Here is a 57,671-nt window from a genome sequence, read left to right as displayed (position 1 = left end):
CGCCGGTCACCCGTTCGCGGCTACCGGCGGGCGGATTCTGGCGCAGCTGGCCAAGCAACTGGCGGCGGCTAAGGCCGAGCAGGGGGGCTCGGCCAAGCCGGTGCGCGGGCTGATCTCGATCTGCGCGGCAGGTGGCCAGGGCGTTGTCGCCATCATGGAAGCCTGATACGCGAGTCCGGCGCGGGCGGTCGGCGCCGTTTAGTAACAACACCCTGCGGGTATCCGACGAGTTGGATAGCTCCGTGCTGTTGTCCGACCCCCGACCCGATGACAGCGCGGGGCTTCCTTGATCGGCCGCCAGCCTGGTCTGGGCCCGCCGGCGGAACCTGGGATCCCGCGGCGGCTGCTGCCTGGCTGAGGCTCTTCCATGATCGGGCCCAGTAGCGGATCGGGCCCAGTAGCGCAAAGTCCTGTCGGGCCAGAGCTTTCCGGGCGCCAGCAGACGCAAGGCCCCCCATTTCACAATGGAACGGGGGGCCTTTGCCGGGGGCGCCTCCCGCTTGCGCGGGACTGCCTCGTCGGGCTAGAAGGCGGCTTCGTCGAGCTCCATGATCTCGTTGTCGATCGTGTCCAACACCTGGCGGGTGCTGGTCAACAGCGGAAGGAAGTTCTTCGCGAAGAACGAGGCGAGCGCGATCTTGCCCTCGTAGAAGGCCCGGTCGGCGTCGCTGACACCGGCGTCGAGCGTCTCCAGGGCCACCGCGGCCTGGCGCTGTAGCAGCCAGCCGATGACCAGGTCGCCGACACTCATCAGGAAGCGCACCGAGCCCAGGCCTACCTTGTAGATGCTGGCGATGTCGTCTTGGGCGGCCATCAGGTAGCCGGTCAGCGTCGCTGCCATCGCCTGCACGTCGGCCAGGGCGGTGGCCAGCAGCGCACGCTCGGCCTTCAGCCGCCCGTTGCCGGACTCGTTCTTGAGGAACTCCTCGATCTGCCCTGACACGTGGGCCAGCGCAACACCCTTGTCGCGGACAATCTTCCGGAAGAAGAAGTCCTGCGCCTGGATGGCCGTGGTGCCCTCGTAGAGCGAGTCGATCTTGGCGTCGCGGATGTACTGCTCGATCGGGTAGTCCTGCAAGAAGCCGGACCCACCGAAGGTCTGCAGGCTTTCGGTGAGCTTGGCGTAGGCCTGCTCGGAGCCGACACCCTTGACCACCGGAAGCATCAAGTCGTTGACCCGGACCGCCAAGTCGGCGTCCACACCGTGTACGGCCTTGGCCACCGCCTCGTCCTGGTAGGTCGAGGTGTAGGTGTACAGCGCACGCAAACCCTCCGCGTAGGCCTTCTGGGTCATCAGGCTGCGACGCACGTCGGGGTGATGCGTGATGGTGACCCGCGGCGCGGTCTTGTCGGTCATCTGGGTCAGGTCGGCGCCCTGCACGCGCTCCTTGGCGTAAGCCAGAGCGTTGAGGTAGCCGGTGGACAGCGTCGCGATGGCCTTGGTGCCGACCATCATTCGGGCCTGCTCGATGACCTCGAACATCTGCGCGATGCCGTTGTGCACCTCGCCGACCAGCCAGCCCTTGGCCGGAACGCCGTGCAGACCGAAGGCCAGTTCACAGGTGGCCGAGGCCTTCAGGCCCATCTTGTGCTCGACGTTGGTGACGAAGACGCCGTTGCGCTCACCAGGCTCGCCGGTCTCGAAGTCGAACAGGAACTTGGGCACGAAGAACAGCGACAGGCCTTTAGTGCCCGGCCCGGCGCCCTCGGGACGGGCCAGCACCAGGTGGAAGATGTTCTCGAAGAGGTCGCCGGAGTCCGCCGAGGTGATGAACCGCTTCACGCCGTCGATGTGCCAGGAGCCGTCGTCTTGCCGGACTGCCTTGGTGCGGGCAGCGCCGACGTCCGAGCCGGCGTCCGGCTCGGTGAGCACCATGGTGGCGCCCCAGCCGCGCTCGGCGGCCAGCACGGCCCACTTCTGCTGCTCTTCAGTGCCCAGGTGGTAGAAGATCTGGGCGAACCCGGCGCCGCCGGCGTACATCCACACCGCCGGGTTGGCGCCGAGCAGATGCTCGTGCAGCGCCCACAGGACGGACTTGGGCATTGGCATGCCACCCAGCGCCTCGTCGAGGCCGACTTTGTCCCACCCGGCTTCGATGACCGCACGTACCGACTCTTTGAGGCTCTCGGGCAGCGCCACCGAATGCGTCTCGGGGTCGAAGACCGGGGGATTGCGGTCTGCGTCGACGAAAGACGCGGCGACCGGGCCTTCGGCCAGTCGGCTCATCTCGGTCAGCATTTCGCGGACGGTGTCGGCGTCTAGATCGCTGAACGCGCCTTCGCCGAACGACTTGTCAACGTCGAAGACCTCAAACAAGTTGAATACTTGGTCGCGGACGTTGCTCTTATAGTGGCTCACTGGTTCCTCCTCGATGAGAACGCCACTTTGGTTGGGTACTAAAGGCTAAGTTACCCACCAGTAACACCGCTAAACTATACCCATCAGTAACCGGACGCAACCGAGTGTGGGCTAAATTTCATTGTCTAATTAACCAACTAGTTGGGTCCGCGCCGATTGGGACGGTGGCATAGCTGTTTACCTGCGCCGACGATGGATAGATCGCAACTGTGCCGGCGGTCACTGGGCTACCGGGAGTGGACTTGCGCCGCCCTTCCGGGCCAACTGCCGGAACGTCAGCGCGCGGCGGCGCGCTCGAGCCCGGCGCCGACCCGTCCGATCCCGTCTTCGCGGTCTACGGCCGCAACGCCTGGAAGAGCAGGTTGCGGGCCCACCCCGACGTCGCCGCCGCGCATGGCGACTCATCGGGCGGGTAGGGTCAGTACTGCATAACTCCCATCGATGCGAATGAAGCCCGGTGAGCACACCCGATAAGCTGACGCCGTCATCACTGCGAGAAGCCTTTGGCCATTTTCCGTCCGGCGTGATCGCCATCGCCGCCGAGGTCGACGGAGTCCGAGAGGGGTTGGCGGCCAGCACTTTTGTCCCGGTGTCGCTGGATCCACCATTGGTGTCGTTTTGCGTGCAGAACACCTCGGCAACATGGCCGAAGTTGCGAAGCCTGCCTGCCCTGGGGATCAGTGTTCTAGGCGAGGCTCACGACGAAGCCGCGCGGACTCTCGCCGCCAAAACGGGAGATCGGTTCGCCGGCTTGGAGACAGTCTCCAACAGCAGTGGCGCGGTTTTCATCAAGGGCACCAGCGTCTGGCTGGAAAGCGCAATCGAGCGACTCGTTCCCGCCGGGGACCACACGATCGTGGTACTTCGGGTCAGCGATGTTCAAATCGACGCGGATGTGGCGCCAATCGTATTTCACCGCAGCGTTTTCCGCCGCCTGGATGCCTAGTCAGGGGCGCTTGCTGAGTTCCTCTCGGTAAGCCTGGGCGCGACGCTCGAGTTCCGCAGCGTCTTGCTCCCGGCCCTCCTTGCGTGCAATGTCCGCGCGCAGCGACAGTTCGCGGATCGCCGATCGAATGTCGCTGATGCTGGCGGATTGTTCTAAAGCCATGGCCATCGCCTTTCGGGATCGTAGGGCGGGGCCGCCAACCCCGCTCACTTCGGGCACCCGGTCGGATACCCGGATCACCCGGAGGCTAACACCTGCGGCTGGTTACCGACGGAACAATTTGTTGCCCAACCACACCACGGGATCGTATTTGCGGTCGGCGACGCGTTCCTTCATCGGGATCAGAGCGTTGTCGGTGATCTTGATGTGCTCGGGGCAGACTTCGGTACAGCACTTGGTGATGTTGCAATACCCGAGGCCGTGCTCTTCCTGCGCCTGGTTGCGCCGGTCCAGCGTGTCCAGCGGATGCATCTCCAACTCTGCGATGCGCATCAGGTAGCGCGGGCCGGCGAATGCCTCTTTGTTCTCCTCGTGGTCACGGATCACGTGGCAGACGTTTTGGCACAGGAAGCATTCGATGCACTTGCGGAACTCCTGGGAACGGTTGACGTCTTTCTGTGCCATCCGGTACTCGCCGGGCTGCAGGCCCTTGGGTGGCGCGAACGACGGGATCTCACGCGCCTTCACGTAGTTGAACGACACGTCGGTGACCAGATCGCGGATCAACGGGAAGGTCCGTATCGGTGTCACGGTGACAACTTCGCCCTCGGCGAAAGTCGACATCCGCGTCATACACATCAGTCGCGGCCTGCCGTTGATCTCCGCCGAGCACGATCCGCACTTGCCGGCCTTGCAGTTCCACCGCACCGCGAGGTCAGGGGTCTGGGTCTGCTGCAGCCGGTGGATGACGTCGAGCACCACCTCGCCCTCGTTGACGTCGACGGTGAAGTCCTGCAGCGCGCCGCCGCTCCCGTCGCCGCGCCACACCCGCATGGTCGCGTTGTACGTCATTTAGCTTCTCCGTCCTGGATGCTCGGCCAGCTCTTGGTCGGTGTAGTAGTTCTCCAGCTCGGAGATCTCGAAGAGCTCCAGCAAGTCCGGCCGCATGGCAACCTGCTCCTGACGGTGGACGCTGACGTGCGGAACAGCGGTGTCGCCCTCTGCCCGGCACACCAGCAGAATGTTGCGCCATGTCGCTTCCATCGCCGGATGGTCGTCACGGGTGTGGCCGCCGCGGCTTTCGGTTCGCTCCAACGCTGCCCGGGCCACGCATTCGCTGACCATCAGCATATTGCGAAGGTCGATGGCCAGATTCCATCCCGGGTTGTACTGGCGATGCCCTTCGACCTGCAGTTTGGTGAACCGGGTGCGCAACTCCTCCAGCCGCGACAGCGCCTCGGAGATCTCGTCGGCCTTACGGATGATCCCGACCAACTCGTTCATCGTGTCCTGCAGGTCGATCTGCAGTTTGTACGGATTCTCCGCGGAGGAACCGTCTTTGGGTCCTTCGAACGGCTCGAGCGCCAGCTTGGCGGCGGCGTCGACGGCCTCGGTGGAGATGGTCGGGCGGCTGCGCAGGCCCCGCACGTAGTCGGCGGCGCCGAGGCCAGCGCGCCGGCCGAACACCAGCAGGTCCGACAGCGAGTTGCCGCCCAGCCGATTGGAGCCGTGCATGCCGCCGGAGCACTCCCCGGCGGCGAACAGGCCGGCGACCTTCGCGGCACCGGTGTCGGGGTCGACCTCGACACCGCCCATCACGTAGTGGCAGGTCGGTCCGACTTCCATCGGCTCTTTGGTGATATCCACCCCGGCGAGCTCCATGAACTGGTGGTACATCGACGGCAGCAACCTCAGGATGTCTTCGGGTGATCGACGCGAGGCGATATCGAGGTAGACCCCGCCGTGCGGCGTGCCGCGACCGGCCTTGACCTCGGAGGTGATCGCCCGGGCGACCTCGTCGCGGGGGAGCAGGTCGGGGGTGCGCCGGTTGTTGTCGTTGTCGTGCAGCCACGCGTCGGCCTCTTCTTGAGTCTCGGCGTACTGGCCCTTGAACACCGGCGGGATGTAGTCAAACATGAACCGGCTGCCGTCGGAGTTCTTCAGCGCTCCACCGTCGCCGCGCACACTCTCGGTGACCAGAAGCCCCTTCACGCTGGGTGGCCACACCATCCCGGTCGGGTGGAACTGGACGAACTCCATGTTGATCAGCGTCGCGCCGGCCCGCAGCGCCAGCGCGTGCCCGTCGCCGGTGTACTCCCAGGAGTTCGACGTCACCTTGAACGACTTGCCGATCCCGCCGGTGGCCAACACCACCGCCGGGGCCTCGAACACAACGAACCGGCCGCTTTCCCGCCAATACCCGAACGCTCCGGCGATCGCATCCCCGTCTTTGAGCAACTCTGTGATCGTGCATTCGGCGAACACCTTGATCCGCGCGTCGTAGTCGCCGAGTTCGGCGTAATCCTCTTGTTGCAGCGAGACGATCTTCTGCTGCAGCGAGCGGATCAACTCCAGGCCGGTGCGGTCACCGACGTGGGCCAGCCGCGGATAGGTGTGTCCGCCGAAGTTGCGCTGGCTGATCTTGCCGTCCTTGGTGCGGTCCAACAGCGCGCCGTAAGTCTCCAGTTCCCAGACCCGGTCCGGCGACTCCTTGGCATGCAGTTCGGCCATCCGCCAGTTGTTCAAGAATTTCCCACCGCGCATGGTGTCGCCGAAGTGGGTCTGCCAATTGTCTTTCGAGTTGACATTACCCATCGCCGCCGCTGCGCCGCCCTCGGCCATCACCGTGTGCGCCTTGCCGAACAGCGACTTGCACACCACCGCGACCTTCAGGCCGCGCTCGCGTGCCTCGATGACCGCTCGCAAACCCGCGCCACCGGCACCGAGCACGACCACATCGTAGGAGTGCCGTTCGACCTCAGTCATGAAACCTCACTCAACCCTTTGCTGTAATGAATTGGCCTGTCAGCCAATGAATCTCAAGTCTGGCATGGTGCCACTGGCCACCAGCATGACGTAAAAATCGGTGAGTACGAGGGTGCCCAACGTGATCCACGCCCATTGCATGTGCTTGGTATTGATGGCGCTGACCTGGGTCCACAACCAGTAGCGGATCGGGTGCTTCGAGAAGTGCTTGAGCCGACCGCCGATGACATGCCGGCAGGAGTGACAGGACAACGTGTAGATCCACAGCAGGACCACGTTTGTGACGAGAATGACGTTGCCCAAACCGAAACCGAAACCCGACGGCGAATGGAAGGCCTTGATGGCATCGTAGGTGTTGATCAGCGAGACGACCACCGCGACGTAAAAGAAGTAGCGGTGACTGTTCTGGATAATCAGCGGCAGTCGAGTTTCACCGGTGTAGATCGAATGCGGTTCTGCCACAGCGCATCCCGGTGGGGACTGCCAGACCGAACGGTAGTAGGCCCGGCGGTAGTAGTAGCAGGTGATTCGAAAGCCGAGCAGAAACGGCAGCACCAGGCTGCCCAACGGAATCCACCACGGGAAGTGGCCGAACCAGACGCCCAGGTGACTGGCGCCGGGTGCGCAGGAGGCGCTGACGCAGGGCGAGTAGAACGGCGTCAGGTAGTGGTACTTGTCGACCCAGTACGCGCTGCCCCACATCGCCCGGACGAAGCCGTAGAGCAAGAAAGCGGCAAGCCCCAGGTCAGTCAGCAGCGGTGCCTGCCACCACCGGTCAGTACGTAGTGTGCGTTGGCCCAGCTGTGCACGGGTGGGTGAAAAAACTCCGGTGGCAGGACGGTCCGCCGTGGGTGCGCTCATCTATTGGGATCCTCTTCGCGTGGCCTCGTCGCAGAGTACCCACAGCGAACATCGCGCAGCATCGCGGGGGGAAATCAAGAACGGCCATAGCCGCCCACACCCTCGTCGTCGGCATCACGCCAGAACTCGGCGTCGTACTGGGTGTCGGGGATGGCGATTTTCTCCGCCGGTTCCTCCAGGATGTGCCGGGCCAGATCCAACTCACCGGCGTCGATGTCTAGCAGCTCAACGTCGTTGAGGATCCGCTGGACATCGTTGACCACGCGACGCACCGCCGGAGCATCGCGATAGCGGGAACTCAACGACGTCACGCACCGCCGCAGGCCACCGATGAGCGCGTGCAGTTCGGCGAGTTCAGTAGCGCTGGACAACGGATCTCCCTGGAAGTGAACGTGTCATAAATCACAGTACGGCAAACCGATAATATCCAGCCCGCGGGCTGCTCGGGGCGGGCGCGGGTGGCGCTGCCGCAGATCCCGGCCCGCTGGGTCGAGCGGATCGTCGCAGCGGGCCGCGACTGGGACGATGTCCGCGCCCGAAGGCGCTGTTTGTACGCACCGCTGGGCTGCCGACGCTTGCCGGCCTACCGGGACAAACACGAGTCGGCCACGCTTGAGCGTCAGCTGGCGATTCGGTCTAAGCGAACGGCCTCAGAGAAGTTGCCGCGTCGACGCTGTCGTCAACGGCCAACCGGTAACCACGTTTCACGACAGTCGCGACAATATTCCTGTCACCCAACGCTTTTCGTAGGCGCAGCACCGCGGTGTCCACGGCGTGAGGGTCGTGGGCGCTGCCCGGCAGAGTGCGCAGCAGTTCCCGGCGGCCGACCACGACGCCGGGACGGTGCGCCAATGCGCGCAGAATCGCCACCGCGGCCGGGGAGACCGACTGGGGCGCGCCGTCAACCACCACGTAGGAGCCTCGGATCTCGACACGGTGACCGGCCGCCTGCAGCGTGCGTGACTGCAGCACGGGCAGCTCCTCGGCGATATGCCTGGCCAGCGCTGCCAATCGCATTCGTTGCGGTGACGAGCTGGGAACCCCTAGGCGTGCCAACGGCTGTGCGGTGACCGGTCCGATGCACATTGCCCGCACATCGGCGCGCAGCGCGTCGAGTAGCCGGTGGGAGATGCCTAGGTCGGCGGCCCGCATCAGCGTCGCTGCCACCGCTGGCGCCGAGGTGAAGCTCACGGCGTCGAAATGTCGTTGGGTGATCTGCGTAACCAGCTGGTCGAAGTCGCCGCCTGCTGGTACCGGATTCCACCGGTACACCCGGATCGGCACAACGTCGGCGCCCTCGGAGCGCAGCTCGTCGAGAAATTCCGGAAACGGATCCCAGTCGTCGGTCGCGGCGTGCAGTTGCACGGCAATACGAGCGCCCGCGATGCCGGACTGCCGCAGGTATTGGACGAGCGCGCGCGACGACTCGGTTTTCAGCGACCACTCCTCTGACAGGCCGGCGGCGCGCAGTGCGCCAGTGGCCTTCGCTCCGCGGGCTATTGCCCGCGCGCCGGACAACGCCGCGGTCAACGGGCGGGCCAGTTGCCATCCGTCGGCGGCGGCGAGCCAGCCGCGAAATCCGACACCGGTGGTCGCGAGCACTATGTCGGGCGGACTGGCGATCAAAGCTTCTGTGTTGCGGCGCAATTCGTCATCGTCGGACAACGTGACCATCGTGATGGCCGCCGCGTGATCGACTGCGGCGCCGTCGCGACGCAGCAGGGTGCAAAGCTCGTAGGAGCGCCGTGCCGAGGTGACCGCCACCCGATAGCCGGCAAGTGGCGGCACGGCTGGGTGGCCCATATGAAGTGTGTATGCCCGACAGATTTCGGGTGCATTACCGAGTGATTACCGTTACCAGACGGCGCCGCCGCGCCAATCGCAGGATAACTCCGCGGTGGCGTCCAGGCTGATCCCGACCGGCAGGACGTACATCGAGCCGTCGTCGGGAGTCCGTTTCGTCCCGGCAGGCGCCATCACCGACGTCGGCCCGTCCCACGGCAGCCAACCGCGCAATGTGTAAAGCCGCCTTCCCCGGTCTGAGGAGCTCAGCGCGCCGAGTCGGTAGGCGCCGCGGATCACTTGCTCGCAGGCATCGGGTATCGCGATCGCCAGCCCTTGGCCGCGCCAGTCTTCGTGCACGGCAACGGCTTCGAGGTAGCCGCAGCGCAACGCGGCACCGCGGTAGAGCAGGCGTCGCGCTACGACCGCTCCGTGCGCGATGATCGCACCGCGATGCCAGATCAGGGCATGCATCCCGCCCAGCGCGTGGTCCCAGTCGGAGTCGGTGAACTCACCGGCGAACGCGTCGTTGACCATCTCATAGGCACGCTGCCGGGCCTCGCCTTGGAGGTCGGCGGTGTGAACCAGTCGGGCGGTGTGTACCTGGGTGTGCACAATGCTGGTTTACCAGCTGGACTAGCCCTCCACCATCGAAGCCATCGGAGCTGAAGCGCCGTAACCACAGGGTCCCGCAGCCCGTGGGCGCGACCAGTGCAGGCGCAGATATTGGCCGGGACGGACCTGCGCGACCCTGTCGATGTCTTCCTCGGCGATCACACCGACCACCGGATAGCCACCGGTAACCGGGTGATCGGGACCAAGGATCACCGGTAAGCCGTTGGGCGGTACCTGGATCGCACCGCGGGTGGCTCCCTCGCTGGGCAACACCCGATCGGGCGACCGGTACTGCAGTGGGCGTCCCTCCAGCCGCATACCCACTCGGTCGCTGCGGTCGGAAGCCATCCAGATGGTGTGTACGACGGCGTCGGGATCGACGAGCCAGTCGTCCCGCGGCCCGGGCGCCACCAGCAGCTCCACCAGATGCTCGGAGATCGGGGCCACCGGAGCCTGGTCGAGTTCGGGATACTCGTCGGTGTGTTCGCCGATCGGCAGGACGTCACCCGGTTGTAGCGGCAACGGGCCGATCGCCGACATGACGTCATAGCTGCGGGAATCCAGCACGGGTGTCACGTCGATACCGCCGCGCACCGCCAGATAGCTGCGCAGTCCAGCGTGTGGGGTGCCCAGCGAGATCACCCCGCCATCGCGGACATGCTGAATGCTGTTGCAGCCGAATAAGTTTCCGTCCACACGCGGATCGGCGTCAGCGCCAGTGACTGCGATGTCGACGGCACCGCCGCGGACTCGGGCCCAGAGGCCGCCGAAGGTCACCTCGATGGTGGCGCGGTCGTCGGGGTTGGCCACCAGCCGGTTGGCCAGGGTGTGCGAGCGGCGGTCGGCGGCCCCCGATCGGGTGACACCGAGATGGGCCAGGCCAACTCGTCCGAGGTCCTGGATAAGCGCCAGCGGGCCCGTGCGCAAGATCTCCAGGGTCGCCATGATGGTCTCCTATGCCGCTCGGAACTGCACCCACATGCTCGGCGTCAGCAGCGCCGGACTTGGACGGTCGATATTCCACAGGACCGCCTCGGTGTGGCCGATCAGCTGCCACCAGCCGGGCGCTTGACGCGGGTAGATTCCGGTGAATTCGCCTGCCAGGCCCACAGCACCGGCCGGGACCATCGGCCGCGACTCCGACCGCCGGGGTACGGCTAGCCGCGGGTCGCCACCAACCAGATAGGCGAAACCCGGAGGAAAGCCGCAGAACCCGACCTGCCACGGGGTAGCGGTGTGGGCGTTGATGACTTGCGCGGCGGTCAGCCCGGTACGGTCGGCCACTTCGGCGAGATCGGCACCGTCGTAGACGACGTCGATGATCGTGCGCTGGTCCGGCGGCGCGGTGGTCATCGCCAACGGGCCCACGCGCAACGTGCGCAATCGATGACGAGTGACGCCCTGATAACGATGGCCGTCGAGTTTTATCAGCACGGTGCGCGACGCCGGGACGATGTCGAGCACACCCGGCAGCGCCGCCTCGCGGAGCGCCGTCGTCCACGCCAATACATCAGCAGTGCTGTCGAACTGCAGCAGGAGTGCCTGATCGCCGTAGTCGAGAACGGTATCGGCGACGCAGAGGTCCATTGCCACGCTCATTACTCGACGGTAACCCCCGATGTTGGGTGGCGGCGAGGGATTTTCGAGCACTGCCAGAGGTGCCTTAGCAAACGCTCAGAGGGCCGGGTCGCGGCAAGGGCAAGGATGAGTGGGGCGACCGGCGGGTTCTACCGCCGGCATGCTTCCCGCCTGATGGCCTGGCGGTGCAGTAAGCGATTCTGTCGCACGCGCTGTCAGGCGTGAGCGCGACGGACATGACGGCGTACGCAGTGGACTCAGCGACGCCCGAATCCGCCGCCGCCGGGGGTGTGGATCTCCAGGACGTCGCCGGGGTTCAGTTCGGCCGAGTCGCAGCCCGCCAGTTCGATGACGCTGCCGTCCACGCGGCGGACCAGGTTGCGGCCCAGCGCACCGGGCGCTCCCCCGGCCATCCCGTAGGGGGGGACGCGCCGGTGCTGCGACAGCACGCTGACCGCCATAGGTTCCCGGAACCCCAGCCGCCGCACCGCGCCGTCCCCGCCGCGCCACCGCCCGTCCCCGCCGCTGCCGCGGCGGATCGCAAAGCTCTCGACTAGCACCGGGAACCGCCACTCCAGAACCTCGGGGTCGGTCAACCGGGAGTTGGTCATGTGGGTTTGGACCGCCGCCGCCCCGTCGTAACCCGGACCCGCGCCGGATCCGGAGGCGACGGTCTCGTAGTACTGGTTGCGCTCGTTACCGAACGTCACGTTGTTCATCGTCCCCGAGCCCTCGGCCTGGGCCCCGAGCGCTGCGTAAAGGGCACCGGTGATGGACTGCGACGTCTCCACGTTGCCGGCGACGACTGCCGCCGGGTAAACCGGCGCGAGCATGCAGCCCGGCGGGATGACCACCCGCAAAGGTTTGAGACAGCCGTCGTTGAGTGGGATGTCGTCGTCGACCAGGGTCCGAAACACGTACAGCACCGCGGCCATCACTACCGACGTCGGTGCGTTGAAGTTGGTGTCCAGCTGCGGGGTGGTCCCGGTGAAGTCGATTGTGGCCGCACGCTTCTCCCGGTCTACCGAGACACGGACCCTGATGATCGCGCCGCTGTCCATCTCGTACGCGTGCTCGCCGTCCCCCAGGACTGCGATGACACGCCGTACCGCCTCCTCGGCATTGTCCTGGACGTGGCGCATGTAGGCCGACACCACCTCCAGTCCGAAGTGGTCGATCATCTTGCGGACCTCCTCGGCGCCCTTCTCGGTGGCGGCGATCTGGGCGCGCAGGTCCGCCAGGTTGGTTTCCGGGTTGCGGGAGGGGTAGGGCGTCCCAGCCAGGAGCTGCCGTGTCTCTGCCTCCCGGAAGCGGCCATGCTCCACCAGCAGCCAGTTGTCGAACAGCACGCCCTCCTCGTGCACGTCCCGGCTGTGCGCCGGCATCGAGCCGGGACTCACCCCGCCGATCTCGGCGTGATGGCCACGGGCGGCGACGAAAAACAGCAGCCGCTCGCCGTCACCGAAGACCGGCGTAATGACGGTGATGTCGGGCAGGTGGGTGCCACCGTGGTACGGGTCATTGATCGCGTAGACAATGCCGGGCTTTATCCGGCCGGCGTTTCGGCCGATGATCTCCTTGACGGCCGCTCCCATCGAACCCAGGTGCACCGGGATGTGCGGCGCGTTCGCGATGAGGTTGCCCTCCGGGTCGAACAGCGCGCAGGAGAAGTCGAGCCGCTCCTTGATGTTGACCGACTGGGCCGTGGCCTGTAGCCGCACCCCCATCTGCTCGGCGACCGAGGCGAACAGGTTATTGAAGATCTCCAGCATCACCGGGTCGGCTTCGGCGCCGACCTCGGCCGTGCCGGCGCGGGCACGCACGCGCTCCAGAAGCAGATGCCCGAGCGCCGTCACCTGAGCACGCCAGCCGTCGTCGACCACCGTCGTCGCGTTGGCCTCGGCGATGATCGCCGGCCCGGTGACCGTGTCGCCGAGGCCGAGCCGCTCGCGCCGGAACAACGGAACCTGCCGCCAGGCCCGCTGGGTATACATCCGGACCGTGTCGATGTGTCCCGACGCCGAGCCGTCCGGACCGGACGGCTCCCGTAGGGCGCTTAGGTCAGGCTGTTCGGTGAGGCCGACGGCTTCCACCGAGACGGCCTCCACGATGATCCGACGGTGCATAAGGAAGGAGTAGGTGCGCCGGTAGCTGGCCTCGAACTCGGCGACCATGGCCGCCAGGTCGGCCAGGCCCACCTGGACCGCGGTGTCGGTCCCGTCGTAGCGCAGGTATACCCGGCGGGTCACGCGGATCCGCTCGGCGGGCACATCCTCTTCCAGCAGACGGGCACGGGTGTCTTTTTCCAGCGCCTCGGCCACCCCGCGCACGCGCTCCATCGCCTCCGGCGCGAGGAGACACTCCACCGACCGCTCACGCATTGCGGTCGTGTCGGCCAGCCCGATGCCCAACGCGGACAGCACACCCGCCATCGGCGGGATCAGGACCGTGTCCATGCCCAGGGAATCAGCGACCGCGCAGGCGTGCTGGGCGCCGGCGCCGCCGAACGTGGTCAACACGTACTCGGCGACGTCGCGGCCCTTCTGCACCGTGATGCGCTTGACCGCACTGGCCATGTTGGCGACCGCGACCTGCAAGTAGCCCTGGGCGACCTGCTCAAGGGTACGGTCGTCGCCGGTCCGCGCGGTGATCTCGCGGGCCAGCTCGGCGAAACGCTGCCGCACGATTTCGACGTCCAGCGGCTCGTCGCCATCAGGACCGAAGGCGGCAGGGAAATGATCGGGCTGGATGCGACCAAGCATCACGTTGGCGTCGGTAACGGTCAGCGGCCCACCACCGCGGTAGCAGGCAGGGCCGGGATCGGCGCCAGCCGAGTCCGGACCCACCCGGTAACGCGCGCCGTCGAAGTGCAGGACCGACCCGCCGCCAGCGGCAATGGTGTGGATGTCGAGCATCGGGGCGCGCAGCCGCACCCCCGAGACCTCGGTGTTGAACACCCGTTCGTACTCCCCGGCGTAGTGCGACACGTCCGTCGAGGTGCCACCCATATCAAAGCCGATCACGTGAGCGAACCCGGCCAAGGCCGACATACGGACCATGCCGACGATGCCGCCTGCCGGACCGGACAGTATTGCGTCCTTGCCGCGGAAGTGACCGGCCTCGGCCAGGCCGCCGTTGGACTGCATGAACATCAGGCGCACCCCCGGCAGCTCGGCGGCCACCCGCTCGATGTAGCGGCGCAGGACCGGCGAGAGGTAGGCGTCGACGACGGTGGTATCCCCCCGCGAGACCAGCTTCATCAGCGGAGAGACCTCGGCCGACAGCGAGATGTGCGGAAACCCGATCGCCTTGACCGCCTCGCCGATGGCCTGCTCGTGGGCCGGGTGCAGGTGGCTGTGCAGACACACGACGGCCACGGCGCGGATCCCGTCGTCGTAGGCCGTCTGCAACTGGCCGGCCAGCCGGTCCAGGTCGGGAGCCCGCAGCACCGTGCCGTCGGCCGTGATCCGTTCATCGACTTCGATGACCCGTTGGTAGAGCTGTTCCGGCAGGATGATGTTCCGGCTGAAGATCTGCGGCCGGTTCTGGTAGCCAATCCGCAGCGCGTCCCCGAAACCTCGGGTGATGACCAGGACCGTGCGAGCGCCCTTGCGCTCCAGCAGCGCGTTGGTCGCCACCGTGGTGCCCATCCGCACCGCCCCGATCCGCTCGGCCGGCATCGGATCATCCGGCGCCAGACCAAGCAGTGCGCGGATCCCCGCCACGGCGGCGTCGGAGTAGCGCGAGGGTTTGTCCGAAAGCAGCTTGTGCGTCAGCAGATGCCCGTCCGGCCGACGGGCGACGATGTCGGTGAACGTGCCACCACGGTCGATCCAAAACTGCCACCTCCCGGCCACCTGATGCTCCTCACCTTCTAGTCGGGATGGGTTGCCGGTCACGGTGACTCCTGTCTCGCCGCAGCTCCGCGCCGCGAGCCGCCAAAACCGTTGCAGCGCGGTCCCTAGCGCGTGGTCCGGCGCGCGACCGCACGCCGCCACGCTTCCCTGCGGCGGCGAAAGCTCTAATGCAGGATATTGCCGATCAGCGGGGGCAGCTGATCGGCCACCAGCGGGTAGCTGAGCGGTGATGCGAACGCGATCGCGCCGGCCTGGTCGGTGGTGGTGAACATGCTGCGCGCGCGCAGCGCCGCCACGTCGGGATTGGCCAGCAGCTCCCGTTGATCGGCGTCGTTTTCAGTGGTCCAGATCAGGAGGTCGGCGGCATCCAGAACCGCCCTGATCTTGCCGCGCGGAACGAACGCGCGCTGCTGATCGACTGCGAACGGGGTGATGGCGTCAGCAACGGCCAGACCCATTTGGGTCAAAAACTCAGTGCGCCAGCCGGTTACTGCCACCGCGCTGCCTTGGTGCAGGTTGCCCTCCAGCAGCAGCACCCTCTTGTTTTTGAACTGCGGATACTTCTGCGCGACACCGGCGAAGCTCTGGTCGACGCCATTGATCAGTGACTTCATCTGGTCACGCTGAAAAACCGCCTGCCCGATCGCGGTCGCCTGGTCCTTCCACGGTTCGAAGAATGCGTAGCCGTCAGACTGCGGAAGCGTGGGGGCGATCGCGGACAGCTTCTGGTAGGTGTCCGCATCGACTCCGGCGTCGGTCGCAACGATCAAGTCGGGTTTGAGCCCGGCGATCTGCTGGACCTGAATTCCGTTGTCCAGGCTCAACACAACGGGTTTGGCGTTGCCGAGTTTGGGTCGGGCCCATGGCCACACCGCGAACGGCTGGTCGCCGAACCAGTTGGTTACCGCGATCGGCACGACGCCAACTGCCAGCAGGTCGTCTTGCCCGGTGTAACCGGCGCTGACCACCCGCTTGGGTGGCTCGGGGACGGTCGTCTCGCCGAAGACGTGGGTGATGGTCACCGGTCCGCCGCCGGCGCGGTGGCCAGGTGCCGGCTTGTCCGACGAGCAGGCGGCAGGAGCCGCGACCGCGAGCAGTCCCGCCGTCGCGCCGGCACGCAAAAACCCGCGCCGACTCCATAGCGTCCATAGCGCCGATCGAGCCGGAGTTCGGTCACCCGGCGCTACGAAGAACATCCCTTCACCCCGAGCTGCACCACCCTGTCGTTGCCGCGATCGGCGACGAGCACGTTCCCGTCGGACTTGACTGCCACGGCTAAAGGAGTGTTGAGCCCGGTGAGCGGTAGCTCGCTCTGGGTGTTTGACCCGGCCGCCAACTTCACCACCTTGCTGCTGTCGTGTTCGGTGACGAACACGTCGCCGGCGCTGTCCACGGCGATACCCCATGGCACGCTGATGCCGGTGAACGGCAGCACCGTCTGGGCGTTCGACCCGGCCGCCAACTTCAGCACCCTGTTGTGGTCGGTGTCGGTGACATAGACGCTGCCGGCGCTGTCCAGAGCCACACCATCTGGGTCTTTGAGGCCGTCGAATGGCAGCACGGTCTGGTTGTTCGACCCGGCCGCCAACTCCACCACCCTGTCGTTGCCCCGGTCGGCCACATACACGTCGCCGGCGCCATCCACCGCTACACCCTCGGGGTAATTGAGGCCGGTGAACGGCAATACGGTCTGGTTGTTCGACCCGGCCGCCAACTTCACCACCCTGTTGTTGAAGTCGGTGACGTACACGTTGCCGGCGGTGTCGACCGCCACCCCCTGGGGCTGATAAAGGCCGGCGAATGGCCATACGGTGGTGGTGTTCGACCCGGCCGCCAACTCCACCACCCGGCCATACATGCCCTCGCTGGTGACATACACGTTGCCGGCGCCGTCCACCGCCACGCCGCTCGGAGAAAGGCGGAAGTCGATTCCGGTAAACGGCAACACGCTTTGTCCGCACGCCGATGTCGATGCGGCGTGGTGGGGCCTCGCCAGGTAGCCGAACACGGCGACGAGCAGGATCACGACGGCGCCGATGAAGATCCATAGCTTGCGGTTGCGGCGGGGCTCAGACGTGGCGGGCTTGAAATCGGGCTGTTGCCCACGGGGCGGTTGGCTGATCGCCGGTGGACCCGCAGGTCTGCCAGAGGACGGCATTGCGGGTTGGTCGGGCCAGTTGCCGCCGGGGGGCGGGCCCCAACTCTGCGCGTCGGTAGCCGATGCGGCGGGACGAGCCGTTGTCTCGGCGGTGGCGGCGTCCTCGGTGATCCTGACGGCCTGGTGCTGTTCGGGTGCGGTCAGCGCGTCGTGGGCGGCGTTGGCCAGTTCACCGGCGCTGTGAAATCGATCCTCGGGTTTTTTCGCCATGCCTTTGGCGATCACCCCATCCATGGCCGGCGGAACCGCGCCAGGTCGCAGTTGGCTGGGCCGCGGGGGAGGCGCGGTCAGATGCGCGCCGACCGCCCGTTCGATGCTTTCGGCCCGGTACGGAGGAAACCCGGTCAAGCACTCGGCCAACACGCAGGTCAGCGAATAGATGTCGGCGCGATAGGTGGCCTCATCGGCGGTGAACCGCTCCGGGGCCATGTACTTGTAGCTTCCCATCGTCATCCCGGTCTGAGTGAGCCCTGGGTCGGTGGCGGCGCGCGCGATGCCGAAATCCGCTAGGTAGGCGAAATCGTCGCCGGTGATCAGGATGTTCTCCGGTTTGACATCGCGGTGGGTCACCCCGGTGGCGTGCGCGGAATCCAGCGCGGCGGCGACTTGGCGCACGATGGCCACCGCCTGTGGCGGGCTCAACGGCCCAGAGCGTTTCAGCAGCGTGGCCAGGTCGGTGCCGTCGATCAGTCGCATGTCCAAATACAGCTGCCCATTGATCTCGCCGTAGTCATGGATGGGCACCACATGCGGCTCGGTCAGCCTCCCGGCGGCGTCGGCCTCGCGTTGCATGCGCGCGCGAAACATCGGGTCGCCGGAGTATTGCCCCGAGATCAGCTTCAACGCCACCACGCGGCGCTTGCGGGTGTCCTCGGCCGCGTAGACCTCGCCCATCCCGCCACGGCCAATCAGCCGTAGCAGCCGATAGGGACCAAACTGCGACCCCACCCGCGAACCACGCTCGGTACCGCTCACCGTCTACGCTCCCTTCCCCCGGCCATCGGATTCCGCTAGTTGCACCCGGCCCCGGTCCCCGACGCCCATAATGCGCCGGCCCCGCGATCGACGGTTAAATAGCCAACACATTAATACTTCAACCAGCTGGGCCCAGCGAATTCCGGCTATCGCAGCGAATTCCATTATCCTGCCATAGGGCCCAGATTTCTGTTGCAAGGAAATGATCGCGTTGAATCACGAGATGGCATTCACCGCCTTCGCGAGTTTCGATTTGAACGAGGCCGGCAGCGGAATGGACCCATATTGTTGCAACCCGTCTTGGCCTGGGCCAATTGCGGCCTGCATAAACGCCTTGACGGCCGCGCCGGCGGCGGAATCCGGATATTTCGAGCAGACGATCTCATAGGTCGCGAGCACGATCGGGTAGGCACCGGCTTGGGTCGGCTTGTAGAACGACGACGTGTCCAACACCAGGTCATTGCCCTGCCCGGCGATCCTGGCCCCGGCAATCGTCTTGCCGACCGATTCGGTAGTGATCGACACCGGGTCCGGCCCGGCTGAGGTGATGATCTGGGCCATGTGCAACTGTTTGCCCACCGCAAACGACCACTCGTTGTAGGTGATCGACCCGTCGGTGCTCTGCAGGGCCGCCGACGTGCCGTTATTCCCATTGGCGCCCACGCCGACACCCCCGCGGAAAGTCTCGCTAACGCCTTTACCCCACGCACCGTTGGATGCGCCATCGAGGTATTTCTGGAAGTTGTCTGAGGTTCCGGACTTGTCGCTACGGAAGATGACCTGAATGGGCGTTGAAGGCATTGTGGTGCCGGGGTTGAGCGCGGCGATCGCGGGATCGTTCCAGACGGCGATGGCGCCGTTGAAGATCTTCGCCGTGGTGGGCCCGTCCAGGTTCAGCGAACTCACCCCGTTGACGTGGTAGGTAACCGCAATCGGGCCCCACACCGTCGGCAGGTCCCACGCCGGCGAACCGCACCGATCCGCCGCCCGGTCGGGCTGACCCGTTGATGGATCCAGCGGTACGTCGGAGCCCGCCAGATCGGTTTCGTTAGCGAAAAATTGCTTCACCCCGGCTCCGGAGCCAATTGCGGCGTAGTCCAGCGTGTAGCCCGGGCATGAGCGGATATAGGCGTAGACGAATTGTTCGATCGCGTTCTCTTGCGCGGTCGAGCCGCTAGCGCGGAGCTCCTTCTTGCCGCCGCAGTTCACTTGCACCGACGAGCTTTTGGTGTGGCTGCCGCATCCCGATAGCACCAGTGCGCCGGCGACCAGCAGGCGCAGGGCGACGCCAGCTCGGTTGAACCTCACAGAACTCCTCTCCGCAGAAGCAGGTCGACCAACGCATTCACTCTGCCACCGAGGCGAGCCGCAGAGCCATGTTCGGTCGGGCAGATGGGTCGCCGGTCGGCAAAAATCTGTGAACCCACCGTGAATATACAAATGTTTGAAGGTAGATGAAGGATGAACGGGCCGGCCTGAGCGTGGCGTTCTGGATGTAGCATCGGGTGCTGATGAATCCTGAACAGCTCGACGCCGAGTCCGGCGCCGTCGATTCTGGTGTCGCTGATCCGGCCATCCGGGTTGTCAACCTGGCCCTGGGGTTCGGCGCTAAAACCGTGCTCGATCAGGTGAGCCTGGATTTTCCCGCGCGCGCGGTCACGTCGTTGCTGGGGCCGACCGGTTCGGGTAAGGCGACCCAGGCTGCCCGGATTGGGGACCGGGCGGCCTTATTTTTTGACGGCAAGCTGGTCGAGGAAGGGCCCACCGAACAGTTGTTTTATCGCCGAAGCACGCCGAAACTGTGCGTTACGTTTCCGGACTGTTCGGTGACCGCAGGCTCCTCGGTGTCGTCGTCGGTGCCACGGATACAAATAACGAAAAGGATAGGGTGAGGCGGATGAAAATTCGTTTGCGGAGCCTGTTGGCCCTGTCGGCCACCGTGCCGTTGGTCCTGGCAGCGCCAGCCTGCGGTTCGAACACGGGTGGCTCGTCGAAACCGGGGGCCGCTCCCGGCAGTGTCGCCACCACGCCCGCGACGTCACCGGTGACCTTGTCCGAGACCGGTAGCACGCTGCTTTACCCGCTGTTCAACGTGTGGGGTCCGGCTTATCAAGCGAAGTACCCGAATGTCAGCATCAATAGCCAGGGCACCGGTTCGGGCGCTGGGATCTCTCAGGCCGCCGCCGGAGCGGTCAATATCGGCGCCTCCGACGCGTACCTGTCCGAGGGTGACATGGCCGCGCACAAGGGGCTGATGAACATCGCGTTGGCCATTTCCGCTCAGCAGGTCAACTACAACCTGCCCGGTGTCACCGAGCACCTCAAGCTGAACGGCAAAGTGCTGGCCGCCATGTACCGGGGCACGATCAAAACTTGGAACGACCCGCAGATCGCCGCCCTCAACCCCGGGGTGAACCTGCCCGCCACCCCGGTGGTTACCCTGCACCGCTCCGACGGGTCCGGTGACACTTTTCTGTTCACCCAGTATCTGTCCAGGCAAGACCCCGACGGCTGGGGCAAGTCGCCCGGCTTTGGCACCACCGTCGATTTCCCCGTGGTGCCGGGCGCGCTGGGCGAAAACGGCAACGGCGGCATGGTGACCGGCTGCGCCCAGACTCCCGGCTGCGTCGCCTACATCGGCATCAGCTACCTCGACCAGGCCGGGCAGAAGGGACTCGGCGAGGCCCAGCTGGGCAATGCCGCCGGTAAATACCTGCTGCCCGACCCCCACAGCATTCAGGCCGCGGCCACCAGCTTCGTCTCGAAAACCCCGGTGAACCAGGTGGTCTCGCTGATCGACGGGCCAGCCGCGAACGGGTACCCGATCATCAACTACGAGTACGCGATCGTCAACACCAATCAAAAGGACGCCGCCACCGCGCAGACGCTACAGGCATTCCTGCACTGGGCGATCACCGACGGTAACAGCCCTTCGTTCCTGGACAAGGTGCACTTCCAGCCGCTCCCGCCCGCGGTGGTGAAATTGTCCGACGCCCAGATCGCCAAGATCACCAGCTAAATAGGCGGTTGACCCTTCCGCGGCTCCGACATGCTCCTCGGCCGATCTCTGGTTGTACCGCCATCGTGAGCCGTAATCACGAGATAGCGTTCACGGCCGTCGCCAGTTTGGATTTGAACGAGTCCGGCAGCGGAATGGACCCATATTGGTCTAAGCCGTCTTGGCCTGGGCCAATTGCGGCCTGCATAAACGCCTTGACGGCCGCGCCGGTCGCGGAATCCGGATAGTTCGAGCAGACGACCTCATAGGTCACCTCCACGATCGGGTAGGCACCGGCTTGGGTCGGCTTGTAGAACGACGACGTGTCTACCATCAGGTCATTGCCCTGCCCGACGATCCTGGCCCCGGCTATCGTCTTGCCGACCGAGTCGGTGCTGATCGGCAACGGGTCCGGCCCGGCCGAGGTGATGATCTGGGCCATGTTCAACTGTTTGCCCACCGCGAACGACCACTCGTTGTAGGTGATCGACCCGTCGGTGCTCTGCAGGGCCGCCGACGTGCCGTTATCCCCGGCGGCGCCGTCGCCGACACCGCCGTTGAACGTCTGGCTGGCGCCTTTACCCCATGCACCGTTGGATGCGGCGTCGAGGTATTTCTGGAAGTTGGTCGAATTGGCGGATTGGTCGCTGCGGAAGATGACGTGAATGGGCGTTGAGCGCAGGTTAGTGCCGGGGTTGAGCGCGGCGATCGCGGGATCGTTCCAGACGGCGATGGCGCCGTTGAAGATCTTCGCCGTGGTGGGCCCGTCCAGGTTCAGCGAACTCACCCCGTTGACGTGGTAGGTGACCGCGATCGGTTCAAACACCGTCGGCAGGTCCCACGCCGGCGAACCGCACCGCGCGGCCGCGTGTTCGGGCTGACCCGTCGATGGGTTCAAGGGATCGCCGGAGCCCGCCAGATCGGTCAAGTTGTTGATGAAATCCCTCACCCCGGCTCCGGAGCCGTTTGCGTTGTAGTCCAGTGTGTGGCCGGGGCATGTTCGGATATAGGCGTAGACGAATTGTTCGATCGCGTTCTCTTGCGCGGTCGCGCCGCTTGCCTTGAGTTTCTTCTTGCCGCCGCAGTCCACATGCGCCGGCGAGCTGTTGGTGTGGCTGCCGCATCCCGATAGCACCAGTGCGCCGGCGGCCAGCAGGCTCAGCGCGGCGCCAGCTCGGTTGAACCTCACAGAACCCCTCTGAAGAGTCAGACGCGACGAACACATTTGCACTGTCACCGAGGCGAGCCGCGGAGCCCTGTTCGGTCGGGCAGATGGGTCGCTGGTCGGCAAAAATCTGTGAACCACCGTGAATATACAAATGTTTGAAGGTAGATGAAGGATGAACGGGCCGGCCTGAGCGTGGCGTCAGGATGTAGCATCGGGTTTTGATGGATCCTGAACAGCTCGACGCCGAGTCCGGCGCGGTTGATCCTGGTGTCGCTGATCCGGCCATCCGGGTTGTCAACCTGACCCTGGGGTTCGGCGCTAAAACCGTGCTCGATCAGGTGAGCCTGGATTTTCCCGCGCGCGCGGTCACGTCGTTGCTGGGGCCGACCGGTTCGGGTAAGACGACCTTCCTGCGCACCCTGAACCGGATGAACGACAAAGTCTCGGGATACCGGTACAGCGGTGATGTGGCGTTGGGCGGACGCAGCATCTTCGGCGGCCGGGATCTGATGGAGTTCCGCCGCAGGGTGGGCATGCTGTTCCAGCGTCCCAATCCGTTCCCGATGTCGATCGTGGACAATGTGGTTGCCGGTGTGCGCGCTCATAAGATGGCGCCGCGCAAGGAATTCAAGAGCATCGCCGAGGCTCGCCTGACCGAGGTCGGCCTGTGGGATGCGGTCAAGGACCGGCTCGGTGATTCGCCGTTTCGGCTCTCCGGTGGTCAGCAGCAGTTGTTGTGTCTGGCCCGTGCGCTTGCGGTGAATCCGGAGGTGTTGTTGCTTGATGAGCCCACCTCGTCGCTGGATCCGACCACGACCGAGAAGATCGAAGAGCTCATTCGATCGCTCGCCGACCGGCTCACCGTGGTCATCGTGACTCACGATCTTGCCCAGGCTGCCCGGATTGGGGACCGGACGGCCTTATTTTTTGACGGCAAGCTGGTCGAGGAAGGGCCCACCGAACAGTTGTTTTTATCGCCGAAGCACGCCGAAACTGTGCGTTACGTTTCCGGACTGTTCGGTGACCGCAGGCTCCTCGGTGTCGTCGTCGGTGCCACGGATACAAATAACGAAAAGGAAGGGTGAGGCGGATGAAAATTCGTTTGCGGAGCCTGTTGGCCCTGTCGGCCACCGTGCCGTTGGTCCTGGCAGCGCCAGCCTGCGGTTCGAACACGGGTGGCTCGTCGAAACCGGGGGCCGCTCCCGGCAGTGTCGCCACCACGCCTGCGACGTCACCGGTGACATTGTCCGAGACCGGTGCCACAGAGCTGTATCCGCTGATGAATCAGTGGGGTCCGGGCTATCACGAGAAATACCCGAACGTCACGATCACTACCCAGGACACCGGTTCGGGCGCCGGGATCTCTCAGGCCGCCGCCGGGGCGGTCAACATCGGCGCCTCCGGCGCGTACCTGTCCGAGGGCGACATGCACAAGGGGCTGATGAACATCGCGTTGGCCGTTGATGCTTGGCAGGTCAACTACAACCTGCCCGGCGTCACCGAGCACCTCAAGCTGAACGGCAAAGTGCTGGCCGCCATGTACCGGGGCACGATCAAAACTTGGAACGACCCGCAGATCGCCGCCCTCAACCCCGGGGTGAACCTGCCCGCCACCCCGGTGGTTACCCTGCACCGCTCCGACGGGTCCGGTGCGACATTTTTGTTCACCCAGTATCTGTCCAAGCAAGACCCCGACGGCTGGGGCAAGTCGCCCGGCTTTGGCACCACCGTCGATTTCCCCGTGGTGCCGGGCGCGCTGGGTGAGCACGGCAACGGCGGCATGGTGACAGGCTGCGCCGGAACACCGGGCTGCGTCGCCTACATCGGCATCAGCTACCTCGACCAGGCCGGGCAGAAGGGACTCGGCGAGGCCCAGCTGGGCAATGCCGCCGGTAAGTATCTGCTGCCCGACGCCCACAGCATTCAGGCCGGGGCCGCCAGCTTCTTCTCGCAGACCCCGGCGAACCAGGCGATTTCGCTGATCGACGGGCCAGCTGCCGACGGGTACCCGATCGTCAACTACGAGTACGCGATCGTCAACACCAATCAAAAGGACGCCGCCACCGCGCAGACGTTGCAGGCATTCCTGCACTGGGTGATCACCGACGGTAACAGCCCTTCGTTCCTGGACAAGGTGCACTTCCAGCCGCTGCCGGCCTCGGTGGTGAAATTGTCCGACGCCCAGATCGCCAAGATCGCCAGCTAAATAGATTTCGTCGATCCTTTGACACTTTCCACGACACAGCACGTGCCGCGGCCTTTCGGGCGCATGCTGGGCCGCGTTCGTGACGTGAGCCGCCGAGGCCTTGCCGTCCGCTGGGCCGGTGGAGTGGGCGCGGTGATCCCGCTGCTGGCGCTGGTGTTCGTGCTGGCGACGCTGATCATCGAGGCGCTGCCCGCGATCAGGGTCAACGGGCTGCACTTCTTCACCGCCACCGATTGGAATCCGGGCAATATCTACGGGGTCACCGAAGTCACCCACGGCGTCGCGCATCCAGTCGGCGCCGACTACGGAGCATTGCCGCTGATCGTCGGGACGCTGGCCACCTCGGCGATCGCGCTGATCATCGCCGTGCCGGTGTCCATCGGAGCGGCGTTCGCGCTTGTCGAACGGCTGCCGAAACGCCTCGCCTCAACCGTCGGGGTGACACTCGAATTGCTCGCCGGTATCCCCAGCGTCATCTTCGGCTTGTGGGGTGCGATGACGTTCGGGCCGTTTGTCGCCCACCACATCGCCCCGGTGATCGCCCGCAACGCTCCTGATGTGCCGGTGCTCGACTACTTCCGCGGCGACCCCGGTCACGGAGAAGGCATGTTGGTGTCCGGGCTGGTGCTGGCGGTGATGGTCATTCCCATCATCGCCAGCACCACCCGGGACCTGATCCGGCAGGTGCCGGTGCTCGCCCGGGAGGGGGCGATCGCGTTGGGGATGTCCGAGTGGGAGTGTGCGCGGCGGGTCACCCTGCCGTGGGTGTCGAGCGGCATCATCGGCGCCGTGGTGCTAGGGCTCGCGCGTGCTCTGGGGGAGACAATGGCCGTCGCCATGGTCTCCGGTGCGGTGTTGGGTGCGATGCCCGCCAACATCTACTCGACCATGACCACCATCGCCGCCACCGTGGTGTCGCAACTGGATTCGGCGATGACTGACTCCACAGACTTCGCGGTGAAGACCCTCGCCGAGGTGAGCTTGGTGCTGATGGTGATCAGCCTGCTGGCGAATGTGGCCGCTCGGGTGCTGGTGCGGCGGGCGTCGGCTACTGCGCTACCGGTCGGACGGGGTATTTGAGGTGAGCGAGTCAATTGCGACCACGTCCCCGCGGACCGGGCAGGCACTGACGGCGCGACAGCGGTCGGTCGCCGCACAGCGCAAGGTCGTCAACGCGCTGTTCTGGGCCGCGTGCTTCGGCTGTTTGGTGGCGGTGATCGGCCCGACGTTGTGGCTGCTGGCCGGAGTCGTCAGCCGCGCCTTGCCGGTGTTCCACTGGAGCGTGCTCGTGCAGGATACGCAGGGCAACGGAGGTGGTCTGCGCAATGCGATCATCGGCACCGGCGTCCTCGGTTTCGGGGTCTTGCTGGTGGGTGGCACCGTCAGTGTGTTGACCGGGATCTATTTGTCCGAATTCGCCACCGGCCGCACGCAATCGATTCTGCGCGGCGCCTACGAAGTGCTAGCCGGTATCCCGTCCATCGTGCTGGGCTACGTCGGGTATGTCGCGCTGGTGGTGTATTTCCACTGGGGCTTCTCGCTGGCGGCCGGGGTGCTGGTGCTGTCGGTTCTGAGCATTCCGTATATCACCAAGGCCACCGAGTCGGCGCTTCATCAGGTGCCGAGTTCATATCGAGAAGGGGCCGAGGCGCTCGGGCTGCCCGTCGGTTGGACCCTCCGCAAGATCGTGCTGAAATCGGCAACGCCCGGCATCGTCACCGGCATGCTGGTGGCGCTCGCGCTGGCATTTGGTGAGACGGCGCCGATGCTATATACGGCAGGCTGGTCGGATTCTGCCCCGACCGGGAAGCTCACCGGCTCGCCGGTCGGTTACCTGACCTACCCGATCTGGACGTTTTACGATCTGCCGTCGAAGACGGCCCAAGACCTGTCCTATAACGCGGCCTTCGTGCTGATCGTATTCGTCCTGCTGCTGATCATCCTCGGGCGGCTGATCACCTGGTTCTCCAGACGGCATTCGGAATATTAAGTGTTGCAAACTTTTTCGGATACGTCTCAGCCCATCGGCCAGGGGCTGTAGTCGGCGATCAACTCCTCCTGCGGCGGCCGCTGGTCGTCGGGCACGTGCTGCAGGTTGATCCGAATCCGGTACCAGATCGAACTCGGTCCACGCATCCCGTCGACCAGCACGTCGGCCGGTTTCAGACGATCCGCCGCGGCGGGGTGGCGCTTGCACCAGGTGTCCAGGGCGGCCATTGCCTCGTCTTTGGTCTTGGTGCGGGCGATCTCGATGAGCGGCATCATCGGCTGGCGGCGCCCCGTGCCGGCGCTGGCCCTACTGGGGCGTGCTGCTTTTGACGCCTTCTCGGCGGGCCCGAGTTCCTCGGCCAGTGCGAGCAGTCGCTCCAGGCCGGCGGCGGTGTCGTTCATCCCCACCCACGGGTCCCCGATGTCGGCAAACCGCTGTGGCACCGTCGCCACGGTGAAGCTGGCCGGGTCGCAGCCGGCGACCTCATCCCAACGCAAGGGTGTCGACACCCGAGCGTCCGGCGTGGCCCGCACCGAATACGCCGATGCGACCGTGCGGTCTTTGGCGTTCTGGTTGAAGTCGACGAACACGCCCTCGCGTTCTTCCTTCCACCAACGGCTGGTCGCCAGGTCGGGGGCGCGTCGCTCCACCTCCCGCGCCACTGTCTGGGCAGCCAACCGCACTTGCCGAAAAGACCAGCCGGGCACGATGCGTGCGTAGATATGAAACCCACGCGAACCGGACGTCTTCGGCCAAGCAATTAGCCCGTAATCCTCCAGCACTTCGCGGGCCACCGATGCCACGTCGAGGATCTGGCGCCATGACACGCCGGGCGTGGGGTCCAGATCGACGCGTAACTCGTCGGGGTGATCGAGATCATCGGCCAGCACCGGATGCGGATTGAGGTCAACGCAGTCCAGATTGACCGCCCACACCAGCCCGGCGGCGTCATGGATGACGGCTTCGGCGGCCGACGTGCCGGACGTGTAGCGCAACTCCGCCACGTCCACCCAGTGTGGCCGCTTCGCGGGCGCGCGCTTCTGAAAGACCGCCTCTTGCTCGATGCCCTTGACGAAGCGCTTCAGGATCATCGGGCGTCCGGCCACGCCTCGCAGAGCACCGTCGGCCACGGCCAGGTAATAGCGGATCAGATCCAGTTTGGTGTGGGGGTGAGCGGGGAATATCACGCGGTCTGGATGGGTGACCTCGACTTGGCGTCCGTCCACTTCGAGTGTGACGGGAGGCGCCATGTTCTTCATCGTAATTTCGGTGAAAAACCGAGACGCGCGTCACATAGGCTGACGTTATGCCTAACCTCTTCGATCTCCCTGGGCAGGCGGTAGCCAAAGTTCAGCAGTATGCCGAGCGCGGGAGGGCCGAACTGCACTACCTCCGCAAGATCATGGAGTCGGGGGCGTTCCGATTGGAGCCGCCGCTGAACTATGCCGCGATGGCCAACGACATCTGGAACTGGGGCGAGATCGGCATGCTGCCCGCGCTGAACGCGCGGCGCACACCCAACCGCGCGGCGATCATCGACGACGACGGGTCGCTGACCTACACCGAACTCGACGAGGCCGCTAATGCGGTGGCTCATGGGCTGCTGGCCAGGGGTGTTCGCGGCGGCGACGGGGTGGCGATTCTGGCCCGCAACCACCGCTGGTTCGCGATCGCTGAATTCGGGTGCGCCCGAGTCGGGGCCCGCATCATTTTGCTCAACAGCTCGTTCTCCGGCCCCCAGATCAAAGCGGTGTCCGAGCGCGAAGACGCCAAGCTGCTGATCTACGACGACGAGTACGCCAACGACGTCAGCAAAGCCGACCCACCGCTGGGCAAGCTGCGGGCACTAGGCACGGTCCCCGACGGTGACGACTCTGGCAGCACCGACGAGACGTTGGCCGACCTGATCGCCGCCAACAGCAAATCGCCAGCTCCCAGGGTCAGCAAGCACTCGTCGATCATCATCCTGACCAGCGGCACCACCGGTACGCCGAAGGGTGCAAACCGGAGTACCCCGCCGACGTTGGCGCCGATCGGCGGCATCTTGTCGCATGTTCCGTTCAAAGCGAACGAGGTGACGTCGCTGCCGGCGCCGATGTTCCACGCCCTTGGTTTCCTGCACGCCACGATCGGGATGTTCTTGGGCTCGACGCTGGTGCTGCACAACAAGTTCAAGCCGGCTGTCGTGCTGGAAGACATCGAGAAGCACAAGGTGACAGCGGTCGTTGTGGTGCCGGTGATGCTGGCCCGGATGCTCGATGCGCTGGAAAAGATGGACGCCAGGCCTGATCTATCACGTCTGCGGATCATCTTCGTGTCCGGTTCGGCGCTGGGCGCCGATGTGGCCGAACGGGCGCTGAAGGACTTCGGTCCGGTGGTCTACAACATGTACGGCTCGACCGAGATCGCGTTCGCCACCATCGCGGAGCCCAAGCATCTGGAGTTCAAGCCCTCGACGGCGGGACCGGTCGTCAAGGGTGTGAAGGTGAAGATCTTCGACGACAACGGCAAGGAGTTGCCGCAGGGCCAAGTGGGGCGCATCTTCGTCGGCACCAGCTTCCCGTTCGAGGGCTACACCGGCGGCGGCGGTAAGCAGATCATCGATGGCTTGCTGTCGTCCGGTGATGTCGGCTACTTCGACGAACATGGCTTGCTCTACATCAGCGGCCGTGACGACGAAATGATCGTCTCCGGTGGCGAGAACGTCTTCCCCGCCGAAGTCGAGGATCTGATAAGCGGGCATCCAGACGTGGTGGAGGCCACCGCGATTGGCGTCGAGGACAAAGAGTGGGGTCAGCGGCTGCGCGCCTTCGTGGTCAAAAAGCCGGACGCCAGCCTAGATGAGGACACTGTCAAGCACTATGTCCGGGACCACTTGGCGCGCTACAAGGTACCGCGTGAAGTCATCTTCCTCGACGAGTTGCCGCGCAATCCGACCGGCAAGATTCTCAAACGCGAGCTGCGCGACATCGCCGTGGAGTAGCACCGCGACTAGCTCAGCCGTCGAATCCGGTTGCGCCGTCGAGTTGTTCGCGCAAGATGTCGAGGTGTCCGGTGTGTCGGGCGGTCTCCTCGATCATGTGCACGTAGATCCAGCGCAGGGACACTGCCTCGAGGTGACGGTGCGGCACCACGTGATCGAGCGGATACCGCGCGGCGGTGCGCCGCGACTGCTCGCATTGGGCTTGGTATTCGGCGATCAGCGTCGGCAGAGTTTCGTCGGGGAGGAACTCGAACTCCCAGGAGCGTTGGTGCGCGCGACGGTTGTCGTCGCTTCGTTGCTGCAAGAGCTGGTCGAACCACCCGTATTCGGCCCAACGCAGGTGCTTGATCAGCCCGCCCACGGCCGTCGGCGACGCGACGAGGCGGCGGCGGGCATCGGTATCGGACAATCCGGATACCTTGCGCGCCGCGATGTCGCGATAGTCGTCGAGGAATGCCTCCAGCGTGGTGCGCTCGTCGTCGACTGCGTGGGCGCGTCGGCGGGGTTGGTGCATCAGCGCCGGTCGCGGATGCGCCGGATCACTTCGGTGGAAAGCTTTGGGTCAGCCAACAATTGCTCGATGAGTGCGCAGAGGACCTCTTGTCCGGTGACGCGGGCGTATCCGAGGCGGTCCGCGGCGTCTCGCTGCCACACGTCGAGGGCCCGGTGCATGGCGGGGGTCAGGTCGACCGTTCGTCGCGTTCGTTGGCCGCGTGATGGCTGTTCGAGCTTCTCGCGAGACGGTTGATCGAGTTTCTGTCGGATGTTGGTGATGCGTTCGGTGGGTGCCGCCGCGTCGGCACGTGCGGGGCTGTTGCGGAACGGCGGGGGTTTGGAGTCCATACGGTTCGATCACACCTTCCCTGAGGGCGGACTTCAGTACATCAGGATACGGGTACATCAGTCAACGCGCCGCTGCGCTCGGCGCCACCGCTGTTGCGGGAAAGCCGAAGCGCTTCGGCTGCACACTTGACGACCGGCAGGCCGGTTCGTCTGCGCTGCTTGGGCGCGCGGAGGCGCGAGGACAGTTCGAAATTGGAACAGAATCGATTGTCAGGACTTGCTGGAGATGGATACCGCCTCGAATAGGACATTCATACTGTGTGATTTCAGGAGTTCGCTATACACTTTACGGATATCAGCATGTAATGAAACAATACTGGGCTACTGACAATAGTAGGTCCGTAGGTGCAGACCTACAGTAATACGGACTTCAGTAAACCAGTATATGCCATGTGAACTGGAGATATAGTGAACCATGAAGTACTGAAACCAGTATTGGCGGCTCTCATGGAGTCATTGAACCAGTATTTATTACCTATTTCGTAGTCAGTAATTACAGACGCGATTGATGCAATAGCTACGCCAACCCGACGCCAATATTCTCAGGGATATTAATAGCTATTTTTAGTGTTTGCTAAGGAATGGCGTTTAACGTTTTTTGCGTCGGTCCCTCACATGGCAAAGGAGCTACAAAATGTCGATCTCACTGTCTTCGGCCCGCCGCCTGGTAGTTGGTGCAGTCGGCGCAACCGCGGTCGCCGGCGCCATGCTGGTCGGCGCCGCTCCCGCGGCAGATGCAGCGCCGTTACACCACGTCCCGTTGGGTCACCACCTGGTGGGTCACCACGACCGCTTTGGTCGTCACGATCACTTCGGGCGCGGCGACCGCTTCGGCCGTCACGACAGCTTCGGGCGCGGCGACCGCTTCGGCCGTCACGATCACTTCGGGCGCGGCGACCGCTTCGGCCGTCACGACAGCTTCGGGCGCGGCGACCGCTTCGGCCGTCACGACAGCTTCGGGCGCGGTGACCGCTTCGGGCGTAACGACCACTTCGGGCGCGGTGACCGCTTCGGCCGTAACGACCACTTCGGGCGTAACGATCACTTCGGGCGTGGCGACACGTTCGGGCGTGGCGACACGTTCGGGCGTGGCGACACCTTCGGGCGTGTACGCCCGCCGTTCCCCCCGGGTCCGCCGGTGCCCCCGCCGCCTGGCCTGTGGCGCTGAGTCCACATAGCGAGGGGGGAGTACCGGCTAGCCTCGCCGATCGATAGGCGGGGCTAGCCGGCCTCCAAGCCATCCACGCCGATCTGACTACACCGTCAGGTCGGCGTGGATTCTTTCGTGCCGGCCTACGGGTCGCGTGGCAGCCCCAGCAGCCGCTCGGCGATGATGTTGAGCTGTACCTCCGAGGTGCCGCCGTAGATCGTGGTGGCGCGGCTCGCCAGTAGGTACTCATCCCACTTGCCCGGCGGCGTGTCAGGGTCGCCGATCGCGGCGTCGGCGCCGAACGAGGCAACCCCGAACTCCGCATACCCCTGGCCGGTGCGCATCGACAGCAGCTTGGAGATCGCGGCCGACGGCATCGCGTCGCCACCGGCCACCGTCAACAACGTCGAACGCATGTTGAGCAGTTTCGCCGCGTGGCCCTCAGCGATCAACTGTCCGGCGCGGTTCTGGGCGATCTGGTCGAACTCGCCGTCGCGAATGAACTCGACGAACTGGTCGAGGTTGGCCAAAAACGGCGCCTCGCTGCTGCCGATCGAAACCCGTTCGGCGGTCAGAGTGTTGCGGCTGACTTCCCAGCCCCGGTTGACCTCGCCGAGCACCAGGGCGTCGGGTACGAACACGTCGTCGATGAACACGGTGTTGAACATCGCGCCGCCGGTGAGCTCACGCAGTGGCTTCACTTCTATGCCTTCGCTGTTCATGTCCAGCAGGAAGTAGGTGATGCCTTGATGTTTTGGAGCGCTGAGGTTCGTTCGCGCCAGCAACGCCCCCCACTGCGAGAATTGCGCCGCGGTGGTCCAGATCTTTTGTCCGCTGATCCGCCAGCCGCCGTCGATCTTGGTCGCCTTGGTGCCCAGCCCGGCCAGGTCGGATCCGGCGCCCGGCTCGGAGAACAGCTGGCACCAGATCATCTCGCCGCGGAATGTCGGGGGCAGGAAACGTTGCTTCTGCGCCTCGGTGCCGAAGGCCACGATTGACGGCACGATCCACGCCGCGATGCCGATCGGCGGGCGTCTCACCCGCCCGGCGGTGAACTCCTGGGCGATGATGATCTGCTCAATCGGATCGGCTGCCCGCCCCCAAGGCTTGGGCAGATACGGGAGTACCCAGCCGCCCTCGGCGATGGCGGTGGTGCGGTCGTTGCGGGGCATCTCCTTGAGTGCGGCCACCTCGGCGCGAATGTCCGCCCGCAGTTTCTCGGTGTCGGGGTCCAGGTCGATGTCGAGGTCACGCATCCCCGTGCCGGTCGCGGTGTCGACCACCCTCTGCGGATACTCGGACTTGCGGCCAAAGCAGGCGGCCAGCATCAGCGCGCGACGGTAGTAGACGTTCGTGTCGTGTTCCCAGGTGTAGCCGATACCGCCGTGGATCTGGATGCAATCCTGGGTGCAACGCTGAGCGGCCGCCGGCGCCAACGTGGCGGCGACCGCCGCGGCGAACTCGACCGCTGAACCTTCGATGTCCCAATCATTCTGGCGGGCCTCGTCGAGGGCACGGGCCGCATCCCACACGGCTGCGGTGGCCCGCTCGGTGTCGGCGATCATCTCGGCGCACTTGTGCTTGACGGCCTGGAACTGACCGATCGGACGGCCGAACTGCTCTCGAATCTTCGCGTAGCCCGCCGCGGTGTCGGTGGCCCACCGCGCGACGCCGACGGCCTCGGCCGACAGCAGCGTGGCAATCAGGCTATGCGCGGCGGCGACGCTGAGGTTCCTCAGCACCGCATCGTCGGTAACCTCGACGGCGTTGGCGCGCACATGTCCGATCGGCCGCAGCGGGTCGACGCTTGTGGCTGGCTCGATTTCGAGTTGCCCGGCGCTAAGCATCACCCACTCTTCGCCGCTGTCGATCGCCACGGGCAAAACCAGCACCGACGCCTCGGCGGCCGCGGGCACCGCCCTGACCTCACCGCGGATCACCAGCACGGCGCCCTGGCGGGTGGCCGTCAGCGCGCAACAATCCTTCGCGTAGGTGGCGATGCCCGCGCCCGACGCGAGGTCGGAGAGCACCTTGGCGCCCGGGTCGTGCGCTGAGATCAGCGCACTGGCGATCGCCGACGGCACGAACGGGCCGGGTACCGCCCCGTAGCCGAACTCGGCGAGCACCACGGCCAGCTCGAGGATGCCGAAACCCTGGCCGCCAACCGATTCGGCCAGATGCACGCCCTGCAAGCCTTGTTCGGCGGCGGCTTGCCAGTACGGCGGTGGATTGTCGATCGGTGTTTCCAGTGCGGCATGCAGCACTTCCGACGGCGCGACTCGCGCCGCCAGGGATCGCACCGAATCGGCCAGGGCTTGATGCTCAGGGGTTATCGCGATCGGCATTGGTCGCCTTCCGTTGGACCTTCCCCCAATCTAATAACCGGTCGGTTGGTTGACCACACCGGCTAAGTGCTGCAAGCGGGAGGAGCTCAGCGAACGAAATGGGCGACGGCACTTAGCGCCACCGCTTGGCAATCCATTTGGCGATGATGTCGGCCTGCTCGCTGCGCGCCCCCGGCGTGGTGAAGTAGTGCTCGGTGTTGATGGCGCACAGCGTTTTGTCGCTGCTGGCCAGCGCGTCGTAGATGCGTTGCGCATCCGTTGGGAACACACCGGTGTCTGCCTCGGCGTTGATCACCAGGGCAGGGCAGCTGATCCGCGCCAGATGCGGCTCGGCCCTGATCTGGGAAGTCCGCAGACTCCACATGGTCAGCCAGTTGCGTAGCGTGCAGGCGGCCGCGATCCCGTGCGCGGAACGGTTGGCTTTGGCCGGGACGCCGGCGTAACACGTATTCGGCTCGCGTTTGGTCGGCTCGAGAGTCGGGTCGACCATCCGGGGATCGGCCCAAGTCCGCATCACGGTGAAGGGGCGATCCGAAAATCCGGCGGCCCGAATGCGTTTCAGCTCATTCTCGACCCAGTCGGTGATCGCATTGTTGCGCGCCACCTGCGCTGACCGGTAACGGGTCAGGAACTCCGACGAGTACGGCGGGCTGTTGCGTGCATTGAACAAGTCGAGCTCGGGATCGGTGGCAACCGGGTCGTTCTCGTCGACGACGGCGGCGTCCATCCAAGCGGTCAGCACGTCAGGGCGGCCGGGATGGGCGGCGCTGGCCACATAGCCGTCTGCGGGCAGCAGGTCGGCCAGCCCGGCGGCGGGCCGCATCCCCGCAAGCGGAGTCAGGCCTGGCTCGAGCGCCTGAGCCCGATAAGCGGCCATCAACGATCCGCCTCCGGAATTACCCAGCAGCACAATAGTTTCCACTGCCTGCGTTTCGCGTAGCCAGCGAACACCCACGCCGATGTCAACCAGCGCATGGTCGAGCAGAAAGCTGGTCTCAAAACCGCGGAACCTGGTATTCCAGCCCAAGAATCCGATGCCGCGGGTAGCCATGTAATCGGCGAGATAGTGCTCAGAGAAGTCGATCTGGAAGTGAGCGGCGATCATCGCGACCTTCGGTTTGCGTCCGACGCCCCGGCGATACAGCCCCCGACACGGGTGGCCGCCGGCGCCGGCTCGCCGGGCGGTCGGCGACGGCAATCCGACGAATTCGCGGATGACCCCGGGCGTGCCGCTGGTGCGATTCACCTTGGGCGCCCCGCGATGCACTCGATGGACACGAGTACGTCCCCTCTTCTTGAGAACCGGATCTGATGTTAGGTTCAGATTCAGATCTCCGCCACGAAACCAGGGATGCGCATTGGCATTTCACGTTCCGGCAGAGAAGTTCGACGATTATCGCCAGCGCCTCAAGGCCAAGGGAGTACGGGTCGGTCCGGTGCTCAACCATGACGAAAGCGAGATACAGGTCTCGGCAGCGGTGCATCCCGGCGTGTATGTGCGGTCATTTTACTTCCAGGATCCCGACGGAATCACACTGGAGTTTTCCTGCTGGACAAAGGAATTCACGACGGCTGATACGCCGGCCGTGCCCAGGACGGCGGCCGATCGGCGCATTCCGGCTGCCCACTAACTGACCGCCAGTCCCGATACAAGGTCGGGTCGGCGAGCTCGTCCAGGAGTGACGCGAGCTGGTCGATCAGCTGATCGGGGTCCAGCCGTACGTCACCGGCCAACCACGCGCCGATCGTCTGGGCCGCTGCACCGACCACGAAGTGCGCTGCGGCCTTGATCCGGTCGTTCTCCGGTACCCGTAGCGCGTTCTCGACGTGACGGCCAGAAAGCGTCGCGAACAACGCGCTGGATTCGACACGCTGGCCATGGCCGGCACAGACGGCCAGAAGGCGGCATTTCGCCGGGCCGTCAACCGCGCGCACGCCGAGGCCCACTCGACACCCGAGAACCCGGTCGAGTACAACGCGTTTGACCCGGACCTGCAGCTGTGGGCGGCGGTTTGTCTCCACAAGGGCGCCGTCGACTTCTATCGCACGTTCATTGGTGAGATGGACGACGACGATGCCGAGCGCCACTACCGCGAAGCCGTGGTGCTGGGCACCACGCTGCAGGTGCCGGCGCAGATGTGGCCGCGGGATCGCGCCGCGTTCGACCGCTACTGGCAGCAGCAATTGGACAAGGTGCATGTCGACGACACGGTCCGCGAGTACCGGTATCCGATTGCCGTGGGCCGGATACGGGGTGTGCCCTTGCCGACGACCATGCGCAGGCAGCCGGAGAAACTCGCCCTGCTGATCACCACCGGCTTTCTGCCGCAACGGTTCCGCGACGAGATGCACTTGGCGTGGGACGCCGCCAATCAGCGGCGCTTCGACCGTCTGATTGCCGTGCTGCGGACGGTGAACAACATGATGCCACGGTTGCTCCGGCGCTTCCCGTTCAACGTGCTGCTGTGGAATCTGGACCGCCGGATCAAGGCCGGCCACCCGTTGGTGTAGCCGGGCAGTCGCGCCAATACCCCTTACCGGGACGGGGTCTTGCTGCTCTACGGCACAACGCCGTATTGAATGCCGTCGTGCCTCGACCGGTTTGTAGCCAGGTGACGATTGTGCTGGTCGGCGGTCGTAAGGTCGGTTGCTATGCGTACTGAAGACGACACCTGGGACATCACGACAAGTGTCGGTTCGACCGCGTTATTCGTGGCCACCGCTCGAGCATTAGAGGCGCAAAAACCCGACCCGCTGGCCACCGACCCGTTTGCCGAGGTCTTCTGCCGTGCGGTGGGCGGCAATGCGGCCGACGTGCTGGATGGCAAATACCCCGACCATCAGCTGAAAACGCCGGATTGGGGCGCGCACTTCGTCAACTTCCAAGGTGCCCGCACCAGGTATTTCGACAACTACTTCACGCAGGCCGCCGATGCCGGCGTCAGGCAGGTGGTGATTCTGGCGGCGGGTTTGGACTCCCGCGCATACCGGCTGGCGTGGCCCGACGAGACGACGATCTTCGAATTGGACCGTCCGCAGGTTCTCGATTTCAAGCGTGAGGTGCTCGCCGGGCAGGGCGCAGAACCCAACGCCGAGCGCCGCGAGGTTGCCATCGACCTGCGTGAGGATTGGCCGCAAGCGTTGCGGGACAGTGGATTTGATGCCGGCAAGCTGTCGGCCTGGATTGCCGAGGGGCTGCTGATCTACCTCCCCGCCGCCGCCGAACGGCAGTTATTCACCGGAATCGATGGCCTGGCTGCCCCCGCCAGTCACGTCGCCGTGGAGGATAGCGCCCCGATGCCGCACGACGAGTATGCGGCCGCCGTCGAAGAAGAACGCGCGGCTCGCGCCAAGGGCGACGATCGGCTGTTCTTTCAGTTGGTCTACAACGAGCAACATGCACCGGCCGACCAGTGGTTCAACGAGCACGGCTGGTCGGCGGTGGCGACGCCGTTGGCCGAGTACCTGCGGGAGGTCGGTCGGCCGGTTCCGGGTCCCGACTCCGAGGCCCAGTCGATGGTGGCGCGCAACACCTTGGTCAGGGCCGTCAAAAGTGAACGGCGCGTGGCGTAGAATCCGCTCATGATGATAACCATTTTCATTAATCCGCGCTGCTGCAACCCCGTCGCGCACCCTGACGTCTCTCAAGCGCCGACGACGACGTGTTAGGTGGACTGAGCTGCGCCCTGGGTTCCGGGCCGAGCGGATGGACTCCAGGGCCAGCCCACTACCCGCGTCTGGACACTTAGCTTATGCAATGCTAACTTCATCGCGGGTTAGCTTAGGCAACACTATGTCCATCAGGGGAGAGGCGGAGGCGTGGAAACCGCTGACACCGGCATCATCGCAACACGGCCAACGACGGCGCGGATAGATGACGACGTCGCGAGCCGGTTCGCGACGTGCTGTCGGGCGCTTGGGCTGACCGTTTATGACCGCAGGCGTCCAGCGGACCTGACTGCCGCCCGATCCGGGTTCGCCGCGCTCACCCGCATCGCCCATGACCAATGCGACGCCTGGGTGGGGCTGGCCGCGGCGGGCGACGCGTCTACCCGTGTGTTGAAAGCGATTTCGCAGAACGCGGCGACTGCGGGGTTGTTACAGCGCCAGGTGGAACTCGCGCCGGGCGCCCTGGGTTTTCACTACGACACCGGGTTGTATCTGCGGTTCGGCGCAAGCGAGCCGGACGATTTTCACCTCGCCTACGCCGCGGGGCTGGCAGTCGAGGGCCAATTCGCCGACGCGCACAAACTCGTCGTCGACGTCACCCGGCGCCGGCCGAGTTCCCGGGAGGCCCGCTGGGTCACCGCGACCATCCACTACCGCGCCGAGCGCTGGGCGGATGTGGTCAAGCTGCTCTCACCGATCGTCACCGACCCCGATCTCGACGCGCACTTCGGTCACGCGGTCAAGATTGCGCTCGGGATTTCGCTGGCTCGGCTGGGCATGTTTGCTGCGGCATTGTCGTATCTCGAGGAGCCCGACGGTCCGGTCGGTGTCGCGGCAGTGGACGGCGCGCTGGCCAAGGCGCTGGCGCTGCGCGCCGACGGCGACGAGGACACCGCCCGAGAGGTGCTGCAAGACCTCTACGCCGCCAATCCGGAGAACGCCCAAGTCGCAGAGGCGCTGACGGATTCCAGCTTCGGGATCGTGCCCACCACCGCGGATCGCATCGACGCGCGCATCGACCCGTGGGATCCGGCCACCGAGCCCAGTCCCGGGGACTTCGTCGATCCGGGAGCCCACGAGCGCAAGATCGTCCTGCTGGCCGAGGCCGAGCGGGAGCTCGATGAGTTCATCGGCCTGGACAAGGTCAAAGACCAAGTAGCGCGGCTAAAGAGCGCAGTTGCAATGGAATTGGTGCGCAAGGAGCACGGACTAGAGGTGGCGCGGCGCACCCACCACCTTGTCTTCACTGGGCCGCCCGGAACGGGCAAGACCACCATCGCCCGTGTGGTCGCCAAAATCTACTGCGGGCTGGGCCTTCTGAAGAAGGAGAACATCAAAGAGGTGCACCGCGCCGATCTGATCGGCCAGCACATCGGGGAAACCGAGGCCAAGACCAACGCGATCATCGACAGCGCATTGGACGGCGTGCTGTTTCTCGACGAGGCCTACGCGCTGGTTGCCACCGGCGCCAAAAACGACTTCGGTCTGGTGGCCATCGACACCTTGCTGGCCCGGATGGAAAACGACCGCGATCGGCTGGTGGTCATCATCGCCGGCTACCGCGCCGAGCTGGACCGGTTCCTGGACACCAACCAAGGTCTGCGGTCGCGGTTCACCCGCACCATCGACTTCCCGTCGTACCGACCGGCCGAGCTTATCGAAATCGCGAATTTCATGGCGAAGCGGCGCGACAGCACATTCGAACAGTCCGCACTCGACGATCTGGAAGCCCTCTTCGCTCACCTGGCCAACATCACGAAACCCGATACGGCGGCCGTAGAACGGCGTGGCCTTGATATCGCGGGCAATGGCCGGTTCGTCCGCAACGTCGTCGAAAAGTCTGAAGAGGAACGCGAATTCCGATTGGATCACAGCGAACATGCTCGGACCGGTGAATTCACCGACGAGGAACTGGTGACGATCACCGCCGCAGACGTCGCCAACACGGTGCCGCAACTGCTGGAAGGCCTCCGCCTGGAGATGCCGGCATGACCGGCGGCCGCGCTGACGACGAGCGGCGCTCTTTCGCGTCGCGTACCCCGGTCAACGACAATCCCGACAAGGTGGTCTACCGCCGCGGCTTTGTCACCCGTCATCAGGTGACCGGCTGGCGGTTTGTGATGCGCCGCACCGCTTCTGGCGTCGCCCTGCACGACACCCGGATGCTGGTCGATCCGTTGCGCACCCAGACCCGCGCGGTGCTGATGGGCGTACTGCTGGTGATCACCGCGCTGGTGGGCTGCTTTGTCTTCTCGCTGATTCGCCCGAACGGGAATGCCGCCAACAGTCCGGTGCTGGCCGACCGGTCCACCGCAGCGCTGTATGTGCGGGTCGGCGATCAACTGCACCCGGTGCTGAACCTCACGTCGGCTCGGCTGATCGTCGGTCGGCCGGTGAACCCCACCACCGTGAAAAGCAGTGAGCTGGACAAGTTTGCGCGTGGAAACTTGGTCGGGATCCCTGGTGCGCCCGAGCGGATGGTGCAAAACACTTCCAAAGCTGCCGACTGGACGGTGTGCGATGCCGTTTCCGGCCCGGTGACCGGGGTAACGGTGATTGCCGGAGCACCGGACAGTACTGGCGCCCGGGCCGCGGCGCTGACCCCGGGGCGCGCGGTGCTGGCGGGCAATCCCACCGGCACCTGGCTGCTGTGGGACGGCCGGCGCAGCCGGATCGACCTGGCCGACCGCGCCGTCACCGGCGCCCTTGGCCTGGGTAGCGACATACCTGCGCCGCGGCCGATTGCCGCCGGGCTGTTCAACGCGATTCCCGAAGCGCCGCCGCTTTCTGCGCCGGCCATCCCGGAGGCCGGAAGCCCACCGCGGTTCGGCCTACCGGTATCCGCACCGGTCGGCGCGGTGGTGCAAGCGCATGCATTAGAGGCCACGTCAGGGAACGCCGTGCTCTACTACGCGGTGTTGCCCGATGGCCTGCAACCGATCTCGCCGGTGCTTGCCGCGATACTGCGCAACTCCAATTCCTATGGTCTGGAGCAGCCGCCGCGGCTGGCCGCCGATCAGGTTGCCAAGCTGCCGGTGTCGCGGATGCTCGACACCAGCCGTTACCCCGACCAGCGCATCAGCCTGGTCGACGCCCCCCGTGACCCGGTCACGTGCGTGCACTGGAGCAAGCCGGCCGGCGCCACCGTGAATTCGCTGACGCTGCTTGCCGGTTCGGCACTTCCGGTACCGGACGCGGTGCACACCGAAGATCTCGTCAGCGCCGGAACCGGCGGCACCGCAAGCCGAGTCGCGCTCGCGCCTGGGAGCGGGTATTTCACTGCCGCCGTCGGCCAAAATTCGGGTTCGCCGGTTGCCGGGTCGCTGTCCTGGATTTCCGACACCGGCGTCCGCTACGGGATCGATAATGAGGGTGGCACTACTGTGCCTGCCAAAACCGCTGAGGTCCTTGGCCTGAACCCGCCGCCGACGCCGATTCCGTGGTCGATGCTGTCGTTGTTCGCACCCGGCCCGACGCTGTCACGCGCCGACGCGCTGCTCGCCCACGACGGCCTGGCGCCAGACACCCGTCCGGGGCATAGCGCGGCACAGGGGGAAAATCGATGAGCCGACTGATCTTTGAGGCCCGCCGACGGCTGCCAGCACCGGGGTCCCGTAGGGGCGCCATCAGCATCGAAGCGCCTCCTGAACTACCCCGGGTGATTCCGCCATCGATGTTGCGACGGGCGCTGCCGGTCGTGATCGTGCTGTTGATCGTCGGCATGATCGTCGCAATGGTCGCCACCGGTATCCGGCTCATCTCCCCGCAGACGCTGTTCTTTCCATTCGTACTGCTGCTGGCTGCCACCGCCCTATACCGCGGCACCGACAACAAAAACCGCACCGAGGAAGTCGACGCCGAACGGGCTGACTACTTGCGCTACCTGTCGGTGGTGCGGGACAACGTCCGGGCCCAGGCCGCCGATCAACGTGCCGCGGCCGAATGGTCGCACCCTGAGCCCGCGGCTCTGGCCGCGATACCCGGCTCGCGACGCCAGTGGGAACGCGACCCTTGCGACGCCGACTTTCTCGTGGTGCGGGCCGGCCTGCACTCGGCGGCGCTTGACACCGCATTGCGGGTCAATGACATTGCCGACGAAGTTGATCTGGAACCGGTGTCGCACAGTGCATTACGTAGCTTGCTGGACACTCAGCGCACTGTCCGCGACATCCCGACCGGTATCGACCTGACCAAGGTCTCGCGGATCACTCTTCTCGGCGATGCCGACGAGGTGCGCGCGGCGACGCGGGCCTGGATCGCCCAGGCGGTGACGTGGCATGACCCGACGGTGCTCGGTGTCGCGGTGGCCGCTTCGAGTCTCGAGACGCCGGACTGGTCATGGCTGAAGTGGCTGCCGCACGTCGATATTCCCGGCGAGGTCGACGGCGTCGGCCCGGCCCGCTACCTGTCCGCCAAACCCGACGAGCTGGCGGCGCTGCTCGGCCGGACGCTGACCGACCGCCCGCGATTCGCCGACGGGTCGGCCGACGCGTTGCGGCACTTACTGATCGTCGTCGACGATCCCGACTACGACCTGGCCACCTCGCCCCTGGCGGCGGCCCGGGCCGGTGTCACCGTCGTGCACCGATCGGCGCAAACCCCACATCGCGAACAATATTCGGATCCGGAACGGCCGATCCTGCGGATCGTCGGGGGGGCCGGCGGGGGCAGCCGAGCCGGCGCCATCGACCGCTGGCAGACCGGCGGCTGGCAGCGCTACATCGACAACGTCGACCAGCTGGACGCCGACGACGCCGGGCACCTCGCGCGCCGACTCTCCCGATGGGACTCCAACCCGATGCACAGCGGACTGCAATCGTCCGCCACTCGCGGCGCCACTTTCACCACGCTGTTGGGAATTCCGGATGCGTCGCGGTTGGATGTGCCCACCATGTGGGCGCCACGAAGCCGCGACGATGAGCTGCGTGTCCCGATCGGTGTCACCGCGACCGGCGAGCCGCTGATCTTCGATCTCAAAGACGAAGCCGAGGGCGGGATGGGCCCGCATGGCTTGATGATCGGCATGACCGGGGCGGGCAAGTCGCAAACCCTGATGTCGATCTTGTTGTCGCTGTTGGCAACTCACCCCGCTGATCGGCTGATCGTGATCTATGCCGACTTCAAGGGTGAGGCCGGCGCCGACATCTTCCGCAACTTCCCGCAAGTCGTCGCGGTGATTTCGAATATGGCCGAGAAGAAGTCGTTGGCCGACAGGTTTGCCGACACGCTGCGCGGCGAGGTCGCGCGTCGGGAAATGATGCTGCGTGAAGCCGGACGCCGGGTGCAGGGCAGCGCGTTCAACTCGGTGACCGAATACGAAAACGCGATCGCCGCCGGCGCATCTGATCTGGCGCCAATCCCCACCCTGTTCGTGGTCGCCGACGAGTTCACGCTGATGCTCGCCGATCACCCGGAATACGCCGAGCTGTTCGACTACGTCGCGCGCAAAGGCCGCTCGTTCCGCATCCACATCCTTTTCGCGTCACAGACGTTGGATGTCGGCAAGATCAAGGACATCGACAAGAACACCTCCTACCGCATCGGTTTGAAGGTGGCCAGCCCCGCGGTGTCGCGGCAGGTCATCGGTGTGGAGGACGCCTACCACATCGAGTCCGGCAAGGAGCACAAAGGTATCGGCTTTTTGGTGCCAGCTCCGGGCGCCGCACCGATCAAATTCCGCAGCACCTATGTCGACGGTATCTACGATCCGCCGCAGGCCGCGAAAACTCTTGTGGTGCATTCTGCTCCCGACCCGAAGCTGTTCACCGCCGGCAGGGTCGAGCCCGATCAGACCACGGTGATCACGACCAACGGTCACGAGGAACCAGCCGGCCCGCCACGCAAGTTGATCGCCACCATCGGTGACCAGCTTGCGCGGTACGGCCCGCGTGCGCCGGAACTGTGGCTGCCGCCGCTCGACGACCCGATACCGCTGAGCGCGGTGCTGGCCCGCGCAGCACTGCCGCGCGGCGAGTGGCGTTGGCCGCTGGGCGAAATCGACAAGCCGTTCGAGATGCGCCGCGATCCGCTGGTGTTCGACGCGAGGTCATCGGCCGGCAACCTAGTCATCCACGGCGGGGCAAAGTCGGGGAAATCCACCGCGCTGCAGACATTTATCTTGTCAGCGGCAAGCCTGCACTCGCCCAGCGAGGTGAGCTTCTACTGCCTGGACTACGGCGGCGGGCAGCTGCGGGCGCTCGAAGAGCTGGCGCATGTCGGCAGCGTCGCCTCAGCGCTGCAACCGGAACGCATTCGCCGCACCTTCGGTGAGCTCGAGCAGCTGCTGCGGTCACGTCAGCAGCGGGAGGTGTTCCGGGCTAAGCACGGTCCGGATGACGGATTAGGCCAAGTATTCCTGGTTATCGACAACCTGTACGCCTTCAGCCGCGACAACACCGATCAGTTCAACACCCGAAACCCGCTGCTGAGGAAGGTGACCGAGCTGGTGAACGTCGGACTGGCTTACGGCATCCACGTGGTCGTCACCACCCCCAGCTGGCTGGAGGTGCCGCTGGCGATGCGAGACGGCCTCGGGCTGCGGCTGGAGCTGAAGTTGCATGACGCGCGCGACAGCAACGTCCGGATGGTCGGTGCACTGCACCGTCCGGCCGAGGCAGTGCCGGCCGACCAACCGGGTCGCGGTCTGACCATGGGCGCCGAGCACTTCCTGTTCGCGGCACCCGAACTCGACCAGGTTGCCGCGATCAACGCTCGCCAGCCCGGCATTACGGCGCCGCCGGTGCGGTTGCTGCCGATCAACCTGGCACCGTCCGCGGTCGGTGCGCTGTACCGGGGCGCCGACCGGGTTGTCATCGGCCAGCGCGAAGAAGACTTGGCCGCAGTCGAAGTCGATTTCGCCGATAATCCGCTGCTGATGGCGCTGGGCGACACCAAGTCCGGCAAAACCACACTGTTGCGCCACATCATCCGCACCGTCCGCGACAACTCCACCCCGGACCGGGTCGCGTTCACCGTGATGGACCGCCGGCTGCAGCTCGTCGACGAGCCGTTGTTCCCCGACAACGAATACACCGCCAACGTCGACCGGGTGACCCCGGCGGTCCTCGGCTTGGCGGCGATCATCGAAAAGCGGCAACCGCCGGCAGGCCTCTCGGTGAGCCAGCTCACCGGCTGGTCATACGAGGGCCACACCCATTACCTGATCATCGACGACGTCGATCAGATACCCGACGCTCCGGCGATGACCGGTCCGTTCGTCGGGCAGCGGCCGTGGACGCCACTGATCGGGCTGCTGGCGCAGGCCAGCGACCTAGGGCTGCGAGTAATCGTCACTGCACGGGCAACAGGTGCCGCGCACGCGCTGATGACCAGCTCGCTGCTGCGCCGGTTCAACGACCTGCAAGCCACCACATTGATGTTGTCGGGCAATCCGGCGGACGGCGGAAAGATCCGCGGTCAGCGATTCGACCGGTTGCCCGCCGGTCGGGCAATTCTGCTGGGCGACAGCGACACCCCGACGTATGTGCAGTTGGTCAATCCGCTCGTCGACGAAAGCGTGTCCGCCGATGGTCGCTGAGGTTTCGAAGGTTAAAAGGAAGTTTAAAAGGAAGGAGTATCAGCTATGACGCTGCGAGTCGTCCCGGAGGGTTTGGCCTCCGCCAGCGCCGCGGTGGAAGCGATCACCGCCCGCCTGGCCGCCGCGCATGCGGACGCGGCACCGTTGATCACGGCCGTGGTCCCGTCGGCGGCTGATCCGGTGTCGCTGCAAACCGCGGCGGCGTTGAGCGCGCAGGGCGCCGAGCACACCGCGGTGGCAGCCGAAGGTGTGGAAGAGCTCGGCCGTGCCGGGGTCGGTGTCGGCGAGTCCGGCGTGAGTTACGCCCTTGGTGATGCGGCCGCTGCGTCGTCGTATCTGGGTGCCGGCAGCTGACGATGACCGCGCCGGTGTGGACGGCTTCGCCGCTTGAGGCGCGTTCAGCACTGCTCAGTGGCGGCCTGGCCCCGGGTGGCTGTTGGCGGCCGCTGGGACCGAGTATGCCGATGGCACCGGGAACGTGAGATCCCGACACCGCGGAGGGGAGGAGGAACAGAGCTGAGTGTGCTTGTGTACGACAGTAATCGATTAGAGAAAGGATTTTTGCCATGAGTATGTTGGATGCTCACATTCCGCAGTTGGTGGCTTCGCAGTCGGCGTTTGGCGCCAAGGCCGGGTTGATGCGCTCGACGATCGGTCAGGCGGAGCAGGAGGCGTTGTCGGCGCAGGCCTTTCACGCCGGGGAGTCGGCGGCGGCGTTTCAGGCTGCCCATGCCCGATTTGTGGCAGCGGCGGCCAAGATCAACAGCTTGCTGGATATCGCTCAGGCCAACATTGGGGATGCCGCGGGCACGTATGTGGCCGCCGATTCGGCTGCGGCCGGCAGTTACCCGGGCTTCTGATTCGACTCGGCCTTAGACGAAAGGTTTTGTGATGTCGCAAATTATGTACAACTATCCGGCGATGCTGGCCCATGCGGCCGATATGGCCGGTTATGCGGGCACGTTGCAGAGTTTGGGTGCTGATATCGCCAGTGAGCAGGCGGCGTTGTCGGCGGGCTGGCAGGGTGATACCGGGATGAGCTATCAGGCGTGGCAGAGCCAGTGGAATCAGGCCATGGAGCAGTTGGTGCTGGCCTATCGCGCGATGGCCGGCACGCATGAGAACAACACCACCTCGATGCTGGCCCGCGACCAAGCCGAAGCCGCCAAATGGGGCGGCTAGTAGATGGCTGCTCAACCTAACGCCGTCGAGCTCACCGTCGACCAGACCTGGTTTATCGCCGAAACCGTTGGGGCGGGAACGTTCCCATGGGTTCTGGCGATCACCACGCCTTACACCGATGCTGCTGAGCGGGGCGCGTTCCTCGATCGGCAGGCTGCCGAGTTGACCCGAATGGGCATGATGTCCGCGAGCGGTGGGGTCAACCCGGCGGTCGCTGACTGGATCCGGCAGGTGTGCTTCCCGCACCGCTGGCTGGACCTGCGCTATGTAGGCTCGGGGGCAGCATCCGGTGCCGACGACCTGCTGCGCGGGATCATCGCGCGGCGCGGCGATGGAACCGCTAAAACGGTGGTGGCGCTGCGCAATGCGCAACTGGTGACATTTACCGCGATGAACATCCACGATGCTCGCGCGCTGGCGCCGGTGTTGGGTGTCGGGTTGACCCAACGCCCGCCGGCGCAATTCGATGAATTCAGCCTGCCCGCCCGGGTGGGCGCACGGGCCGACGAGCGGCTGCGCAACGGCGCGCCGCTGACCGAAGTCGTTGACTACCTGGGTATCCCGCGATCGGCGCGGCCCGTGGTCGAGTCGGTGTTCACCGGTCCGCGCAGCTACGTCGAGATCGTCGCGGGCGCTCGCCGCGACGGGCGGCAGGCCAGCACCGAGGTCGGGGTGAGCATCGTCGACACCACCGAGGGCAGAATACTGGTCAGCCCCTCGCGGGGCTTCGACGGCGAATGGATATCGACGTTTCGCCCCGGAACACCGTTCGCAATCGCCATAGCGGTCGAGCAGCTCACCGCGGAATTGCCGGGTGGCGAATGGTTCCCGGGTAACCCGGTGTCCCGAGACTTCTCCACCCAGTCCAGTTAAAGAGCCGACTGAGCGGTTCAAGAACTACCGCTGTCCACGAAGAGAAAGAGAAGCCATGTCCTATCAAGCGGACTCCCAAAGCCGGAGCAGCCGGTGATGTCCAGCGCTGTGATGCCGGTCGTGCGCGTCGCCATCCTTGCTGACAGTCGGCTGACCGAGACAGCGCTGCCTGCAGAGTTGCCGCTACGCGAAATCCTGCCGGCGGTAAAACGTTTAGTGGTTCCTGCCGTCCAAGACGGTGACGTGGACGGCGCCGACAATGGCTCACTCACGCCCGCTCGGCTCAGCCTTGCTCCGATCGGCGGGGCGCCGTTCAGCCTGGACGCCAGTTTGGACACCGTCGGTGTTGTCGACGGTGATCTGCTGGCGTTGCAGCCGATCCCCGCCGGGCCGGCCGCGCCCGGCATCGTCGAGGACATCGCCGACGCGGCCGTGATCTTCTCCACAGCCCGGCTGAGGCCCTGGGGCATCAGCCACATCCAGCGCGCCGCACTGGCTGCCGCCGTTGGATCAGTCTGGACGGCAACCGGACTGGCCGTTACTCACCGAGTGGTCACCGGCGCAGCGGCCGGGCTGATCGCGGTCGCCGTGATCGCGGTGCTGGCCGCGCTGGGCGGCTTGCTATCCCGTTCGCCGCGGGCGGGCGCGATCTTGTCGGTGGCCGCGTTGGTGCCGATCGCCGCGGCGTTGGCGTTGGCGGTGCCGGGCAGCTTCGGCGCGGCGCAGGTGACGCTGGGCGCTGCCGGGGTGACCGCCTGGTCGCTGATCAACCTGATCCTTCCTCAGCGCGAAAACGGAAAAGCTATCGCGGTTTTCACCGCGACGGCCCTGCTCGGCTTTGGCATGCTGGTGGCCGCCGGCGCCGAATCGTTGTGGCAGCTGCCGCTGGTGAGCATGGGCTGCGTGCTGATCGTGGTGGCGCTGCTGGCCACAGTTGAGGCCGCCCAACTATCCGCCCTGTGGGCGCGATTCCCGCTGCCGGTCATTCCGGCTCCCGGGGATCCGACCCCCTCGGCGCCGTCGCTGCGGGTGCTGCAGGATCTGCCGCGACGGGTACGGATCGGCGACGCACACCAAGTCGGGTTCATCGCGGGGGCCGTGCTGGTCAGCACGGTCGGGTCGGTGGCGATTGCATTGCACCCGCAAACGCTGTCTGCCTGGGGCTGGTATGTCCCCGCCGCGACCGCGGCGGCAGCTGCGCTGCGGGCCCGGGTATGGGATTCGGCTGCGTGCAAAGCCTGGCTGCTGGCCCAGCCATATCTGGTGAGTGTGGCGTTAGCGGTGTTCTACACCGCGACCGCACACTACCTGGCCGCGCTCGGCGCGGTGATAGTTCTCGTGGCGCTGGTGTCGGCCTGGGTGGTGGTTGCGCTGAATCCGCCAATCGCGTCCCCGGACAGCTATTCGCTGCCGGTCCGTCGGCTGTTGGGCTTCGTCGCGTCCGGAATCGACGCGTCGCTGATCCCAGTCATCGCCTACCTGGTCGGCCTGTTCAGCTGGGTGCTCAATCGATGATCTCTGCCCGCGCTCGGCTGCGATGCAGCTGCCTCGCAGCGGCTTTGGCTGCTGCCCTGTTGGTCTGCCCGCCGGCCCTGGCGATCAACCAACCGCAGGTCGATCCGGGCGCTAAACCACCGAACGGCGCCCCCGGTCCGGTGCAGCCGATGGAGAAGACCGGTGACTGCAGTAGCTCCGGTGTCATCCCGGGTACTGATCCGGGCGCGGCCACGCCCAACCAGCGGATGATGGATCCCGCTGCGGCGTGGCGCGTTTCCCGCGGCGAAGGCCAGTTGGTGGCGGTTCTGGACACCGGGGTGCGGCCGGGGCCGAGGCTGCCAGGCGTGCAACCCGGTGGCGATTACGTGGAAACCACCGACGGCCTCACCGACTGTGATGGGCACGGCACCCTGGTCGCAGGGCTGATCGCCGGGCAGCCCGGCGACGACGGTTTCGCCGGAATCGCACCCGCGGCGCGCCTGCTGTCGTTGCGGGTGACGTCTGCGAAGTTCTCACCGCGAACTCCCGGCGGCGACCCGGCGCTGGCACGCGCGGCCGTCGATGTGGTCGCACTGGGCCGAGCGATTGTGCACGCGGCCGACCTGGGCGCGCGGGTGATCAACATCTCGGCGATCACCTGCCTGCCCGCTGGCCGCAACGTCGATCAGGCCGAGCTGGGTGCGGCAATCCGGTATGCGGCGGTAGCCAAGGACGCGGTGATCGTGGCTGCCGCCGGCAATAGTGGTTCGGGTGGTTCGGGTGGTTCGGGTTTCGCCGGTGCGTCATGCGAATCGAACCCGCTGACCGACTTGGGCCGTCCCGACGATCCCCGCAACTGGGCGGGTGCCACGTCGGTGTCGGTGCCGTCCTGGTGGCAGCCGTACGTGCTGTCGGTGGCGTCGCTGACACCTGAAGACCAGCCGTCGAAATTCACAATGGCCGGCCCCTGGGTGGGGATCGCCGCGCCCGGCGAGAAGATCGTGTCGGTGAGCAACCGCGGCGACGGCGGTCTTGCCAACGGCCTGCCCAATGACCACCACCAGCTGGCTCCGCTCAGCAGCACCGGCTACGCCGCCGGTTACGTGTCCGGTGTCGCGGCGCTGGTTCGCAGCAAGTATCCAGATTTGAACGCGTCACAGGTGATTCACCGCATCACCGCGACGGCACACAACGGGGCCCGCGTGCCGTCCAACGTTGTCGGCGCCGGCACCCTGGACCCGGTTGCCGCCCTGACCTGGGAGCTGCCCGCCGCCACCAACCACGACAAGGCGCCGGTGAAACGCGTTGCCGCGCCGCCGGAACCGGCACCGAAAAGCCCGGTGCCGCGGATCGTCGCGTTCACCGGGACCGGGGCCCTTATGTTGGCCGTCGCAGCTGCCGCCGCGATCGCCGCACGCCGACGAAAGGAGCCCACTCAGTGAGCCCACATCAATCCATAGCACCACCTACGGGACGGATCACGTTGGTGGCCTTGGCCGTTGTGGCCGCGGCCATGGGCTTTCCCTGGCACTCGGCGCGCGAGCGTTGGGTGCTCGGAATCGCCCTCGTCGTGGTGGTCTCGCTGCTGGCTCGGTGGCGTGGGCTGGCGGTGACGACGATTGTGCGTCGCCGGTTGGCGATGCGCCGTCCCAAACGTGGTGCGCACCCGGCCGTTGGATCCGGCACCGACGTGCGGGCCACCGTGCTGCTGCGCGTCGGCCCGCCGGTGTCGGGTCCCGATGCGCTGCCGCTGCCGCTAATCGCCAGCTACACCGACCGCTACGGTCTGAGCGCGGACGCCATCCGGGTCACCAGCCGCGACACCACATCCGACGCCGGTGTGCCGCAACGGGAAACGTGGATCGGGCTGACCTTCTCGGCCGCGGACAACCTCGCGGCGCTGCAGGCCCGTTCGCCGCAGATTCCGCTGCACGAGACCGCCGAGATTGCAGCGCGCCGGCTCGCCGACCACCTCCGCGAAAACGGGTGGACGGCCGGCATCGCCGACCCCGAAGACATCCCGGCACTCTACGGTCGGCGCACCCGCGAAACCTGGCGTGGGATCCGGCGGGGAAACGCGGATTATGTTGCGGCCTATCAAGTTAAGGCCGACACCGCGTTGCCGAATACTCTCGCCGCGATCTGGTCATACCCCGTCCGCGAAACATGGACGGCGTTGGAGATCAGCGGTGCGGGCGACCGGCAGACGCTGGCCGTCGCGTGCGCATTCCATACCGATACTCCGCCCGCTGCGGGCGGACCATTGCCCGGGCTGATCTCGCATTCCGGTAACCACCGGCCGGCATTAACGGCGTTGCACCCGCCGTCGACTCAGCAGCTCGACGGTCACGTCGCGGTCCCCGAAGCCCTGCTGTTGACCCGGGTGCGCTGGCCCAGCGCCATCGCTCAGCTAGACAGGGCGGCGGAGTTTTCGTAGAACACCCTGCGCAGCCAATCGTCGTCGATGCCGGGCAGACGGGTGAGCGCGCGCAGGGCATCGACATAGCTGTACGGAATGTTGGGGAAATCGCTGCCGAACAGAATGCGATCGCCGAGTTGCCGCAGCCGATTCAGCTCCGACGAGGAAACGGCATCATTTCGTCGACAAATGGTGTGAACGCCATGGTGGTGTCCAGCCGGACATCGGCCGAGTGCTCGCAGATGTCGAGAAAGTCGGCGTACTCGGGCATGCCCAGGTGTGCGACTATCAGCCGCAACCGCGGATAGCGATGCAGCAGCCGACGTATCGGTTCGGGTCCGGTGTGCTCACCGGGAGCGGGTCCGGAGCCACAGTGAACAACCACGGGGATTCGAGCGTCTCCGATTGCTCCCCAGACGTGTTCGAGCAGGGGATGATTCGGGTCGTAGCGACCTACCTGGACGTGTGCTTTGAAGATTTGGGTCCTGTCACCAATCGCCGCCTCGACGTATGCTGCGGCCCCCGGTTCGGGATAAAACGTCGCGGTGGCGAGACAATCCGGAGTCGACAGCGCGAACTGGGCAGCCCACTGACAGCCGCGCGAGAGCGTGGTGTGGAAGCGACGGTTGGAGACCTGAGGAGCTGGACACCTCAACCCGATACCGATGTGGTGCTGAGCAACGCCGCGCTGCATTGGCTCCCCGAACGCGACGAGCTGATGGTCCGGTGGGCCCAGCAACTGGGTGCCGGAGCGTGGATCGCAATTCAGATGCCGGGCAACGTCGAAAGCCCCTCGCATTCCCCGGTGCGCGCGGTGGCGCGTCGCGCGCCATACGCAAAGACGCGGCGCGACACTCAGTTTCGAGTGGGGAACGTGGTCGACTCGCCGGCGCACTATGCGGCGCTGCTGATCGACGCCGGATGCACCGTCGACGCCTGGGAAACCACCCATATCCACCAGCTGGCCGGCGAGAATCCGTCTTGGATTGGATCGGCGGCACCGCGCTGCTTCCGGTGCGTGAACGGCTCAACGAGCAGGAGTACCAACAGTTTTGCGAGGAGCTCATCCCGCCGCTCACCGACGCCTGTCCGCCGCGGCACGACGGGACGACGTTCTTCCCGTTCCGGCGGGTCTTCGCCGTCGCACAGGTAGGCCGGTGAGGTGTGGGCTACTGCGGCAATCCCAATCGCTGCGCATCGACGCGGTAGCGATCCACCCACTCGTCGGAGCGCTGGTCGGCTTGGCGTTCCAGCACCGGCACGGGAGCCAGCCGCGGATCCTGGCCGACGGCCTCTAGCACCGTGGCGACGATCGTGGTCAGGTTGCGCCACAAGAATTCTTTCAGTACCTGCCGACGACCGGCGTGGCGCCCCAGCCGCGAGAGTGGTTCGCCGGCGTCGAGGACGAGACAATTCTGCGGCTGCTCGATCCGCTGCAGCCAGGCACCCCGGACACCGCTTCGTCCGCCGCCTGGCGCGAACACATCCGCAGCGCCGGCCGGACACCCAACGGCATCTGGGGCGGCAAACTGATGTGGAACCAGACACCGCTGCTAATGCAGCGCGCTGCCGGATTACCCGATCGCACCGGTGACACTCTGCGGGCAGCGATTCGAGACGTGATCGGAAGCGAACCGGTGTATGTGCACGTTTACCGGCCGGACGTGGTGTCACAGGCGGTGTCGTTCTGGCGGGCGGTGCAGACGCGAGTGTGGCGGGGCCGCCCCGACCCCGACCGCGACTCACGGGCCAAATACCACGCCGGCGCCATCGCCCAGGTCGTCACGATAATGCGCGAACAGCAGGAAGGCTGGCATAACTGGTTGGCCGAAGAGCACATCGCGATCCGATTGATGTTGCCTATCCGGTGCTGTGGCGCACCGGCGCTGCCGGTTGCGCGCAACGACTCGACCAGCAACGTGCTGCCGCAGCGCTGCGAAGCGAGCACGAGATACGACGTCGGACGCTCGGGCATCGGCTGAGCTTAACTGCACCTCACCGTGGGATAGCAACATGGATTACGTTCGCGCTGAACGCAAACTATTGCTCGGCGTGTTTGACCCGGTCCTCGATACCACGGTCGGTGGCGATCGCCGACCGGCTGGTCAAAGTCTTTTCATGGATGTGTAAATACGTTTCGATATAACGTGCCGCTATCCTGCTACCGGCGAAATCCGACGGAATGACGTCGCCGGTTTGCTGCCGCCAGTCATGCAGCCGTAGAGCAAGATCGGCGGCGATCGCATCGTCTGCCTTAGTGCTGTCGGTGGCTAGCAGGTTGTCGGCCTCCGCGGGGTCTGTACGCAGATCATAAAGTTCGCGTTCCGGTCGCGGACGCTTGACGAGCGGTGCGACGGCATGTCCAGACGGGCTCGCTTCGATATCCCAAGGCAGATCCAGTAACGGCCGGTGCGCGTAATTCTCGATGTAGCTGAAATCCCCGTGGTCGGCAATTCCTCAAGTGATTCTGGAATTTTCATCGGACCAGTCTGGCAGACACGTTGCATCGGTCCGCAGCTTCGTACACGACGGTTTCTACGATGGCTAGGTGGGCGATCACGCGTTTTCTCCGCAGGAGCGGCAAGCGGTGTACCGCGTGATCGCCGAACGACGAGACATGCGCCGGTTCGTGCCCGGCAGCACCGTGCCGGAGGAAGTCATGGCGCGCGTGCTCCAGGCCGCGCATGCTGCGCCGAATGTCGGCCTGATGCAGCCGTGGCGGTTCATCCGGATCACCGACGAGTCGCTACGACGACGCATCCACGCTCTGGTGGACGAGGAGCGGCTGCTGACCGCTGACGCGCTGGGCCAACGGGCGCAGGAGTTTTTGGCGCTGAAGGTCGAAGGCATCCTCGATTGCGCCCAACTGCTGGTGGTCGCGCTGTGCGACGGCAGAGACAGCTACGTCTTCGGCCGTCGCACCATGCCGCAGATGGATCTGGCGTCGGTGTCCTGCGCGATCCAAAACCTTTGGCTAGCAGCACGCTCCGAAGGCCTGGGGATGGGGTGGGTCTCGTTGTTCGATCCGCCGAGGCTGGCGGCCTTGCTGGCCATGCCCCCGGATGCCGAACCGGTGGCGATTCTGTGCGTTGGCCCGGTACCCGCGTTCCCGGATCGACCCTCGCTGGAATTGGATGGCTGGGCATCGGCCCGGCCGCTCGCGGAATTCGTCTCGGAGAACGGCTGGAGCAAAGAGCCGGGTGTCAGCTCGTCGCCAGTTGCGCGATGAGCGGCTTGACGGCATCGCGCGCAGCGTGAGCAGCCGAACCTTGAGTTTGCGCAGGTCAGCGCTGGTCGGACCGGCTTTGTGGCCGAACTCCGGCGCCGAGTCGGTATGGGCCCACAGCTCGGTCGCTTCACCGCCCTGGACCGACGTTGCGGATGCGCTTGCCATTCGCAAACTCCGCCGGATCGCTCAGCCGCCGCCTACCGCTTCCTGATCGCGGTTACGATGCCGGAGTGTCAACTCCTCCGCCCGGTTTCCCCCCGCACTGGGGCAGTTCGCCGAACGATCCTCCGGAGCGCATGCAGCCGGGCCAGCCGACTCCCGGCAGCTACGGGCTGCAACCGCCCTACCCCGGCCACGCCGCGACGCCTCCTGCTGCCCCTGGCTATCCCCAACCGGGTTTCGGTCAGCAACTGGCCTGGGCGAGCCACGGCGCGCCCAGTGCCGCACCAACTTCCCAGCAGACCATCAGCTGGGTCACTTTTGCCGCCATCGGATTGCTCGGACTGCTCGGCGCGATCCTCACCTTGACGCTATGGATAAACCTGAGCAGCGCGGTCAATCGGGCAACGGATATCTGCAAACGGTTCGGCGGCGAGTACTCCACCCTGTGCCGGCAGCAGATCGAAAATGTGCTGCCCAGCGTGCCACCGGCTTTGGTGACGTGCTTGTTCCTGATCGTCACGGCCGGCCTCGCCGCCGCCGCCGGGGCGGTAATGCTTTTCCTCAGAAGGCAGATGGGACAATTTCTCATCCTCGGCGCAGGAATCGTCATGCTGATGCTATCGATCGGTTGCGAAGCCCGATTCGGCGCCACGGGTCGCATCACCTACGACCTGATTGCGGGATTTGTGATCGCGGCTGCCGGTGGTCTCATGTTGATCCCGGCATTCCGAATGGCGTTGGGCATGGCGCCACAGTTGGCCGGAGGCGCTGCGCCCGCCGGAATTCAGGGCGGGGGGCAATGGCCATGCGGCCAGCCGCCGCCGCAACAGGGCCCGGCCGGCCCTGGGGGATATCCGCCCCCACATTGGTAAGTCGCTAGCGGGAGGGTGTCGTCGGCTGGCCCCGCCGTAACCACGACAGCACTGCTGCCGATAACCTCGACGAAGTCCGCCAAGCCGAGGAGGTGACAGTAATCGGCGACCACGAGGCAACAAACCAGCGCCGTGACAATGTCTTGCTGGTTCATTGGCATGATCTGGGCCGGTATCTCGGCGTTTACGGTCACACCGATGTTTCGAGCCCGCGACTGGACCAACTGGCCGGCGAGGGCATCCTGTTCACCAGAGCGCACGCCACCGCCCCGCTGTGTTCGCCTTCGCGGGGATCGCTGTTCACCGGGCGCTATCCACAGAGCAACGGACTGATCGGCCTAGCGCACCACGGCTGGGAATACCGCTCGGATGTCCGTACGCTGCCGCATATCGTGTCCGAGTCTGGCTGGCATTCTGTTCTTTTCGGAATGCAGCATGAAACGGCCTACCCCTCGCGACTGGGTTTTGACGAGTTCGACGTGTCAAACTCCTACTGCGAGTATGTGGTGGAACGGACTGAGCAATGGCTCCATGACCATGGCACCCGTCAACCGGTTCTGTTGACGGTCGGCTTTTTCGAGACCCACCGGCCTTTCCTGCCGGATCGCTATCAGCCGGCCGACGCCGCTGCCGTCAATCCGCCTAACTACCTGCCCGACACCCCTGAGGTCCGCCAGGATCTGGCCGACTTCTACGGCGCGATTTCAACCGCCGACGCCGCTGTCGGCCGGGTACTCGATGCCCTCTCGGCCACTGGACTCGACACCAACACATGGGTGGTCTTCTTCACCGACCATGGCTCGGCGTTTCCTCGAGCGAAATCGACGCTGTACAACGCCGGAACGGGTATCGCAATGATCATTCGTCCGCCGACTAAAGCTGCAGTGGCACCAAGGGTTTACGACGATCTGTTCAGCGGCGTCGATTTGCTTCCCACCCTGCTGAGCCTCCTCGGCATTGCCGTGCCGGCCGACGTCGAGGGCCTCTCACATGCGCAGGCGCTGCTTACGCCGGACAGCGCCACGCCGGTGCGCGATCATGTGTACACCGGCAAGACCTATCACGACTCGTTCGACCCGATCCGCGCGATCCGTACGAAGTGCCCGGGCGGCTACCGCACGGCTGTTTTGGCGCGAAGGGCGCGAGTGGCGGACCGGCCAGAAGCAGAGGGACCATGGCGGTCGCCTGTGCGTCGCCGTGGAGGTTTGTCAGCTACTTGCTAACGCCACCGATAATGCCTCTTGCCGTGAGCTGGGTACCATTTTGCTTGAGAGTTGCTGTAAGTGCTAACACCCCGGTCGATGGCACGGGCTGGAAAGATAGACTTCTGGCGGCCTCAGCCCAAGCTAAGGGAAATCTCAGCAACCAGGCGCGATCCTCGGTTCGACGGCGGCACACAAATAGGAGTGTCAGTGACCAGTAAGCTCAGCTCTTCACACGGAACCCGCCGGTGGGTCGCCGGTATTGCTTTAGCTGGCGGGGCCATTGCCGCTGCCGCAGTGATTGGGACAGGTGCTGCGCCCGACGCCAGGGCCGATGACGGCAGCATTGCCGACTTGTTGGGTCAAGCGGCCACCAACTTCACCGGCGCGGAGCAAGTGTTTGATGGTGTTCCCGCCACCGACCTGCCCAATCTCGTGCTGTATCAAGTGAACGTCGCTGACACGGGCAGCATCGACGTGAACGCCTTGACGGGGGTAGGCGTGGCGGAGACTAGCATCCTGTCCTACGACAACGGAGAGGTCGCGAACCTCCTCACCCCGTTGTTCACCGATCTTGATCAGAGCTGGCTTCAAGCGAGCGAAGGTTTGCTCAGCGCCAACACTGCGTTGGTTTCTGCGATCACAGACGGCACTGGCCTGAGTGCGGCTGAATTTGGAGTGACCGCGCCGGATTTACAGGTCATGAGCGACCAGTTTTTGACGGGGATTATTGATCAGTCCTCGTATTTGTTGTCCATGTTTTGATGTGCCACCGCGCGCGGCATTGCAAGCGGCTCAGAGGTATTCGCGGCGGCGGGTGATCAGATTGTGTTCGCATCGTCATTCTGGATCCGGCTGACGTCTACGCCTCCTCACGTAGCGGCATGGAAAATGCCTTGGCGCCGTCGAATAGCTGGCCTTCTTGCAGGCAGCGCTGGAGTTGTCCAAGGAGTTTGTTGAACAGGTGGCGGTTGGCGGCGGCGTGGCGGTCGCCGTGTTCGCGCCGTTGGCGGTAGTGCTGGCGGGCTGATGCGTAGGTTGAGGCGGCCGCGAATGTCAGCGCTCAGATAATTCCCCAGTTTTGAGGGGTTGTCCGTCACGGAATTCCCCACCGTGGCTGTCAGGTAATTCCCCATCCCGGGCGGCGTGTCTGCCGGGTGTGGGCCTCGTACACATGTTCGCTGTGAATCCGTCGGAGTACGGCGGACGAAAGTGATGGCGAGGAGAGGTATCGAGATGTTCGATCTGATCGAGTTGTGCATGCATTGGCTGGCGGGCCGCTGGCAGGTGCAGCTGGGCGAGTCGTTGGGG

The 57,671-nt window shown here is 65.3% G+C and carries 43 protein-coding genes and 13 pseudogenes (2 of these 56 running past the window's edge); 30 read left to right on the top strand and 26 right to left on the bottom strand.

All coding sequences use genetic code 11. The features are described from left to right. On the top strand, window positions 1–166 hold the final stretch of the coding sequence (locus tag M5I08_RS23220) for an acetyl-CoA C-acetyltransferase (protein ID WP_219066082.1). Its footprint begins 1,190 nt before the window's first position; 166 of the gene's 1,356 nt are visible here — the last part of the coding sequence; its start codon lies beyond the left edge, outside the window; it ends in the stop codon at window positions 164–166. A 357-nt stretch (window positions 167–523) separates the two neighbouring features. Here the strand turns inward: M5I08_RS23220 and M5I08_RS23215 are convergent, their stop codons facing one another. After that, a complete protein-coding gene (locus M5I08_RS23215; RefSeq protein WP_219066081.1) occupies window positions 524–2,359 on the bottom strand; it encodes an acyl-CoA dehydrogenase in 1,836 nt (611 codons plus the stop codon). A gap of 230 nt (window positions 2,360–2,589) precedes the next feature. Between M5I08_RS23215 and M5I08_RS27135 the strand changes: the two are divergent. Both M5I08_RS27135 and M5I08_RS23205 read left to right on the top strand, forming a co-directional pair. Continuing rightward, a pseudogene (locus tag M5I08_RS27135) lies at window positions 2,590–2,775 on the top strand (isopenicillin N synthase family oxygenase); the annotation flags it as partial. 41 nt (window positions 2,776–2,816) lie between these two features. Beyond that, on the top strand, window positions 2,817–3,305 hold the full coding sequence (locus tag M5I08_RS23205; protein ID WP_219066080.1) for a flavin reductase family protein: 489 nt from the start codon (window positions 2,817–2,819) through the stop codon (window positions 3,303–3,305). On the opposite strand, the gene M5I08_RS23200 is transcribed toward M5I08_RS23205, so the two are convergent. The 13 genes from M5I08_RS23200 to pstS (M5I08_RS23140) form a co-directional block, all read right to left on the bottom strand. Then, window positions 3,306–3,467, bottom strand: coding sequence for a hypothetical protein (locus M5I08_RS23200; RefSeq protein WP_249762983.1), 162 nt, complete (start codon window positions 3,465–3,467; stop codon window positions 3,306–3,308). A 102-nt stretch (window positions 3,468–3,569) separates the two neighbouring features. Then, window positions 3,570–4,316 (bottom strand): succinate dehydrogenase/fumarate reductase iron-sulfur subunit, encoded by a 747-nt coding sequence (locus M5I08_RS23195; protein WP_219066079.1) that lies wholly within the window; start codon window positions 4,314–4,316, stop codon window positions 3,570–3,572. Continuing rightward, a complete protein-coding gene (locus tag M5I08_RS23190) occupies window positions 4,317–6,230 on the bottom strand; it encodes a fumarate reductase/succinate dehydrogenase flavoprotein subunit (protein ID WP_219066077.1) in 1,914 nt (637 codons plus the stop codon). Between the two features lie 39 nt (window positions 6,231–6,269). Next, window positions 6,270–7,091, bottom strand: a complete 822-nt coding sequence (gene sdhC / locus M5I08_RS23185) for a succinate dehydrogenase subunit SdhC (RefSeq protein ID WP_219066075.1) — start codon at window positions 7,089–7,091, stop codon at window positions 6,270–6,272. A 74-nt stretch (window positions 7,092–7,165) separates the two neighbouring features. Continuing rightward, complete coding sequence (locus M5I08_RS23180; RefSeq protein ID WP_219066073.1) at window positions 7,166–7,462, bottom strand: Rv0250c family protein; 297 nt, start codon at window positions 7,460–7,462, stop codon at window positions 7,166–7,168. 265 nt (window positions 7,463–7,727) lie between these two features. Beyond that, window positions 7,728–8,894: a uroporphyrinogen-III synthase gene (locus tag M5I08_RS23175; RefSeq protein ID WP_219066071.1), complete on the bottom strand. Its 1,167-nt coding sequence runs from the start codon at window positions 8,892–8,894 to the stop codon at window positions 7,728–7,730. Window positions 8,895–8,945: 51 nt separating this feature from the next. Next, window positions 8,946–9,488 (bottom strand): GNAT family N-acetyltransferase, encoded by a 543-nt coding sequence (locus M5I08_RS23170; protein ID WP_219066069.1) that lies wholly within the window; start codon window positions 9,486–9,488, stop codon window positions 8,946–8,948. 21 nt (window positions 9,489–9,509) lie between these two features. Continuing rightward, window positions 9,510–10,433, bottom strand: coding sequence for a 5-oxoprolinase/urea amidolyase family protein (locus tag M5I08_RS23165; protein WP_219066067.1), 924 nt, complete (start codon window positions 10,431–10,433; stop codon window positions 9,510–9,512). Window positions 10,434–10,442: 9 nt separating this feature from the next. Continuing rightward, on the bottom strand, window positions 10,443–11,087 hold the full coding sequence (locus tag M5I08_RS23160) for a 5-oxoprolinase subunit B family protein (RefSeq protein ID WP_219066065.1): 645 nt from the start codon (window positions 11,085–11,087) through the stop codon (window positions 10,443–10,445). Between the two features lie 236 nt (window positions 11,088–11,323). After that, window positions 11,324–14,923 carry a hydantoinase B/oxoprolinase family protein gene (locus tag M5I08_RS23155; RefSeq protein ID WP_219066120.1) on the bottom strand — a complete coding sequence of 1,200 codons (3,600 nt, stop codon included), beginning with the start codon at window positions 14,921–14,923 and terminating at the stop codon, window positions 11,324–11,326. A gap of 164 nt (window positions 14,924–15,087) precedes the next feature. Further along, window positions 15,088–16,119 carry an ABC transporter substrate-binding protein gene (locus tag M5I08_RS23150; RefSeq protein WP_219066063.1) on the bottom strand — a complete coding sequence of 344 codons (1,032 nt, stop codon included), beginning with the start codon at window positions 16,117–16,119 and terminating at the stop codon, window positions 15,088–15,090. Next, window positions 16,107–18,056 carry a serine/threonine-protein kinase PknD gene (locus M5I08_RS23145; RefSeq protein WP_219066061.1) on the bottom strand — a complete coding sequence of 650 codons (1,950 nt, stop codon included), beginning with the start codon at window positions 18,054–18,056 and terminating at the stop codon, window positions 16,107–16,109. The genes M5I08_RS23150 and M5I08_RS23145 overlap by 13 nt, the downstream gene beginning before the upstream one ends. 216 nt (window positions 18,057–18,272) lie before the next feature. After that, entirely contained in the window at window positions 18,273–19,364 is a 1,092-nt protein-coding gene (pstS, locus tag M5I08_RS23140; protein ID WP_219066059.1) for a phosphate ABC transporter substrate-binding protein PstS, read from the bottom strand. A 389-nt stretch (window positions 19,365–19,753) separates the two neighbouring features. Between pstS (M5I08_RS23140) and M5I08_RS27365 the strand changes: the two are divergent. Both M5I08_RS27365 and pstS (M5I08_RS23130) read left to right on the top strand, forming a co-directional pair. Further along, a pseudogene (locus M5I08_RS27365) lies at window positions 19,754–19,887 on the top strand (phosphate ABC transporter ATP-binding protein); the annotation flags it as partial. A gap of 66 nt (window positions 19,888–19,953) precedes the next feature. Then, window positions 19,954–21,075: a phosphate ABC transporter substrate-binding protein PstS gene (pstS, locus tag M5I08_RS23130; protein ID WP_219066119.1), complete on the top strand. Its 1,122-nt coding sequence runs from the start codon at window positions 19,954–19,956 to the stop codon at window positions 21,073–21,075. Between the two features lie 76 nt (window positions 21,076–21,151). Here the strand turns inward: pstS (M5I08_RS23130) and pstS (M5I08_RS23125) are convergent, their stop codons facing one another. Continuing rightward, window positions 21,152–22,243: a phosphate ABC transporter substrate-binding protein PstS gene (gene pstS / locus M5I08_RS23125; RefSeq protein WP_219066057.1), complete on the bottom strand. Its 1,092-nt coding sequence runs from the start codon at window positions 22,241–22,243 to the stop codon at window positions 21,152–21,154. A 200-nt stretch (window positions 22,244–22,443) separates the two neighbouring features. Here pstS (M5I08_RS23125) and pstB point away from each other — a divergent pair, with 200 nt between their 5' ends. The 4 genes from pstB to pstA all read left to right on the top strand — a co-directional run bounded on the left by pstB (window position 22,444) and on the right by pstA (window position 26,418). After that, window positions 22,444–23,307: a phosphate ABC transporter ATP-binding protein PstB gene (gene pstB, locus M5I08_RS23120; protein ID WP_219066118.1), complete on the top strand. Its 864-nt coding sequence runs from the start codon at window positions 22,444–22,446 to the stop codon at window positions 23,305–23,307. A 5-nt stretch (window positions 23,308–23,312) separates the two neighbouring features. Continuing rightward, on the top strand, window positions 23,313–24,428 hold the full coding sequence (pstS, locus tag M5I08_RS23115) for a phosphate ABC transporter substrate-binding protein PstS (protein ID WP_219066055.1): 1,116 nt from the start codon (window positions 23,313–23,315) through the stop codon (window positions 24,426–24,428). Between the two features lie 63 nt (window positions 24,429–24,491). After that, a complete protein-coding gene (gene pstC, locus M5I08_RS23110; protein WP_219066117.1) occupies window positions 24,492–25,508 on the top strand; it encodes a phosphate ABC transporter permease subunit PstC in 1,017 nt (338 codons plus the stop codon). Between the two features lie 13 nt (window positions 25,509–25,521). Further along, complete coding sequence (gene pstA, locus M5I08_RS23105; protein ID WP_249763437.1) at window positions 25,522–26,418, top strand: phosphate ABC transporter permease PstA; 897 nt, start codon at window positions 25,522–25,524, stop codon at window positions 26,416–26,418. A 26-nt stretch (window positions 26,419–26,444) separates the two neighbouring features. On the opposite strand, the gene M5I08_RS23100 is transcribed toward pstA, so the two are convergent. Continuing rightward, window positions 26,445–27,677, bottom strand: a complete 1,233-nt coding sequence (locus tag M5I08_RS23100; RefSeq protein WP_219066051.1) for a DNA polymerase domain-containing protein — start codon at window positions 27,675–27,677, stop codon at window positions 26,445–26,447. 47 nt (window positions 27,678–27,724) lie between these two features. Between M5I08_RS23100 and fadD2 the strand changes: the two genes are divergently transcribed. Continuing rightward, window positions 27,725–29,401 (top strand): long-chain-fatty-acid--CoA ligase FadD2, encoded by a 1,677-nt coding sequence (gene fadD2 / locus M5I08_RS23095; RefSeq protein WP_219066049.1) that lies wholly within the window; start codon window positions 27,725–27,727, stop codon window positions 29,399–29,401. A 13-nt stretch (window positions 29,402–29,414) separates the two neighbouring features. Here the strand turns inward: fadD2 and M5I08_RS23090 are convergent, their stop codons facing one another. From M5I08_RS23090 to M5I08_RS23070, 5 genes are all read right to left on the bottom strand, one after another. Next, complete coding sequence (locus tag M5I08_RS23090) at window positions 29,415–29,915, bottom strand: DinB family protein (protein ID WP_219066046.1); 501 nt, start codon at window positions 29,913–29,915, stop codon at window positions 29,415–29,417. After that, window positions 29,915–30,244: a hypothetical protein gene (locus M5I08_RS23085; RefSeq protein WP_219066045.1), complete on the bottom strand. Its 330-nt coding sequence runs from the start codon at window positions 30,242–30,244 to the stop codon at window positions 29,915–29,917. Before M5I08_RS23085 ends, M5I08_RS23090 begins: the two co-directional genes overlap by 1 nt. A 745-nt stretch (window positions 30,245–30,989) precedes the next feature. Further along, complete coding sequence (locus M5I08_RS23080; RefSeq protein WP_249762982.1) at window positions 30,990–31,289, bottom strand: hypothetical protein; 300 nt, start codon at window positions 31,287–31,289, stop codon at window positions 30,990–30,992. Between the two features lie 248 nt (window positions 31,290–31,537). Continuing rightward, complete coding sequence (locus M5I08_RS23075) at window positions 31,538–33,739, bottom strand: acyl-CoA dehydrogenase family protein (RefSeq protein WP_219066041.1); 2,202 nt, start codon at window positions 33,737–33,739, stop codon at window positions 31,538–31,540. Window positions 33,740–33,851: 112 nt separating this feature from the next. Then, on the bottom strand, window positions 33,852–34,985 hold the full coding sequence (locus tag M5I08_RS23070; RefSeq protein ID WP_219066039.1) for an alpha/beta hydrolase: 1,134 nt from the start codon (window positions 34,983–34,985) through the stop codon (window positions 33,852–33,854). Window positions 34,986–35,097: 112 nt separating this feature from the next. Between M5I08_RS23070 and M5I08_RS23065 the strand changes: the two are divergent. Further along, window positions 35,098–35,370 (top strand): annotated as a pseudogene (locus tag M5I08_RS23065) (VOC family protein); the annotation flags it as partial. Here the strand turns inward: M5I08_RS23065 and M5I08_RS23060 are convergent. Next, window positions 35,303–35,614 (bottom strand): annotated as a pseudogene (locus tag M5I08_RS23060) (TetR/AcrR family transcriptional regulator); the annotation flags it as partial. The pseudogenes M5I08_RS23065 and M5I08_RS23060 overlap by 68 nt on opposite strands. On the opposite strand from M5I08_RS23060, the pseudogene M5I08_RS23055 reads away from it, so the two are divergent. From M5I08_RS23055 to eccE, 12 genes and pseudogenes are all read left to right on the top strand, one after another. After that, window positions 35,603–36,250: pseudogene (locus tag M5I08_RS23055) on the top strand (oxygenase MpaB family protein); the annotation flags it as partial. The pseudogenes M5I08_RS23060 and M5I08_RS23055 sit on opposite strands and share 12 nt — an antisense overlap. Before the next feature lie 141 nt (window positions 36,251–36,391). After that, window positions 36,392–37,312, top strand: a complete 921-nt coding sequence (locus M5I08_RS23050; RefSeq protein WP_219066033.1) for a class I SAM-dependent methyltransferase — start codon at window positions 36,392–36,394, stop codon at window positions 37,310–37,312. 246 nt (window positions 37,313–37,558) lie between these two features. After that, window positions 37,559–39,400, top strand: coding sequence for a type VII secretion AAA-ATPase EccA (gene eccA, locus M5I08_RS23045; protein ID WP_219066031.1), 1,842 nt, complete (start codon window positions 37,559–37,561; stop codon window positions 39,398–39,400). After that, window positions 39,397–40,974, top strand: coding sequence for a type VII secretion protein EccB (gene eccB / locus M5I08_RS23040; protein ID WP_219066029.1), 1,578 nt, complete (start codon window positions 39,397–39,399; stop codon window positions 40,972–40,974). Before eccA ends, eccB begins: the two co-directional genes overlap by 4 nt. Then, a complete protein-coding gene (eccCa, locus tag M5I08_RS23035) occupies window positions 40,971–44,945 on the top strand; it encodes a type VII secretion protein EccCa (protein ID WP_219066027.1) in 3,975 nt (1,324 codons plus the stop codon). The genes eccB and eccCa overlap by 4 nt, the downstream gene beginning before the upstream one ends. A 45-nt stretch (window positions 44,946–44,990) precedes the next feature. Continuing rightward, complete coding sequence (locus tag M5I08_RS23030; protein WP_219066025.1) at window positions 44,991–45,299, top strand: PE family protein; 309 nt, start codon at window positions 44,991–44,993, stop codon at window positions 45,297–45,299. A 212-nt stretch (window positions 45,300–45,511) separates the two neighbouring features. Next, window positions 45,512–45,805: a WXG100 family type VII secretion target gene (locus M5I08_RS23025; protein WP_219066024.1), complete on the top strand. Its 294-nt coding sequence runs from the start codon at window positions 45,512–45,514 to the stop codon at window positions 45,803–45,805. A 31-nt stretch (window positions 45,806–45,836) separates the two neighbouring features. Beyond that, entirely contained in the window at window positions 45,837–46,127 is a 291-nt protein-coding gene (locus tag M5I08_RS23020) for a WXG100 family type VII secretion target (RefSeq protein ID WP_219066022.1), read from the top strand. 3 nt (window positions 46,128–46,130) lie between these two features. Continuing rightward, window positions 46,131–47,000 (top strand): ESX secretion-associated protein EspG, encoded by an 870-nt coding sequence (locus M5I08_RS23015; RefSeq protein WP_219066020.1) that lies wholly within the window; start codon window positions 46,131–46,133, stop codon window positions 46,998–47,000. Window positions 47,001–47,096: 96 nt separating this feature from the next. After that, window positions 47,097–48,515: a type VII secretion integral membrane protein EccD gene (eccD, locus tag M5I08_RS23010; protein ID WP_219066018.1), complete on the top strand. Its 1,419-nt coding sequence runs from the start codon at window positions 47,097–47,099 to the stop codon at window positions 48,513–48,515. Next, window positions 48,512–49,918 carry a type VII secretion-associated serine protease mycosin gene (gene mycP, locus M5I08_RS23005; RefSeq protein ID WP_219066017.1) on the top strand — a complete coding sequence of 469 codons (1,407 nt, stop codon included), beginning with the start codon at window positions 48,512–48,514 and terminating at the stop codon, window positions 49,916–49,918. Before eccD ends, mycP begins: the two co-directional genes overlap by 4 nt. Then, a complete protein-coding gene (gene eccE, locus M5I08_RS23000) occupies window positions 49,915–50,913 on the top strand; it encodes a type VII secretion protein EccE (RefSeq protein ID WP_219066015.1) in 999 nt (332 codons plus the stop codon). The genes mycP and eccE overlap by 4 nt, the downstream gene beginning before the upstream one ends. Here eccE and M5I08_RS22995 read toward each other — a convergent pair. After that, window positions 50,883–51,487, bottom strand: a pseudogene (locus M5I08_RS22995) (amidohydrolase family protein); the annotation flags it as partial. The gene eccE and the pseudogene M5I08_RS22995 sit on opposite strands and share 31 nt — an antisense overlap. A 3-nt stretch (window positions 51,488–51,490) precedes the next feature. Here M5I08_RS22995 and M5I08_RS22990 point away from each other — a divergent pair. After that, window positions 51,491–52,056: pseudogene (locus M5I08_RS22990) on the top strand (class I SAM-dependent methyltransferase); the annotation flags it as partial. Between the two features lie 8 nt (window positions 52,057–52,064). On the opposite strand, the pseudogene M5I08_RS22985 reads toward M5I08_RS22990, so the two are convergent. Beyond that, window positions 52,065–52,229 (bottom strand): annotated as a pseudogene (locus tag M5I08_RS22985) (Stf0 family sulfotransferase); the annotation flags it as partial. Between M5I08_RS22985 and M5I08_RS22980 the strand changes: the two are divergent. Next, window positions 52,224–52,781, top strand: a pseudogene (locus M5I08_RS22980) (Stf0 family sulfotransferase); the annotation flags it as partial. The pseudogenes M5I08_RS22985 and M5I08_RS22980 sit on opposite strands and share 6 nt — an antisense overlap. Here the strand turns inward: M5I08_RS22980 and M5I08_RS22975 are convergent. Beyond that, window positions 52,766–52,870 (bottom strand): annotated as a pseudogene (locus M5I08_RS22975) (Stf0 family sulfotransferase); the annotation flags it as partial. The pseudogenes M5I08_RS22980 and M5I08_RS22975 overlap by 16 nt on opposite strands. Window positions 52,871–52,935: 65 nt before the next feature. Next, a pseudogene (locus M5I08_RS22970) lies at window positions 52,936–53,334 on the bottom strand (sulfatase); the annotation flags it as partial. Window positions 53,335–53,512: 178 nt separating this feature from the next. On the opposite strand from M5I08_RS22970, the gene bluB reads away from it, so the two are divergent. The 5 genes and pseudogenes from bluB to M5I08_RS22940 form a co-directional block, all read left to right on the top strand. Beyond that, entirely contained in the window at window positions 53,513–54,124 is a 612-nt protein-coding gene (gene bluB, locus M5I08_RS22965; protein ID WP_249763436.1) for a 5,6-dimethylbenzimidazole synthase, read from the top strand. Between the two features lie 230 nt (window positions 54,125–54,354). Further along, window positions 54,355–55,158 carry a hypothetical protein gene (locus M5I08_RS22960; protein WP_219066010.1) on the top strand — a complete coding sequence of 268 codons (804 nt, stop codon included), beginning with the start codon at window positions 54,355–54,357 and terminating at the stop codon, window positions 55,156–55,158. Between the two features lie 101 nt (window positions 55,159–55,259). Next, a pseudogene (locus tag M5I08_RS22955) lies at window positions 55,260–56,258 on the top strand (sulfatase family protein); the annotation flags it as partial. 312 nt (window positions 56,259–56,570) lie between these two features. After that, the gene (locus M5I08_RS22950; RefSeq protein ID WP_219066009.1) at window positions 56,571–57,125 is read left to right on the top strand and encodes a hypothetical protein; all 555 of its coding nucleotides are present in this window, start codon (window positions 56,571–56,573) and stop codon (window positions 57,123–57,125) included. 471 nt (window positions 57,126–57,596) lie between these two features. Next, a pseudogene (locus tag M5I08_RS22940) lies at window positions 57,597–57,671 on the top strand (IS21 family transposase) (its annotated part continues 270 nt past the right edge of the window); the annotation flags it as partial.

The organism is Candidatus Mycobacterium methanotrophicum (genome assembly GCF_023515995.1).
GTDB classification, from domain to species: domain Bacteria; phylum Actinomycetota; class Actinomycetes; order Mycobacteriales; family Mycobacteriaceae; genus Mycobacterium; species Mycobacterium methanotrophicum.
The sequence above is the reverse complement of the archived record's forward strand: the minus strand, read 5'-3'. Positions and strand labels throughout refer to the sequence as shown.

What these genes read in the sequence shown, in the direction of transcription:
- M5I08_RS23200 (WP_249762983.1), bottom strand. Translation starts at nt 3,467, where the DNA reads ATGGCTTTAGAACAATCCGCCAGCATCAGCGACATTCGATCGGCGATC.
- M5I08_RS23195 (WP_219066079.1), bottom strand. Translation starts at nt 4,316, where the DNA reads ATGACGTACAACGCGACCATGCGGGTGTGGCGCGGCGACGGGAGCGGC.
- M5I08_RS23190 (WP_219066077.1), bottom strand. Translation starts at nt 6,230, where the DNA reads ATGACTGAGGTCGAACGGCACTCCTACGATGTGGTCGTGCTCGGTGCC.
- sdhC (WP_219066075.1), bottom strand. Translation starts at nt 7,091, where the DNA reads ATGAGCGCACCCACGGCGGACCGTCCTGCCACCGGAGTTTTTTCACCC.
- M5I08_RS23175 (WP_219066071.1), bottom strand. Translation starts at nt 8,894, where the DNA reads ATGGGCCACCCAGCCGTGCCGCCACTTGCCGGCTATCGGGTGGCGGTC.
- M5I08_RS23165 (WP_219066067.1), bottom strand. Translation starts at nt 10,433, where the DNA reads ATGGCGACCCTGGAGATCTTGCGCACGGGCCCGCTGGCGCTTATCCAG.
- M5I08_RS23160 (WP_219066065.1), bottom strand. Translation starts at nt 11,087, where the DNA reads ATGAGCGTGGCAATGGACCTCTGCGTCGCCGATACCGTTCTCGACTAC.
- M5I08_RS23150 (WP_219066063.1), bottom strand. Translation starts at nt 16,119, where the DNA reads ATGTTCTTCGTAGCGCCGGGTGACCGAACTCCGGCTCGATCGGCGCTA.
- pstS (WP_219066119.1), top strand. Translation starts at nt 19,954, where the DNA reads ATGAAAATTCGTTTGCGGAGCCTGTTGGCCCTGTCGGCCACCGTGCCG.
- pstB (WP_219066118.1), top strand. Translation starts at nt 22,444, where the DNA reads ATGGATCCTGAACAGCTCGACGCCGAGTCCGGCGCGGTTGATCCTGGT.
- pstS (WP_219066055.1), top strand. Translation starts at nt 23,313, where the DNA reads ATGAAAATTCGTTTGCGGAGCCTGTTGGCCCTGTCGGCCACCGTGCCG.
- pstC (WP_219066117.1), top strand. Translation starts at nt 24,492, where the DNA reads ATGCTGGGCCGCGTTCGTGACGTGAGCCGCCGAGGCCTTGCCGTCCGC.
- M5I08_RS23100 (WP_219066051.1), bottom strand. Translation starts at nt 27,677, where the DNA reads ATGAAGAACATGGCGCCTCCCGTCACACTCGAAGTGGACGGACGCCAA.
- fadD2 (WP_219066049.1), top strand. Translation starts at nt 27,725, where the DNA reads ATGCCTAACCTCTTCGATCTCCCTGGGCAGGCGGTAGCCAAAGTTCAG.
- M5I08_RS23090 (WP_219066046.1), bottom strand. Translation starts at nt 29,915, where the DNA reads ATGCACCAACCCCGCCGACGCGCCCACGCAGTCGACGACGAGCGCACC.
- M5I08_RS23085 (WP_219066045.1), bottom strand. Translation starts at nt 30,244, where the DNA reads ATGGACTCCAAACCCCCGCCGTTCCGCAACAGCCCCGCACGTGCCGAC.
- M5I08_RS23075 (WP_219066041.1), bottom strand. Translation starts at nt 33,739, where the DNA reads ATGCCGATCGCGATAACCCCTGAGCATCAAGCCCTGGCCGATTCGGTG.
- M5I08_RS23050 (WP_219066033.1), top strand. Translation starts at nt 36,392, where the DNA reads ATGCGTACTGAAGACGACACCTGGGACATCACGACAAGTGTCGGTTCG.
- eccB (WP_219066029.1), top strand. Translation starts at nt 39,397, where the DNA reads ATGACCGGCGGCCGCGCTGACGACGAGCGGCGCTCTTTCGCGTCGCGT.
- eccCa (WP_219066027.1), top strand. Translation starts at nt 40,971, where the DNA reads ATGAGCCGACTGATCTTTGAGGCCCGCCGACGGCTGCCAGCACCGGGG.
- M5I08_RS23030 (WP_219066025.1), top strand. Translation starts at nt 44,991, where the DNA reads ATGACGCTGCGAGTCGTCCCGGAGGGTTTGGCCTCCGCCAGCGCCGCG.
- M5I08_RS23025 (WP_219066024.1), top strand. Translation starts at nt 45,512, where the DNA reads ATGAGTATGTTGGATGCTCACATTCCGCAGTTGGTGGCTTCGCAGTCG.
- M5I08_RS23020 (WP_219066022.1), top strand. Translation starts at nt 45,837, where the DNA reads ATGTCGCAAATTATGTACAACTATCCGGCGATGCTGGCCCATGCGGCC.
- M5I08_RS23015 (WP_219066020.1), top strand. Translation starts at nt 46,131, where the DNA reads ATGGCTGCTCAACCTAACGCCGTCGAGCTCACCGTCGACCAGACCTGG.
- eccD (WP_219066018.1), top strand. Translation starts at nt 47,097, where the DNA reads ATGTCCAGCGCTGTGATGCCGGTCGTGCGCGTCGCCATCCTTGCTGAC.
- mycP (WP_219066017.1), top strand. Translation starts at nt 48,512, where the DNA reads ATGATCTCTGCCCGCGCTCGGCTGCGATGCAGCTGCCTCGCAGCGGCT.
- bluB (WP_249763436.1), top strand. Translation starts at nt 53,513, where the DNA reads ATGCGCCGGTTCGTGCCCGGCAGCACCGTGCCGGAGGAAGTCATGGCG.